This window comes from Streptomyces sp. NPDC058008, from assembly GCF_042886395.1.
Taxonomy (GTDB): Bacteria; Actinomycetota; Actinomycetes; order Streptomycetales; family Streptomycetaceae; genus Streptomyces.
In genome coordinates this window covers 1-56,346 of record NZ_JBHVQX010000020.1, presented here as the reverse complement: position 1 = coordinate 56,346, position 56,346 = coordinate 1, and the positions used below count along the sequence as shown (strand labels likewise).

Below are 56,346 nucleotides of genomic sequence, written 5' to 3'. Positions count from 1 at the left end.
CCACCTGCGGCTTCTCCCGCCCGGATCCGCTCCCGGAGGCGGCTAGCTTGCTGATCGACACACCTGGTCGACAGCCGTCAGCAGCCGTGCCGCCGAAGGAGAACCACCACCATGCCCGTCATCACCACCACCCGCCGCAGGCTCGCCGGAGGCATCGCCGCGTTCGGCGTCGCACCGCTCGCGCTGGCCGGGCTCCTTGCCACTCCGGCCGCCGCCCACGGTTCGCTGAGCGACCCGGTCAGCCGGGTCTCGGCCTGTTTCGCGGAGGGGCCGGAGAACCCCCGGTCGGCCGCGTGCAAGGCGGCGGTGGCCGCGGGCGGCACCCAGGCGCTGTACGACTGGAACGGCGTGAACATCGCCGACGCGGCGGGCAGGCACCGTGAGCTGATCCCGGACGGAAAGCTGTGCAGCGCGGGCAACGACAAGTTCAGGGGGCTCGACCTGCCGCGCGCCGACTGGCCGTCCACGCCCATGGAGGCCGGCAGCCACACCTTCCGGTTCCGGGCGACCGCCCCGCACAAGGGCACGTTCGAGCTGTACCTGACCAGGGCGGGCTATGACCCGTCGCAGCCCCTGAAGTGGTCGGACCTGGAGGAGAAGCCGTTCGCCACGGCCACCGACCCGGTCCTGGAGAACGGGTCGTACCGGTTCGACGGCACCGTGCCGCAGGCGTCGGGGCGGCAGCTGGTCTACACGGTCTGGCAGCGGTCCGACTCCCCGGAGGCCTTCTACGCCTGCTCCGACGTGGTGTTCTCCGGCGGGAACGCCGGGGGCGCCGACGCCGGAGCCGCCCCCGCCCCCGCGCCCGCCGCCTCCGCCCCGTCCGAGGCGGAGATCGACGCGGGCGCCGGCAAGTCGTCCGTCGAGCACGGCGGCCACGGGGACGACGACGCCTCGACCGGCGCAGAGGTCACCGGGGCGGCCCCGGCCGCCGGGACCGACGACGCCGGGGCGAACGCCCCCGAGCCGAACGGCGTGGCCGCCTCACCCGCCGACCGGGCAGCGGCGGACGAGGTCCTCGCCGAGACGGGGGGCAGCGGCAGCACCCCGTACCTCGCGGTGGGCGGGGCCGCCGCGCTGGCCCTCGGCGCGAGCGCCCTGTTCCTCTCGGTCCGCCGCCGGGCGGGCGGCGCGCACCGCGCCTGACCGGGCGGCCGCCGGGCCCCGGTGGCCGGGGCCCGGCGGCGCGTCTCAGCTGAGGGCCGAGGCGCAGGTGGTCGGGGTGGCGTGCGCCGGGTCGAGGGCGTTCGCCACCTCGTGGAAGGCGATCCGGTCGACGGTCCCGATCGCGACGTGCTCGGACACGTCGGCCGGGCACAGGTCCTGGAGCAGGACGTTGCGTACGTCCGGCCCGCTCAGGTATTGCGTGCGGTAGGGGGTCACGACCTCGTCGTACCGGGTCGCGATGACGGTGTAGCGGACCCCGGGCACGGTGTCACCTCCCGCGTTCAGCGCGGTGATGAACGGGGACCCGGCGATCTGGTCGGCGAGGCCCGGGGTGTTCGTCGTGAGGAGGTCCCCCACTCCCGGGAAGTACGGCAGCAGCCGGGTGAGGCCGAGGAGGGTGGTGCCGTGGTTGTCGGGGGCGATGCCGACGAGGGCGTTCACCTTGCCGGCTCCGCCGAGGAACTTCAGGTAGTGGCGGGGCATCATGCCGCCCTGGGAGTGGCCGACGAGGTCGGCCTCCGGGGAGCCGGTGGCGGCGAGCACCTTGTCGACGAACACGTCGAGCTGCCCGGCCGACCTGTCGATCGGGCCGAGTCCGTTGAAGAGCGGTACGCCCGGGAGCTGGCCGTAGTCGAGCGAGAAGACGCAGTAGCCCCGGGCGACGAGGTACGGGGCGAGGACCAGCCAGTTGTCGATCGAGTTCCCGAAGGTCCCGTGGACGAGGACGACCGGGCGGGGGTGGGCCGCCGAGGGCTTGCAGGAGTAGTCGTTCCAGCCCCGTGACACAGCGGCGGCCGGTGCGGGGGCAGCGGTCGCGGTCGCCGTGGGGGCGGCGACGAGCGCGGTGAGGGCGAGGATCAGGGCGGCGAGCGTGCGGCGAGCGCGTGGGGCAGGGGTCCGGGGCAGCATCGGGTGGTCTCCTTGCGGCTCAAGGGAGGTGCGATGTCGGTGCGCCCTGCGGTCCGGACCACAGTGGATGACGTTCTCTGCGCGCTTCGTCTCCGCGTGCCGTGTCTCTGCGTGCTTCGTCTCCGCGCGTCCATTCTCTGCGTGCTCATGCCAAGTTACGCACGGGTAGCGTCACGGGGGAAGTTACGCGTCGGTAAAAAGATTCCGGTGCCCCGGGTCAGGCCGCGAGCCGCCCCGGCTTCACCGCCTGCGGACCGAACCTGGCGCGCAGCCGGTCGGACACCGCCTCGATCCTCCGCGCCCGCTCGTCCACCGGGTCGAAACTGAGCTGACGGGCGGCCCGTTCGGCGTCGTGGAGCCCTTCCGCCCTCAGCCCGATCCCCCGCACCCTCGCCCGCTGGAGGGCGAACGAGTCCTGGATCCGGTACGCGAGCGAGGTGAGCGCCACCGAGTGGGCGGTGGGCTCCTGGAGCGTGCGGCTGCGGGTCAGCGTCGCGTAGCCGGTCCGGTCGGCGTAGCGCACGGACACCGCGAGCGAGCGGCACACCTGTCCGTCGGTACGCAGCCTGGCCCCCAGTTCCTCGGTGAGCGAGAGGAGTGCGCGGCGGTGCCGCTCCGGGTCCAGTTCGTCGCGGGGGAAGGAGCGTTCGGCGGCGATCGACCGGGCGGCGGCGTTCGGTACGACCCGCGTACGGTCGATGCCGTTGGCCCGCTCCCACAGCTCGCGCCCGGTGCGCACCCCGGTGATCCGTTGCAGGGTGGCGAGCGGGGCTGCGGCTATCCGCCCGATGGAGTCGAACCCGTATCCGCACAGGGTGCGCGCGGTCGCCGCCCCCACGCCGTCCAGCGCGGCGGCGGGCCTGGACGCGAGGAAGCCGGCGTGCTCACCCGGCGGCACCACGAAGGTCGTTCCGGCCGTGGCCTGCCGGGCCGCCATCCGGGCCAGCATCGGGTTGGAGGCCGCACCGACCGCGCAGTCCACGCCGTACAGGGCGAGGGCACGCACCCGGATCACGGAGGCCAGGCCCGCCGCGTCCTGCCCGAAGTAGCGCAGGGCGCCGGTGACATCGGCCAGCGCGGAACCGGGCGGTACCGCCTCGACGACCGGGGTGAACGCCCCGAGGAGGGCGAGCAGCCCCTCGTAGTCCGCGCTGTCCGGCGGTCCGCCGCCGATCCGGCGGAACCGCAGGCACAGGACGGCCGGCCGGCCGTTCATCCCGCGCTCCCCTGGCTCCGGTGCCACAGCTTCCTCCCGGTGGGCGTCCCCTCACCGGCCGGCTGGAGGTCGGACCAGGGGTTCATCTCGTAGCCGGTCGACAGCTGGATACGGCGGCCGGACTCCTCCTCCGCCTCCTCCCCGGGCGCGGCGGGCACCTCCGCCAGCCGTGCCGCGACCGCGTCGAGGCCGCCGGTGCGCCGGAGTTCGGCCAGCTCGGCCAGATTCCAGGCCGCGGCGCCGACCACGCTCATGCTGCGCGGGCCGCGCCGCTGGACGACCCCGCGCACCAGCAGCAGCCAGGAGTGGAAGACGGTGTGCGCGCAGGCGGCGTGGCTGTCGTCGAAGAAGGCCAGGTCGACCAGGCCCGTCCCGTCGTCCAGGGTGGTGAAGATGACCCGGCGCCCGGAGCGTACCGGCGGGGTCTGGGTGGCCACCTTGGCGCCCGCGACCAGCACGGTCTCCCCGTGCCTGGCCTCCCGCAGCCGCTTGGCGGAGACCGCGCCCAGCTCCTCCAGGAAGCTGTGATGACGGTCCATCAGGTGGTGCGACACGTCCATGCTGAGGACGCCGAGTTCGGCGCTGAGGCGTTCGGCGTCGTTGAGGTCGGGCAGCCCGACGCCGCCGGTCCGCCGTCCGCCGCCGAGCGGGAGCTGGGCCCCCAGCGCGCCGGAGCCGGAGCCGCGCTGGGCGCGGTGGAGTTCGGACAGGTGCAGCAGCAGGTCCCGGCGGTTGGCGCCGAAGGCGTCCAGCGCGCCGACCTGGGCCAGCCGTTCCGCGGCCGGCTTTCCGGGCCGGGCCCGCTGCCAGAAGTCCAGCAGCGAGGCGTAGGGCTGCCCGGCCTCGATCCGGGCGACCTCGGCCTCACTGATGCCGTGGACGTCCGCGAGTGCCAGCCTCAATCCCCATTTATCACCGTTATCGCCAGACACCAGTTCGATCCGATGTGTGGCGGCCGACCGGTTCACGTCCAGCGGCAGCACCGGCACCCCGCGCCGCCGCGCGTCCGCGAGCAGCAGCCGCTTCGGGTACATCCCGGGGTCGTGCGTGAGCAGCCCCGCGTAGAAGGCCGCCGGGTGGTGCGCCTTGAGCCAGGCCGACTGGTACGTGGGCACGGCGAAGGCGACCGCGTGCGCCTTGCAGAAGCCGTAGCTCCCGAACGCCTCGATGATCTCCCAGGCGCGGGCGATCACCTCGGCGCCGTACTTCCTCCGCGCCGCGCGCTGTGCGAACCAGACCCTGATCCGGGCCTGCGACTCGGGATCGGAGAGTCCGCGCCGCACCCGGTCGGCCTCGCCGCGTCCGCAGCCGGTCATGACGTTCACCATCTCGATGATCTGCTCGTGGAAGACGACCACCCCGTAGGTGTCGCGCAGCGAGTCCTCCAGGTCGGGGTGCGGATAGCGCACGGGCGCGCGGCCGTGCCTGGCCTCGATGAACGGCCGCACCATGTCGGCGGCGACCGGCCCCGGCCGGAACAGCGAGATGTCGACCACCAGGTCGTGGAAGGTCTCGGGCTGGAGCCTGCCGACCAGGTCGCGCTGGCCCGGCGACTCGATCTGGAAGCAGCCGAGCGTCTCGGCGCTCTTGATCAGCCGGTACGTCTCCGGGTCGCCCTGCGGTACGGCGTCCAGGTCGAGCTCCCGTCCCGAGGCCCGCTTCAGCTCGGTCACCGCGTGCGCCATCGCCGACTGCATCCGCACCCCGAGCACGTCGAGCTTGAGCAGCCCGAGGTGCTCCACGTCGTCCTTGTCGAACTGGGACATCGGGAAGGGGGAGCCTCCCCCGTCGCCTGCGGTGTGGGGGACGTCGCCGCTGGTGGGCATGACCGGGGTGCGCCGCAGCAGCGAGTCGTCGGAGAGGAGCACCCCGCACGGGTGCATGGCGATACCGCGCGGCAGCGCGTCCAGCGACTCCACCAGGTCCCAGAGCCGGCCGTACTCCTCCTTCCGCCCGGCCACGGAGCGCAGTTCGGGCAGTTCCTCCATCGCGGCGCGGGCGTCCCTGGCCCGGATGTGCGGGAAGGCCTTGGCGAGCCGGTCGGTCTCGGCCGGGTCCATGGAGAGCGCGGCGCCGACGTCCCGGATGGCGTGGCGCACCCGGTAGGTCTCGGGCATGGAGACGGCGGCGACCCGCTCGGCGCCGAAGCGGTCGATGATCGCGCGGTAGACGTCCAGACGGCGGGCCGACTCGACGTCGATGTCGATGTCGGGCAGCACGAAGCGCCGCTTGGACAGGAAGCGCTCCATGAACAGCCCGTGCTCGACCGGGTCGGCGTGGGCGATCCCCAGCAGGTGGTTGACCAGCGAACCGGCTCCGGATCCGCGCGCGGCGACCCGTATGCCCATCCCCTTCACGTCGTCGACGACCTGGGCGACCGTCAGGAAGTAGGTGGCGAAGCCGTGGTGGGCGATGATGTCCAGCTCGTGGTGCATCCGTTCCCAGTAGTCGCGCCTGCGGTCGTAGCCGTGGCGCACCATTCCCGCGGCGGCGCGGGAGGCCAGCACCCGCTGGGCGGTACGCAACCGGGCTCCGACCAGGCGCGGCTCGGGGAAGTGGACGCTGCCGAGGCCCAGGTCCTGCCCGGGGTCCACGCGGCAGGCGTCGGCGGTGCGCCGGGTCTCCGCGAGCAGCCGCTCACCGGCCCCCTGGCCGAGCCCGGCCGCGACGGCTATCCGTTCGGCGGTCTCCCGCATCGCGCGGGCGTCCTTGAGCCAGCGTTCCCCGCTGTCGAGGGGGGAACGGCGCGGGTCGACGGGGACGAGCCGGCGGGCCGAGTCGAGCACGTCGGCGACGGGGCCCTGTCCGGGGTCGGCGTAGCGGACGGCGTTGGTCAGCACGGCCCGCACCCCCTGCTCGGCGGCGAACCCGACGGTACGGGCGGCCAGCCGCAGCGATCCGGGGCCGGTGCCCTCGCGGCCGTGGTGGACGGCTTCGAGGCGCAGGGCGTCGCCGTGGATCTCCCGCCAGGGGGCGAGCAGCGCGGCGGCCCGGTCGGGACGGCCCGCGGCCAGGGCGGCGCCCACCTCGGAGGCGGGGCCGAGCAGCACCGTGAGCCCTTCGGCGGGCAGCGCGTCCCGGCCGACCAGGGGCTGCCCGGCGCCCGGGGCCCTGGTGCCGGAGTGGGCGGCGGTGACCAGCCGGCACAGCTCGGCCCAGCCGAGGGCGCCGTCCCGGGCGAGGAAGGTGACCCGGGGTGCCGATTCGTCGACGAAGGCACCCCCGCGGACCGGCGTACGCGGCCGGTGCGCGGGCGCCCCGTGGGTCCCGGCCCCCCGCGCACGGGACCCCTGTGTACGCGGATCGCGAGCGGGTTCCCCTTCTCCCGCCTGCCGCGCCACCGCGAGCTCCGCCCCGAGGAGCGGACGTATCCCGGCCTTCTCGCAGGCCCTGGCGAAGCGGACCGCGCCCGCGAGGCTGTCGCGGTCGGTCAGCGCGAGGGCGTCCATCCCCCGCTCGGCGGCACGCTCGGCCAGCTGCTCCGGGTGCGAGGCGCCGTACCGCAGGGAGAACCCGGAAGCGGTGTGCAGATGCGTGAAGCCTGACATCCGCACCTCCTGGACCGATCCGTACCCACCACCCCCTCGCTCTCCACCATAGACCAAGTTTCGAACGTTCGTACGATAAGCGGGTGTGTGGTCACCCCTCCGCCATTCGGCCCGCCCCCGCCTGCACGAACAGCGCCCTGCCCGGACCGTGGGGGCATGACTTTCGCTGATGAGGTGAAGAACGCCGTCACCGTACGGGCCGCGCTGCTGGTCGTCGGCGTACTGGCACTGCAGCTCCTGTTCATCGCCTCCTACGTCGGCGCGCTGCACCGGCCCGACCCGACGGACGTCCCCTTCGGGGTCGTCGCCCCCCGGCAGGTGTCCGGGCAGCTCGTGGGCCAACTGGACGGCCTGCCGGGCGGCCCGCTCGATCCGCGCGCGGTCTCCGACGAGGCCGAGGCCCGCCGGCAGATCCAGAACCGCGAGATCGACGGCGCCCTGGTCGTCTCCCCCACCGGATCGGCCGACACCCTGCTCGTCGCCTCCGGCGGCGGCACCGTGCTGGCCTCCTCGCTGACCAGGATCGTCAAGGAGGCGGAGGCGACCCAGCAGCGCACGGTGCGGACCGTGGACGTGGCCCCCGCCTCCCCCGACGACTTCGACGGCCTCTCGTCGTTCTACCTGGTCGTGGGGTGGTGCGTCGGCGGCTACCTCTGCGCCTCGATCCTCGCGATCAGCGCGGGCACCAAGCCCGCCAACCGGCAGCGCGCGCTGATCCGCACCGCGGTCATGGCGCTGTACTCGATCGCGGGCGGGATCGGCGGCGCGGTCATCATCGGCCCGATCCTCGGCGCCCTCCCGGGCAGCGTGTGGGCCCTGTCCGGACTGGGGGCACTGGTCGTCTTCGCGGTCGGCATGATCACGCTCGCCCTGGAGGCGCTGACCGGCATCGTGGGCATCGGGCTGGCGGTGCTGCTCATCGTGATCGCGGGCAACCCGAGCGCGGGCGGCGCCTTCCCGCTGCCGATGCTGCCGGACTTCTGGCGTGCGATCGGCCCCGCCCTGCCACCGGGCGCGGGCACCTGGACGGCCCGTTCGATCGCGTACTTCAGGGGCAACGCGGTCACCGGCCCGCTGCTGGTGCTCTCCGCCTGGGCGGTCGTCGGTACGGCGCTCACCCTGCTGCTGTCGATGCGGCGCCGGGGCACGGCCGACGGAGCACGGCCGGCCGCTCCCGTGGAAGGGGCGGGCTCCCCCGGGAGCGGTTCGAGCCTCGCCTGAGGCGGGGGCGCGCCTGAGGCGGAGGCAGGGGGCTGGGGGGCAGCCCGGCATCTCCTCGGCGGGAGAGGCGGCCCGGTCGGTGCCGCCCTCGGCCGCCCTCGCCCCGGCACGGAGCCGGGCCGGGCGCGGGGCCCGCACCCGGGTCGCGACGAGTTCGGTGAGCGCGGCGCGCAGGGCCGCCGCGGTGGCGTCCGCCGCGCCGGAGCGACGGGCCCCACCCGGAGCGGCGGTGAGCCCGTCCCCTCGCGCGAGGGGACGGGCTCACCGTACGGAGAACAGCCGGAGGTCAGCCGATCTCGGCGCCGTACGCCGCCAGCGCCTCCGGCACCGGCTGGAAGAACGTCTCGCCGCCGGCGGAGCAGTCACCGCTGCCGCCCGAGGTCAGACCGATCGCGGTGTCGCCCGAGAAGAGCGAGCCTCCGCTGTCGCCGGGCTCGGCGCAGACCGTGGTCTGGATGAGGCCGTTGACGATGTCGCCGCTGCCGTAGTTGACCGTGGCGTCCAGGGCGGTGACCTCACCGTCGTGGACCTGGGTGGTGGAGCCGCTGCGGGTCACCGACATGCCGACGGTCGCGTCGCCCGCCTTGGTGATCGCCTGGGTGGAACCGTCGTAGAGGTCCACCTCGCTGGGGTGCTCCACGTCGGAGGTGTACTTCACCAGGCCGTAGTCGTTGTCCGGGAAGCTGGAGCCCTCGTTGGCGCCGATCTCCGCGCCGCTCTGGGTGTCGGACCAGCTGGTGATCGACTCGGTGCAGTGACCGGCGGTCAGGAAGTACGGCTCGCCGTCCTTCACCACGTTGAAGCCGAGCGAGCAGCGTCCACCGTTGCCCCAGATCGCGTCGCCGCCGACGATCAGCGGCTTGAACTCCCCTGCGGACTTCTTGAGTTCGGCCTTGGAGCCGAGCCCGTCGACCACCTTGCCGAGCTTGTCCCAGGCGGCGCCGTCGACCGTGCGGTCGGCCGTGACGACCACCTTGTTGCTGACCGGGTCGACAGCCCACGAGGTACCGGGGATGGTGGCCTTGTCGGTGAGGGTCTGCCGGGCCGTCGCCAGCTCGGCGAGCGTGTGCTGAACCAGTCTGGCCTTGCCACCGGCCTGCCGGACCTGCTCGGCCGCGGCCTCGTCGACGACGTTGACGACGAGGTTCTTCGACGTGGCGTCGTAGTACGAGCCCGCCGCGTCACCGCCGAGCTTCTTGTCCAGACCGGCGGCGAGACTTCCGGCCGCGTGCGCGTCGAGGGTACGGGCGGTGGACCGGGGTACGTCGTCACTGGCGTTCGCAGTCTGGAACGTCACTCCTGCGGCGACCAGGGCGAGGACGGCCGATCCGGCCAGCGTCACGCGCTTCCTGGGCATGCGTCGATGCTTCAACTTCGACCTCCTGTGGGGCCGTGCACGGACAAGTGGGGTGTCCGGAACACGGAGGATGGGGCGCCCACTATTCCGATGAGGCCGATAGCACACAAGGTCGACTTCCGGACGCGCACACGACGATGACGGTTCGACCGCGAGGCGTTCACAAGCCGGGCGTCCCGCCACGTCGGTTCCGATTGCGAACACCCGGTGCAACGGGCCGTCGGCAACGGGTGAGGACTAGTCCTGTCCTGTAATGACTCCTGGAGTCCGGATGCCGCGGAGGGCGCACCTGAAGCCGAACGCCTCCGAATGCCTCCGGACGTCCCGAACACCACCGGCGCATTACGACAGGGAGTGCCGGTATCGCCTCGGATAGGACATCATCGAACGTGTGGTATACGCCGGGCACTTGGTGTCCGGACCGGGCGGGGTGACCGAGCGGAGGAGCGGCGTGCGGAGTCGGGTGCGCGTGTCGGACGGACGGCATCTGATGGTCGAGCGTCAGGGGGACCCCCGGGGCAGACCGGTGTTCCTCCTGCACGGGATGCCGGGCAGCCGGCTCGGTCCCGCTCCGCGCGGGATGGTCCTCTACCAGCGGAGGATGCAGCTGATCAGCTACGACCGGCCGGGGTACGGCGGCTCCGACCGGCAGCCGGGACGCCGGGTGATGGACGTCGCCGAGGACGTACGGGCCATCGCCGACTCGCTGGGCCTGGAGCGCTTCGCCGTGGTCGGCCGCTCCGGAGGCGCTCCGCACGCGCTGGCCTGCGCCGCCCTGATGCCGGACCGGGTCACCCGGAGCGCGGCGCTGGTCAGCCTGGCCCCCCGGGACGCCGAAGGGCTCGACTGGTTCGACGGGATGGCCGCCTCGAACGTACTCGCCTACTCCAGGGCCGTGGCGGATCCGGACGGGCTGGCCGAGTCCTTCATCAGCCGTTCGGCGGAGATCCGGCAGAACCCCGTCCGCCTCCTGGACGACCTCCGCCGGGAGCTGACCGACTCCGACCGGACCGTGGTCAACGACGCCGGGATCCGCACCATGCTGCTGGCCAACTTCCGCGAGGGGCTGCGCACGTCGGCGTACGGCTGGATCGACGACGCGCTCGCGTTCTGCCGGCCGTGGGGGTTCGACCCCGCGGACATCGGGTGCCCGGTGATGCTGTGGCACGGCGTGAAGGACGTGTTCTCCCCGGTGGGCCACTCCCGCTGGCTGGCCGGACAGATCCCGGGCGCCACCGCCGTACTGGAACCGGCGGCGGCGCACTTCGACGCGCTGTCCGTGCTTCCGGACGTGCTCAACTGGCTGCTGGACGAACCGGAAGTGGCGGTCTGCTGACCGCCGCGAGCGCTCCGGATCCCGTACCTCCGGGGCCCGGAGCGCTCCCGCTCACACCGACATCGGCTCCAGCTCGCGCCGGAACCTCCGCTCGCCCCGGGCTATCCGGGTCAGCGGGTGTTCGTCACCGAGCTGTCGCGCCAGTTCGTCGCCCGTCTCCGCCCGCAGCCGCAGCGCCTCGTCCGCGCGGCCCATCGCGTGGAGGGTGACCGCGATGTTCGAGGTCATGGCCAGGGTCTCCGGATGGTGCGCGCCGAGCACCTCCCTGAGCTGGCCGGCCACCGTGCGCTCCGTCTGCAGGACGATCTCGAGCTCACCCCGGTCGGCCGTGGCGTTGGCGAGGTTCATCACGGAGAACAGCGTGTTCGGGTGCTCCCGTCCGAACACCTCGCGCATGGAGGCGACCACCCGGGTCAGCAGCCTCTCCGCTTCCTGGGGCGCTCCGGCCCCCGAGAGGTAGACACCGAGGTTGTTCTGCGCGGCCAGGGTGTACGGGTGCTGCTCCCCGGGCACCTTCATGTACTGGTCCACCACCTCCTGCGCGGTGTCCCTGGCGTCGGCGGTCTCCCCCGCGGCGAACAGGTCTGCCGCCATGTTCAGGTCACAGGCCAGCGAGTCGGGGTTGGCCGAGGTGTACTTGGCCCGGTATCTGGCCCGGGTGGCCACCGTCAGCCTGCGGGCGTCCTCCAGCTGCCCGGCCCTGCGCAGGGAGACCGCCAGGCTCTTGGCGGCGCTGAGCGTGGTGGGGTAGGTCCGGCCGAGTGTGGCCTTGTAGGAGTCGTACGTGCGGCTGAGCAGTCCCACCGAGTCCTCGTACCGCCCCACCTCGCGCAGGTCACGGGCCAGGGACATGGCGGAGGACAGGCTGTACGGGTGCTCGGGGCCCAGGACCTCGGACCGCAGGTCGTAGACGTCCTGGTCGATCTCCCGAGCACGTGCGTACCTCCCGACGCTCCGCAGGTTCAGCGCCAGGTTGTTGGCCGCGGCCAGCGTGCGGGGGTGCCTGTCGTGGAAGATCTGGCTGAATCCCTCGTGCGCGGCGGTCGCCAGCTCGATGGCCTTGGTGTAGTCACCGAGCAGCCCGAGGTCGATGGCCAGACTGCTGGTGGTCATGTACGTGTGCGGGTGCTCCGGCCCCAGCACGGCACGCTGCCGGCCGAGGGTCACCTCGTCGAGCTCCTTGGCCTCCACGTACCTTCCCCGGGTCCGCAGGATGTTGGAGAGGTGGAAGCAGAGGTAGAGGTATTGAAGGTCCTGGTTGCCCAGCATCTCCCGCCAGGTGTCACGGAGTTCGTCCCCGAGCCGCCCCGCCGTCCGGACGTCTCCCCGCTTCCACAGGTAGCGCACCCGGTCTATCAGCAGCCTGCGGGTCTCCGGCTCCCGGCAGTTGCGCGCGTCCGAGGGCCCGAGGTGCGGCCAGATCGTGGCGAAGCGCGGCCACGTCTCCGGATTGTCGATCGGCTCGTCGTCGTCGGGCCGGGCACCTGCCAGGATGCGGTGGACGACATGCCGGGCCTCGCGCTGCTCCTCCTCGCTGAGCTGCGCCCTGATCACCGCCTGCACGAGGCGGTGCACCTGGATGGAGTTCGACACCTGGTCGACCTTGGCCAGGGCGAAGCGGCCGATCTCCCGGATGACCCGGCCCAGGACCAGCTTCTCCTGGAGCGAGGCGTCGTACGGCTTCAGCGCCTCGATCATCTCCTTGCTGTAGAGGAGGTTGGCGGAGATGGGCTCGGGAGCGAAGAACGCGCAGAGCTGGAGCAGCCGCACCGCGGCGGGCGACCGCTCCTTGAGGCGTTCGATGGAGATGTTCCAGGTGGCCGCCACGGGTTCCGGGTAGCCGGCCGGCTGGTTCAGGGCGAGGACCTGGGGCGCCTGGCGGGCCAGCTGTTCCAGATAGGTGTCGATGGGGGTGGCGGTCTCCGCGATCCAGGCCGCCGCCTGCTCGACCGCGAGCGGCAGGTCCCCGACAGCGGTGGCCACCTGGGCGGCGTCCTCGTCGCTCAGCCCCGGCGCCCTGCGCTGGAGGTGCTCGACCGACTCCTCCCGGAGGAAGACGTCGACGGGCAGCGCGTCACCGTGCTGCGACCAGGTCTGGTTCCTGGACGTGACGAGGATGTGGCCCGAGCCGCCCTGCGGGAAGTAGCGGCTGAGGCGTTCGGGATCGTCGGCGTTGTCGAACACCAGCAGCCAGCGTTCCGAGGGAACGCCCCGCCGCAGCAGGTCCACGGCCTCCTGCGAAGCGGCGGCCATGTCGTCGCCGCCCTGCGCCCCGAGCCGTACGGCGAGTTCGGCGAGGCTGGCGACCACGTCGTCGATCTGCTCGGACGAGATCCACCACACCAGGTCGTAGTCGGCCATGAACCGGTGCACGTACTCCAGGGCCACCTGGGTCTTGCCGACACCACCGAGGCCGTACAGGGTCTGCGGCTGCGGCAGCACGACGGCCATGCCGCCGCCGAGCTGGTCACGCATCCGCTCCAGGACCAGGGAACGACCGGTGAATCCCGGGTTGCGGGGCGGCGCGTTCCAGATCCGGGGCACGGTGCCGGGGAAGCGGGGACCGGGCGAGGTCCCGTCGCCGAGCTGCACCGGCCGGTCCAGGGCACGCATCAGGGCCGTGGTGGCGTGCACCTCGTCCAGCCGGAACAGGTCGACCGGGTTCCGGTCGATGTACGGCGCGGAGAGCCGGACGTCACTGACCCTGAGCGGCAGCAGCTGGCGCCGCCCGCCGCCGGGATCCTCGGCGACCGCCCTGTTCCAGAGGTCCACGGCACGCTGGGACTTGAGATAGGCGCTGGAGAGCAGGACGACCGTGCGGGCCGCTGTCTCGGTCGGCTGAGCGGCGCCCTCGGGGCCGGGGTCGGCCGAGACGTCCCGCGGGACCACCCGGAACCCCGCCCGGGTCAGGACCGATTCGACCCAGTCGGCCCACATGCGGTTCTCCGCCACGTAGCTGAGGAAGAGATCGGCGGGCAGCGCGGGCCTGCGCCGGGTGAAGGCGTCGCGGATGCGCAGCCTGACCTCCTCGCCCACCGGGGGCATCGAGGTGACCTCCTGCTGGGTGACGACCGCGGCCAGGCGTTCGAAGGCGGACAGCAGCGAGTTGCTGAGCCCCGACTCGTCGCCGAAGGTGGCGAGGGTCTCCTCGTACGCGTAGTAGGGGCGGTAGGGGATCTCCACCGCACCCCAGTAGGCGGTGAGTTCGTCCCCGGAGAGGTCGCGGGGCAGCCGGTCGAACTTCAGCCGGGCGAGCGCCCGTCCGGCGTCGGCCTTCTCCTTCTCACCCTCGTCGATGCGCATCGGGACGGGGAAGATGGAGATGGGCCGGCCGGTGTAGCGCTCGGCGATCTGGCGGGCGACGGAGGCCGCTCCGTCGATGGACTGGTCGCTGAGGGTGAAGCAGTCGACGAGCACGTCCGGGAGGTGGACGGTGCAGATGTCGGCGATGTCGCTGAGACCCGTACGGCTGTCGATGAGGACGTAGTCGTAGTTGGTCTTCATGTCGTCCCGCAGGGCGTCGAAGAAGTGCCCGCCGCCGAGCCGGTCGTAGAAGTTGTCCCAGTCGAAGGTGGAGACGGTGGCGGAGTACTCGCGGTTCTGCCGGCCGGCGGAGACGAAGTCCAAAGTTCCGCCGCGCGGGAACTCCCAGCCGAGCGACTCGGGGGTGAGGGAGACCGCGTGCGGCTGGATGCGGGCGTAGTCGCGGTGCCAGTCGTCCGCCCGCTGGGCGGGGTTGGTCGCGGCCCAGGCGTATTCGGTGATCAGGTCGATCACACCGGTGGTCGCGCCCAGCGTGGAGGGGTCGAGGAAGGGGTGGAAGAACCGGTGGAGCCCCGGGGCTTCGAGGTCCCAGTCAACGGCCAGCACGCGTTTGCCGTTGGCGGCCAGGATCCAGGCGGTGTTGGCGAGGGCCATGGTGCGCCCCGTGCCGCCCTTGTACGAGTAGAAAGTGACGATGCGCCCGTCACGACCGGCTGTCATACGTCCTCCGCATCCGTCGCAGGGTCGTGCATGTCGGGTATGAACTGGGTGCTGCCCATGGGTCCCATCAGCCGCGTCCGTTCGCTGTGCCGGCCGCCGGCCGGCGGATAGGCCGTGGCGTGCCTCAGGTACTGCTGGGCGGCCACCTCCACCACCTGGGGAAGGATCTGTCCGAACGCCTCCATACTGGGTACCCCCTTGGCCGCGACACGGCAGAAGGCCCGCCCCTGCCGCATCTTGACCGGCATGGTCCGCTCGAGTCTCTCGGTCAGTTCGGCCTCGGCCGCCCGGCTCTGGTGGTCGTCCCTGCACCAGGGGACGACCATGGTCACCCAGGGCTTGTTCTCCCGGTCGAAGGCGGCGAGCCGCCGTCGCAGGTCCTCGTCCCGCAGGGCCCACCGGTCGACCAGGAGGATCTCGGGTGTGCTGGGCGACTGCTTGCCCTCCCGCTGCCCGGGCTCCTCGTCGAACGCCGTGATGACGGCCTGGTAGTTGAGGGAGCGCACGAGTTCCTCGGCGACGTAGGCCAGAGGTCTCGCGGCGGCCGGATGGTAGGGGTTCCACTCCTGCGGGATGTCGCCGTAGTACTCCGGGTCGCGGCCTTCCGGCAGGTCGTGGCGGGTGGGTGCGGCGATGGTGATCCGCATGGGCCGTGGGGCACCCGCCCCGCTCCCCGGCGCACCGAACGCGCTCGGCACGAGGCGGAAGTCGAGCGGTCTGCCCGAGGCCATGCGCACGGTGTCGGCGACGTGGACGATGCGTTTGGCCAGGTGGTAGACCGCCTGTTCGTAGTCCTGCGCGAACAGTGTCAGTTTGATCAGCCCGTAGAGCCCGTCGCTCACGTAGCGGTCCCCGAAGTCCCGGTGGTTGAACTGCAACCGCTCCGCGGGCCCCGGGAGCTGGCTGGGGTGCACCGGTACCCAGAGCGCCGGAACGATCGCCTCGGCCGGCTGGTTCGACCGGGCCCGGTGGTGGATCGCCCGCTGCTCGAAGGCGTACCACTCCTTGCCGCACATCTCACTGGCGAAGTAGCGCGGCGAGAACAGCGGTACGAAGACCCGGCAGTTGGCCAGGACGTTGCCCAGCCGCTCGGACCAGCCCTCGCCGGAACGTATCTCACGGTCCATGAAACCGGCCGGAGATCCCGCGGGAAGATTGGTCATGGCCATCACATGACCGCATAGATCTTGGAAAAGCCTTTCGACCCACATGTCTGGGTCCGATCCACCGCCGTACCCCGGTGTATGCGCGTAGCTCAGAAAAAAGTACGGCCGATGGTCCGCTCGCTGTTGCGTCATGCGTGCACACGACCCCCGTCCTGTGTGAGCACCCGCATCCAGGACCGTGAAGAGGGTGCGAGCGAATTCATCATTCCGGAGCGGACTGTGCTCCACCCCCATGGCGTTCGGTCATTCAACGCCGCTTTTCAGTCATCCATACCCAGGATTCATCGAACAGGTTCTTGATCCATGGCATTCACGGCGGCGTTCATCCCACTTGCCCCATGTACACCTCTCATCTCGTCACGGAGCGACTTCAGCAGCCGCTTTCCGCCGACCGTCGGTTCGGCCGCACCGTCCATCATGTCGAGTGCCTCGGGCACACCGTCCATGAATCCGGGAACGAGAAGGGAAAGGCCCACACGTTCGTACGTGTCGGCCAGCAGTTCGGAAAAGGGGACCTTGTCGTTCCGTTCCCAGGGCGGCCGATACTCCCAGGCCCCGTCCAGCGCGTAAAGATCCGTGACGTCCAGCAGGGCCCTGAGCCTGGCCCGGCGCAGACCGCGCAGCAGTCCCAGGGCGAGCGCACCGGTGTCCCCCGCCATCGGGAGTCCGACGGTCCCGTAGCCGTGCGGCCGCCTCGCGTTCCGGCCGGCGAGGAGCGGGGTCAGCGTGGTCAGGCTCTCCGCGGCGTCCGCCGCCTGCCCGGGAGCGGCCCTCTCCAGCAGCTCCCACGCCCGGCCGACAGCACCGGCCCAGGCCTCCGCGGCGGCCCGGCCCAGACGGGGCGCCGCCGGAGCCTCGAAGCAGTCCCTGTACGGGTCCAGGTCGTCGAGGGCGAACGCGGGCGCGCCTCCAGGGGCGAAGTGCCGCACCGCCAGCCAGCCGGGGGCGTCGGCCCCCCTGGGGACGATCCGCTCGGTGCCGCCCTCCGGCCGGACCGCGATCCCGTCCCCGGCGGCCCGCACCCGGACCCGGCCCGCCCCGCCGGGCCCGGCGAGCCGTAGTTCACCGATCGTGGGGAGGAAGAGCCTGCCGTCCCGGTAGTCCGCCGTAGCCTCGGCGCCGAGGCCGGACCGCACCGCCGCCGCCGCCACGTACGACGGCAGCCGCAGAGCCTGGCCGACGGCCTCGGGCCGTTCGGCGTGCAGCCCCTCCAGGGCGTCCAGCAGCCACGTACGCGTGTACGGGTGCGCCAGGACCCGGTCCAGCCCGGCCGCCCCCTCCTCGGAGGCCTCCAGTGCGCCCGCGAGCTCCCAGGCCTCGTCCCACCGGGCGCCCCCGCGGCCGCCCAGGGCCTCGTGGAGACGGGCCAGGAGCGTACGGGTCAGGTCGTGCTGCTCTGCGGCGAGTTCGCCCAGGCCGGTCAGGGCCGGGGACACCGCGGTTGCCGACGTGCGCGCCTCGATGCCCCGTACGAGCGCCTCGAGGTCCGCGCAGTAGACGGACGGATTGCCGAAGCCGTTCGCCGCGCGGTAGCGATGCGTGTAGAGCCCGCCGCCGCAGGACCGCACGACGGGGCACCGGCGGCACGTTCCGCTGACGCCCGCCAGACCGAGCTGCCGCACCCGGACCCCTGGGTGGGCGGCGACGTCGTCCAGCGAGTGCCGGAACACGTCGAATCCGGTGGCCGCCGCACCCTCGTAGGCACTCTTGAGCGAGTCGACCTGTTCCAGCTGGCCGTCCGTCTCGACGACGACCAGGTCCGTGGGGGCGAGTCCGAGCGACTCGGTGAGGCTGGGGCCGCCGCCCAGGGTGGAGAACACCGAGGAGAACAGGCGGACCGGCACCGTGCCGCCCCCCTCCTGCCAGCGGTCGAACACCGCGAGGAGCCACTCGGCGTAGGCCGTGGGGGATCCCCCGGGGCGGGGCGGCGGCTCCTCCCAGGTGGCGTGCGGGAGGAGGAAGTCGATGAGCGGGGGGTCGAGCGCGACCAGGGCGTCCAGCACGGCGTGCGGGTCGTTCGCGATGTCGACGGTGCACAGGAGCCCGAGATTGAGGTGGCGGTAGCGGTCCTGCCGGAGCAGCTCGACCGCTTTCAGCACGAGGGGGTGACTGCTGCGCCCGTCGGCGAACCGCCGGTGCCGGTCGTTGGCCGCCCGGTCGCCGTCGAGGGAGATTCCCACCCGGACGCCGAACTCGTCGAAGAGGTCGAGGTAACGGGGGCTGAGCTGAAGGCCGTTGGTGTGGATCCGCAGGTCGAGGCCGGCCACACCCGAAAGGGCGGATCCGAACTCCTCGCAGACGCGCCGCAGACGGGCGGGGCCCGCCAGCAGAGGCTCCCCTCCGTGCAGGATCACTGACACGGAGGGCAGTGCGTGTGCCTTCGCGTGCTCGGCGAGACGCTGGGCCGTCCTGGCGATGACGCGGTCGGAAACCGTCTTGGGCCGGGTTCTCCAGCTCTGGTCCGCGTGTTCATAGACATAGCAATGATCGCAGGCGAGGTCACACCTGCTGTGAACCTTCAGAACGATTTCGCGGAACGGGACCGCGGGGCCTGTCATTCCACCACTCTAGTGCAGCCGCACCATGAATCCGGCCCCTCGACTGCAGTAGCCGACCGGCCGAACGGGTGGAATATTCGACTGTTTTACGGCGCCGGTGGTCCTGTTTCCCCTACAGCGAGGAGTTGAATGTGGAGATCTCTGTCGGGCGGCCTCCCGCGGTCGCGAGCACCCGGCTCATCTTCCTGGCTGCGGCACTGCCGGATGCTTCGATCTTCGCAAGCGGCACACGACGCTTCGCGACAGCGAAGCTCGGGGTGGATTCGTAGGTCTTCACGGCCGTCCTTGATGGGCTCGTTCCGGACACGGAAACAGCACCGGCACCTGCACCATTGCAGTGTCCGGCGGCACGACTTTACTCTCATGGCCCCGGTGTGCAACTCGACTCGTACTGGCGCAACCCGAGCGATTTGCGGGACTGCTCCACATGGACGGTAACCCATTCATTCAAGGACCGGGCCGACCACTACATCGAATACAGGGGTGAACATGACGGCGATTCCAGGACCACTGCAGAGCATGGTCTTCAGGAGCGCTGATCTGCCCGCACTCTTCCACCACACCGACGCCGTCGCCGTCGCACGCCAGCGCGAGGCGGTCAACACCACCCGCGGCCAGCTGGCCCTGCTCGTCCTCGGCACCCTGCCCGCGGCCCTGCCCTGGCACGCCGAGATCGGGGCGGGCATCCAACTCCTCGATGGTATAGCGGTGTTGGCCTATCTCGGTGTCCTGATCGCGACCTGTCTGGCCTCCCGGCGCAAAGCAAAGTCGCATTGGCAACTCAACCGTTCGGCGGCGGAGTTCATCAAGTCCAACTGCTGGCGCTACGCCGTCCACGGCTCCCCCTTCGACACCTCCGTCGTCCATCCCGAGGCGGTGTTCGCCAGCCGGCTGGAGGAAGGGCTCCAGGAGCTCCGGAAGGTGGGCTGGGACGATCCGAGGGAGGAGCTGGGCGACTCGGGCGGCGGTCTCATCACCCCGTCCATGCGGGAGTTGCGCGACAAGGCGTTCACCGTACGCAAGGAGACGTACGTCCGGGACCGGCTGATCGAGCAGCGGCGCTGGTACCGCAGGCGCATGCTGGTGTCGCGGCGCGGTGCGCTCGTCTGGTCGGGCGCCATCGCCGCGCTGACGCTTCCGGCCCTGGTGCTCGCCGTGCTGCGGACCTTCGGCAGTGCCGGGTCGGTCGCGCTGACGGGGACGTTCTCCGCCGCGGCCGCGGCCTGTCTCGCCTGGAACGAGACGCGCCGTCACCACCCCCTGGTGACGGCGCACTCCCTGGTCGAGGAGGACCTGGAGAACATGCAGGCCGCGATGGAGACCACCCTCACCGAGCGGCAGTGGGCGGCCGCCGTCTTCGAGACCGAGCGCATCGTCTCCCCCGAGCACACGGACTGGCTGGTCAGGCACCGGGTGTGAGCGCGGGGGCTCAGGCGCGTCGCACGCCGTCGCGCCAGATGACGGTGACCGGCCGGCCGAGGCTGCGGGCGTACGTCACGATGTCGCCGGTACCGCCGAGGCCCCGTGCGGGCAGGCCGTCCCAGACCGCGAGCAGCCGGTCGCAGTGGTCGGCGATGTACGCTCCCGCCGCGTAGTAGGCCTCGTCGGTGGAGTGGGGGAAGTCCATCCGGACCTCGCGTGCGGCCCGGGCCTTGAGGGTGCGGTAGCGCGCGAGTTCCGCCTCGTCGAAGCCGGCCTCGTAGTCGCCGCTGGGGATGACCACGGTGAGCTCCGCTCCGTGGGCCAGCGCCAGGTCGGCGAAGAGCTGGTCGGCCCCGACCGCGAGGCTGGAGAGCGCCTCCAGGGAGTCGTCGTGCCCGCACAGCGCCGCCCGCAGCTCCTCACGGACGTGGGCGTGGACCTCGTGGGGGATGGAGCGGTGACCGGTCACTCCGATGCGTTTCACGGATCTGGGACCCCCTGGTGTCTGCGGGGATTCCGGAGGGCGTCCCTCCGGACCGGCACAGCGTCCGCCCCCGTGGTACCTCTGCGACCGACCGTCCTGACATCCTCTCAAAAGCCGCGGCCCGGAGGGGAGCCCCCGCCGGGGACCGGCGGGGGCTCACGGGAGTGCGGCGGTGCCCGGACGGGTCAGAACACGCTGACGCCGTACGCGCTCAGCGCTTCGGTGACGGGCTGGAAGAAGGTCGTCCCGCCGGAGGTGCAGTTGCCGCTGCCGCCCGAGGTGAGACCGATCGCGAGGGTGCCGGAGTAGAGGGAGCCGCCGGAGTCGCCGGGTTCGGCGCACACGTCGGTGCGGATCAGGCCGTGGACGATGTCGCCGCCGCCGTAGTTGACCGTGGCGTCGAGGCCGGTCACGGTGCCGCTGTGGATGCCGGTGGTGGACCCCCGCCGGGTGACGGACATCCCGACGGTGGCGTCGGCGGCCGCGGTGATGTCCTGGCTGCCGACCGTGCCCGCCTTGGTGACGGAGGTGTTGGTGTAGCGGACGATGCCGTAGTCGTCGGTGGGGAAGCTGGATCCCGTGGTGGTGCCGAGGACCGTGGTGTGGGCCGAGTCGGACCACCAGGTGCCGGCGCCGTCGGTGCAGTGACCGGCGGTCAGGAAGTAGTACGTGTCGCCGCTGCGGACGTTGAAGCCGAGGGAGCAGCGCCACCCGGAGGCGTAGACGGCGTCACCGCCCGAGATGAGTTTGCCGAGCGTCCCGGGGGTGCGTTCGATCCGCAGGGCGCCCGCGTCGGTTCCGGCGGCCTTCCTGATCCTGTTGATGTCCGTCTGCGAGACGGTGCTGTCGGCGGTGACGAGGAGCCGTCCGGTCGCCGGGTCGACGTTCCAGGCGGTACCGGCGACATCGGCCCGGAGTACGGCCGATCCCGCGGCGCTGAGCCGGCTGGTGCTGTAGGTACCGGGCTGGTCGGCGTCGGCCGCGGGTACGGCGAGGGCGGCGATGGCTGCGAGTCCTGCGGAGACGGCCGTGATCCGGCCGATCCGGCCCAGTCTCGCCGTGCTGCCGTTGCGGGGGTGGTCGGTGCGTTTGATCCTCACTTCTCGTCCCTCCCGAGGGGATCGGGGGCCCGCCAGTGGGGTGGTCGGACCCGTGAGGCGCGGTCAGGGGCACGGATCGCCTTCCGACAGGCGTTCGGATTCCGGAGACGCCGTGCTCCTGACGGACGCTGCTCGGGAGTATTGGGGCGCGTCAGCATGCCACGCAAGATGGTGTTTTCAGCCGTTTCGGCCCGCACGGACTTCCGCCCCGGCAGCCCTGGGGCTGCCGGGGCGGAAGTGCCGGACCTCGCGTCCCGGAGGGGGCGGGAGAACCGTCGGTACGGCTCCGGCACGGCGCTGCCCCGCCGGTCACCCGCCGCCGCCTCCGCGGCCCGCCGTCCGGCCGGTCACCGGTCGGTGCGGCGGGGACCCGCCCGCCCGAGTCCCCGCCGCCGGTACGGTTCCGCTCCCCCGCCGGGTCCCGCCCGCAGGCGCGGGCCCCGCGCCGGGGTGGCACCCGCCGGCGAGGACGGTCCCCCGCCGCCCGGTCACCCGTCGATGCGGTTCCGCTCCCCCGCCGGGACGGCCACCGTCAGGGTGTTGCCCGGCGGCGGGAAGGGGCAGATGAAGTGGTCGGCGAAGGCGCACGGCGGCAGCAGGGTGCGGTTGAAGTCGACCCGCACCCGTCCGTCCCCGTCGGGCGCCGGGGGCCGCAGGAAGCGGAAGCGGTAGCTTCCGTTCCCGCTGGTGGCGTCGGCGAAGACGGCCCAGAGCGAACCGTCGGGCTCGACCGCCACCTGGAGGGTGTGCTCGCCGCCGTCCACGGTGAAGGAGATCTCACCCGAGAGCCCCAGCCCCCGCTCGCGCCCGTCGGCGTTCTCCACGCGGACGGTCCGGTCGGAACCGTAGGGGCGGAAGGTGCCGTCCAGCGACCACTTCGGGGCGTACGGGGTGGCGTCGATGGTCCGGAACCCCTGGCGGGCCGGGGACCGCGGGTCGAAGTCCCGTACCGCCCAGAGGCCTTCACGGCTCAGCACCACCAGTCTGCGCTCGCCCCGCGCCACCCTGGACGCGTCGACGGGTCCCCGGTCGGCGCCCAGCCGGACCTCTCCGGCCAGGGGCTTCCCGTCGACGGTCAGCCCGTCCTCGGAGGTGGCGGTGAGCACCACCTCGTCGCCCTCGTCGCGCCACAGCCCGGGTACGGCCGGAATTCGTCCCTCCGGATGGTCGGCGAGCCAGTGGGTGCCGGTGAGGGAGAGCGGTCCGTGCGGCGCGGCCACGGCGACGATGCGCCCCTCGTGCCAGCGCTGCCAGGCGTGGAAGTCCTCGCTGTCCTGCTGTGCGTCCGTGCTCATGCGGTCAACCCTTCCACACCGGCTCGGCCAGGCCGAGGTGCGACCTCAGCGTGGAGCCGGTGTATTCGGAGCGGAAGGATCCGCGTTCCTGGAGGAGCGGGACGACCCGGTCGACGAAGTCGTCGAGTCCGCCCGGGGTGAGATGCGGTACGAGGATGAAGCCGTCGGCCGCGTCGGCGGCGACGAACTTCTCCAGTTCGGCGGCGACCGTCTCCGGGGAGCCGATGAACGACTGCCGCGCCGTGGACTCGATGACGGTCCGGCGGATGGACAGCCCCTTCGATTCGGAGAGCTCCCGCCAGCGCGCCGCCACGGCCGGCGGGTCGGCGACCCGGACCCTGCCCTGGACCAGGCTCGACCCGGGGTCGGGGTCGATGCCGGGGAGCGGCCCGTCGGGGTCGTACGAGGAGAGGTCCCGGCCCCAGACCTGTTCGAGGGCGAGGATCGCGTTCTGCGGGGAGACCTGCTGCTCCCGTATCGCGGCGGCGTGGTGCTGGGCCTCCTCGTCGGTGTCGCCCAGGACGACGGTGACGCCGGGCATGATCTTCAGGTCTCCGGGCTGCCGGCCGTACGCCGCGAGGCGCGCCTTGACGTCGGCGTAGAAGGTCCGCCCGGCCTCCAGGGTGCCGTGCCGGGTGAAGATGACGTCGGCCGCCGACGCGGCGAACTCCCGGCCCTCGTCGGAGTCCCCGGCCTGGATGACGACGGGGTGCCCCTGGGGTGAGCGGGGAACGGTGAACTCCCCGGAGATCTCGAAGTGCTGCCCGGAGTGCGCGACGGGCCGGGAGGTGCCGTCCGGTGTCCAGGAGTCCCACAGCTCACGTGCGGTGGCCACGAACTCCGCCGCCCGGGTGTACCGGTCGGCCCGGTCGAGGTATCCGCCGCGGCGGAAGTTCTCACCGGTGAAGGCGTCCGAGGACGTGACCACGTTCCAGGCGGCGCGCCCCACGCTGAGGTGGTCGAGGGTGGCGAGGCGCCGGGCGAGTTCGTACGGCTCGTTGAAGGTGGCGTTGACCGTGGCGGCGAGGCCGAGGCGTTCGGTGACGGCGGCCAGGGCGTTGAGGACGGTGAGCGACTCGGGGCGGCCCACCACGTCGAGGTCGTGGATGCGGCCGTTGTGCTCGCGCAGCCGCAGCCCCTCCGCGAGGAAGAAGAAGTCGAACTTCCCTCGCTCCGCGGTCCTGGCCAGGTGTTCGAAGGAGGTGAAGTCGATCTGGCTCCGGGAGCGGGGGTCGGTCCACACGGTGGTGCTGTTGACGCCCGGGAAGTGGGCGGCGAGGTGCATCTGCTTCATGACGTCCCCCCGGAGGTCCTGGCGAGCGCGTAGCGGTTGGCGGGCCTGCCGAGGCCGAGGTGCTCGCGGAGGGTGCCGCCCGGGTAGAAGGTGCGGAACAGGCTGCGGTGCTGGAGCAGGGCGACGGTTCCGTTGACGATCCTCTCCAGGTCGCGCGCCGGTGTGATGGGGGTGAGGTGGAAGCCGTCCACGGCTCCGCCCCGGTGCCACTGGGTGATGAGCTCGGCGAGGTCCACGGGCCCGCCGCGGAAGTAGGTGCCCCGGCCCGCGAGCTGCGGGCCGCTCACGAGGCCGGGTTCGGGCGCGGTCTCGGCGTCCCCGAGGTCCACGGTGAGGGCGGCCAGGACCCGCAGGCTGTCGGGGTCCCGCCCGTGGGCCGCGGCGGTGCGGCGCACCTCGTCGCGGAGCGAGGCGGCCTGTCCGGGTGAGGTGGCGCGTACGTGGACGACGTCGGCGTGGCGCGCGGCGGCCTCGCGGGCGGGGCCGCCGGTGCCGTCGATGACGGTGACGGGCCGGCCCTGCGGGGGCCGGGGGACGATGGCGGGGCCGCGCACGGAGAAGGTACTGCCCTCGAAGTCGATGTAGTGCAGCTTGTCGCGGTCGATGAAGCGGCCGGTGGCGACGTCGCGGATCTCCGCGTCGTCCTCCCAGCTGTCCCACAGCCGCGCCCCGGCGTCGGCGGCTTCCCCCGCCTCCTGCCAGAGCGCGGCGGCGGGTGCGGCGGGTCGCCGGCCGAACAGCCGGGCCTCGGCCTCGGTCGTCGACACGTCGGCCTGCCAGCCGGCCCGGCCCCCGCTGACCCAGTCCAGGGTGGCGACGGCGGACGAGACGTGGAAGGGCTCGGTGTGGGTGGTGGTGACGGTCGGCACGAGTCCGACCCGGGTGGTGGCCGGGGCGACCCGGGCCAGCACGGCGAGCGCGTCGGGACCGGGGCGCGCGAAGGAGTCGCCCAGGGTGACGTAGTCGAGGGTGCCCTCCTCGGCGAGGCGGGCCAGCGCGACGTGGGAGGCGGCGTCGTAGCGGGGCGGTCCCCCGATCTCGGCGGCGAGGTGGAGTGGCCTGGTGGCGGACATGCGGGACCTCTCGGGTCAGTTCTCGGTCTTGGGCAGGCCGGGCGGGTTGATCTCCGACTTCTGGACGGCCTCGTTGGACAGGCCCCAGCGCTTCAGCACCTCGGCGTACGAGCCGTCCTGGATGATGTGGTCGATCGCGGCGGCGTACGCCCCGACCAGGCCGCTGCCCTTCCTGGTGGTGGCGGCGATCTTGCCCTGGACGCCGTCGCCGGCGCCGGAGAGCGTGCCGATGATCTCGGACTGCCCGGCCGACGCGACGTGGTAGTTGGCCGAGGGGCTCGGGCCGAGGTAGGCGTCGATGCGGCCCGACTGGAGGGCCAGGTAGTAGTCGGTGTCCTTCTGGAAGTACTTGATGTCCACCGGCTTCCGCCCGGCCTTGACGTTCTCCTCGCTCCAGTCGACCAGGATCTTCTCCTGGTTGGTCCCGGAGGCGACGGAGACCGTCTTCCCGGCCACGTCGGCCGGGCCCTTCACCTTCCAGCCGGACCCCTTCCTGGCCTCGAAGGCGATGTTGTCCAGCCGGTACGTCGCGAAGTCGTACTTCTCCTTGCGCTCCTCGGTCACGGTGACGTTGGAGAGGACCCCGTCGAACTTGGAGCTGTCGAGGCCGACGAAGAGGTTCTCCCAGGAGACCTGCTGGAACTCCGGTTCCAGACCGAGGGTGTCCGCGATGAGGGTCGCCAGGTCTGTCTCGCTGCCGATCCGCGTCCTGTCGTCGGTGGCGTAGAAGCCGAGCGGTGGCGAGGCGTCGGCGCTCGCGCCGAGCCTGAGCGTGCCGCGTGCGCGTACGGCCGCGGGCACCTGCGCGGCGATGGCGTCCACCTTCTCGCCCCTGACGCGCTTCTGGTCGGGGCCGATGTTGATCCCGGTGTCCTTCCCGCCCTTGGGCCGGATGACGTCCTCGGTGGCGTCGCTGGTGCCGCAGGCCGTGAGCAGCCCGGCGGCGGTGAGGGTGGCGAGGACGGCGGTGAGGGTGCGGCGGACGGGCATGTGAACGCTCCTTGACTGCGGGGACATGGCTCAGAGGACCTTGGAGAGGAAGGCGCGGGTGCGTTCCTGGACGGGACGGTCGAGCACGTCGGCGGGCGGGCCCTGCTCGACGATCCGTCCCTCGTCCATGAAGACGACGGTGTCGGCGACCTCGCGCGCGAAGCCGATCTCGTGGGTGACGACGATCATCGTGGTGCCGCCGTGGGCCAGGTCCTTGATGACGTCGAGGACCTCGCCGACCAGTTCGGGGTCGAGCGCGGAGGTCGGCTCGTCGAAGAGCAGCAGCTTGGGTTCCAGGGCGAGGGCGCGGGCGATGGCGACGCGCTGCTGCTGGCCGCCGGAGAGCTGCTTGGGGTAGGACCCGGACCTGTCGGCGAGCCCGACGCGGGCCAGGAGCTTCTCCGCCGCGGCGACGGCGTCCTTGCGGGGGCGGCCCAGGGCGGCGACCGGGGCCTCGATGACGTTCTCCAGGACGGTGAGGTGCGGGAAGAGGTTGAAGTTCTGGAAGACGAAACCGATCCGGGTGCGCTGGCGCAGGACCTCGCGTTCGCGCAGCTCGTACAGCTTGTTGCCGGACCTGCGGTAGCCCACCAGGGTGCCGTCGACGCTGATCCAGCCCCGGTCGACCTTCTCCAGGTGGTTGATGGTGCGCAGCAGGGTGGACTTGCCCGACCCGGACGGGCCGAGGACGACGGTCACCTCTCCCGCGCGGACGGACAGGTCGATGCCGCGGAGCACTTCGAGCGGACCGAAGCTCTTGTGCACGGACCGGATCTCGACCATGGCGTCGGATCCCGTGGCTTCTTCTGCGGGTGCGCTCATCGCACGGCCCCCTTGGCGTAGTGACGTTCGACGTAGTGCTGGAGGACGGAGAGCACGGTGGTCAGGAGGATGTACCAGACCGTGGCGACCATGAGCAGGGGCACCACCCGGCCGTTGCGGCCGTAGACGACCTGGACCTGGTAGAAGAGTTCGCCGATCGCCATCACGGAGACGATCGAGGTGCCCTTGAAGAGGGAGATGATCTCGTTGGCGGCGTTGGGCAGGATGGAGCGCATCGCCTGCGGCAGCACGATGCGGCGCAGTTGCCGCAGCCGCGGGATCCCGAGGGCGGCGGCGGCCTCCAGCTGGCCGCTGTCCACGGCCAGTACACCGCCGCGGACGATCTCGGCCGCGTACGCCGCCTGGTGCAGGGCGAGTCCGAGGACGGCGGCGCTCATCGCGCCGACGAGGTTCATCGTGTCGAAGGAGAAGAATCCGGGCCCGAACGGGATGCCGAACTGGAGCTCCTTGTAGAGGTAGGCGAGGTTGAACCAGAACAGCAGCTGGACGATGAGCGGGATCGAGCGGAACGCCCAGATGTACGCGTAGGAGACCGCCCTCAGGAACGGGCTCGCGGAGAGCCGCATGAAGGCCAGCACGATGCCGAGCGCGAAGCCGGTCACGGTGCCGTAGAAGGTCAGCTGGAGGGTGACCCAGACGGCGTGGAGGATGGTCTCGGTGGTGACGAAGCGGGCGAAGACGTCCCATTCCCAGCCGGGGTTGGTGATCAGGCCGTTCAGGAACTGGGCGAGCAGCACGGCCGTGGCCGCGACGGCGACCCAGCGCCAGGGGTGGCGTACGGGGACGACTTCCAGGGCCGCGTACTCGTCCGCCGAGGGGTCCCCGGCGGCGGCCTCGGCCGGTGGGTGGACGGGTGGATCGCTGGTCAGCGACATGGTGGAGTTCTTTCTGCGACGGGAGGAGCGGGCGGGGGCCGTGCTCACGTGGTGGGGCGGTCCCGACAGGAGGGGTCGCGCAGGAACGCGAGTGCCGCCCGGGCGGTGCCGTCGTTCTGCCGGAAGGCCGGGCCGCCGGTGCGCGGCCGGGTGAAGGCGCCGCTGGAGCGCGCGGTGGTGTAGGGCCCGAGGGCGAAGCGGCGCGGATGGGCGCGGCCGTCGCGGCCCAGGATCCGGCCGTCGGCCGGGTCGACGGAGAGCAGCCCGGTGTCGGTTGCGGCCGCGCCGTCCGCGTACAGGCCGCTCAGCAGCGCGCTGCGGGTGCTGCGCAGCGAGGGGTCGGGCAGCCGGGCCTCGACCAGGGCGCGGGCTTCGGTGTACGCGCCGGGCACGGTGGCGCTGCGGGCGCGGAAGACGCCCCGCTCCTCGTCGGTCTCGACGGTCATGCCGGCGCCGAGGAAGCGGACGACGCCGGCCCGCGAGAGGGCGAGGAGCTGGTGCAGCCGGGGGCCGGGCGGGCCGGAGGCGAGGTAGCTGAAGAAGCCGTGCCACCGCTCCCCGATGTCGCCGAGCCCGGTCACCTGCCCGTAGACGGACAGGAGTCCGAGGAACACGGCGAGGTCGGGGCTGTGCCGGGGGTCGTGCCGGCGTTCCAGGTCGGCGGTGACGTGGGCGCGCAGCGCCTCCTGAAGCGCGTCGTACGAGGCGTGGCGGACCCCGTCGAGCGGCCGGTCGAGGGCGTCGAGGTCGAGCCGGTCGGCCGGGTCGGGGACGGCCGAGGCGACGAGGGCGGCGAGCTCGGGGCTGCCGGGCGCGGCGACGGCGTACTTCTCCTCGAAGTCGCCCCGGGCCATGGCGGTGCGCTCGGGGTGGGCGGTGAAGAGGCGGTGGTAGTGGGCGTGGCCCAGCTCCCGGGTGATCAGCGGCCACAGGTCGCGGTGGAAGTCGGGGGTGCCGGGGCGGGCGAGGATCTCCGCCGCCCGGTCGGGTCCGAAGTGGTGCGGCAGGGGCGGCCGTTCGCCGTCCCAGGGGTAGCCGATCTTGGAGCGGTAGGGGACGCCGCGCCGCGATCCGACGTACAGGACGGGCTCCCTGCCGGAGGGGATGTAGGTCCCTTCCTCGTGGCGTCCGCCGCGCCCCTCGGTGAGCAGCACCATCAGGTCGATGAAGGCGAGGCCGAAGCCGCGCACGAGGACGGGTTCGCCCGCCCGCAGGGCACCGAGGTCGGTGTCCGCGGTGAAGTCGGGTGGCAGGTGGACCAGTCGGTGGCGTGCGGCGAAGGCGGTCAGCTCCTGTTGTCCGGCGTCCGGCCGGGCGTCGAGGTGGCCGACGGTGAGGACGACGAGTTCGGCGGTGAGCGGTTCGTCCCGTCCCTGGATCCAGACCTGCTGCCGGCCGCCGCGTGGTCCGGAGAGGCGCACCGCGCGGCCGGTGTGCTCGTGGACGGTGATGCCGGGCGGGAGGGCGGCGAGGGCCCGTTCGTACACCCAGCGCAGATAGGCGCTCTGGAGCCGCCGGCTGGGGAAGTCCTGGCCGCCGAGGCGGTGTATCTCGTCCAGGATCCCGGGGTCGGCACCGACGGCGGTGCGCCCCTCGCGGACGTCGGCGGCCCAGGTGTGCAGGGCGGGGCCCGGGCTGACCGGCCCGTCGAGCGGGACGGTGTCGTCGGTGAACATGGTGACGTCCTCGGCCATGGAGTTCATCCAGAGCAGCGGGGACTGGTCCTGCCGCCAGATCCGGCCGCCGCCGGGCGGGTACGGGTCGACGAGGTGGATGTCCAGGGGCCGGTCGCCGTACAGCTCGGTGGCGTTGGCGGCTATGCGTTCGATGACCCCGGTGCCGCGCGGTCCTCCGCCGACGATGACGAGCGCCGGTACGCCGGTCACCGTGCGTCCGCCGTGCCGCGCGCGTAGTGGCGTTCGACGTAGTACTGGCCGATCGACAGCAGCGAGGTGACGGCCACGTACCAGAGGGTGGCGACCAGCAGCAGCGGGATGACCTCGTAGGTGCGGTGGTAGACGAGCTGCACGGAGTACAGCAGGTCCTGCACGGCGATGATGCTGACGATCGAGGTGCCCTTCAGCGTGCCGATCAGCATGTTCCCGGCGGGCGGGACGATGGAGCGCATGGCCTGGGGCAGCACGATGCGCCGGAGCCGGCGCCACGGTCCCAGGCCGAGGGACTGGGCCGCCTCCACCTGTCCGCGTTCGACGGAGAGGATGCCGCCGCGGACCACTTCGGCGGCGTACGCGGCCTCGTGGAGCGTGAGTCCGATGACGGCGACGGTGACCGGGCCGAGGAGGTCGACGGTGCTGACGCCCAGGATCCGCGGGTAGAGGGCTCCGATGTTGAACCAGAAGAGCAGCTGGACCAGGATCGGTGTGGACCGGAACAGCCAGATGTAGCCCCAGCTCACCCCCTGGAGCACGCGGTTGCCGGAGAGCCTGAACACCGCGAGCAGGGTGCCCAGGGCGAAGCCGAGGACCATGACGAGCCCGGTGAGCCACAGGGTGAGTCCGAGGCCCCGCAGCACGGAGTCGGTGGTGAGGTACGTGCCCACGACGTCCCACTGGAAGGCGTCGTTGCGGACGACGGAGACCAGGGCGCCCGCGAGGAGGATCAGGACGGCGGCGGCGGCCGCCCACCGGCCGGTCCTGCGCACGGGGACGATGCGCGGGACGGCGTCACCGGGGCGTTCGCCGGGCGGGGCGGGACGTGACAGGGCATGGGTTTCTGTCTGCGCGGACATGCGAGGGCTCCGTGGATGCAGAGATCGAACACGGGGCGTGCCTTCAGCGCGTGACACAACAGGGACCGGGCCCCTCAGCGCCGGTCCGCCTCCGAGAAAAGCGCCACCCCGGTGCTGTTGTCAAGCCTGTCCGGACTGTGAGCGGTACGTCTCACCTCTGTTGACGCGGAACCGGATGCCTGTTCCACTTGGGCCATGTATTCGCAGCTGTGGCTGGTCACCCGCTCCCACATCGACTTCGGTCGTGTGTGGTCCTGTTCCTGTTGAGCTGACCCCCCTGCGTCATCGGTTCCTCCCGCCCGCGCCCCCTGTCGGCCGCCCGGGCGGACTCCCCCGCGTTCCTTCGCGTACACAACACGGCTCCGCCCTCCCCTCGTTCAGCTGATCTCCCGCCCCGACGCTCCGTGCTGCCCCGGCAGCGGAGCGCGGTCGACGAACCCGGAGAAACCCCGCCATGCCCAGAACCAGGCAGACCGCCGCCTTCGCGCTGCTCACCGTGGCCGCCCTCTCGCTCACCGCCTGCGGATCGGGTGACCCCGCCGCCTCGCCGGCCGCCGCCGCGGGCAGGGGGAAGACACCGACGGCCGATGTGGTGTCGTCGGTGCGGCGGAACGACGCGGCGGCGAAGCTGCTGCCCGAGAAGGTGCGCTCCGCGGGGACCCTCTCGCTGGCGTCCAGCGTCGGAGCTCCGCCCGGGGCGTTCTACGAGGAGGACGGCAAGACGCTCGCGGGCGCCGACATCGACTTCGCGGACGCGGTGGCCCGGGCGCTCGGGCTGGAGCTGAAGCGGGAGGTCGCCTCCTTCGAGGCGATCCTGCCGGCCCTCGGCAGCGGCAAGTACGACGTGGGCACCGGCAACTTCGGGGTGACCGACGAGCGGCGGAAGACCATCGACTTCGTCACGTACATCAACGACGGGCAGGGGTTCGCCGTCCGTGACGACAGCGATCTGAAGGAGATCACCGACCTCACCCAGCTCTGCGGCCTGACCGTCGGCACGGGCGCCGGGACCACCTTCGAGGCGACGCTGGAGGAGAACAGGCACCGGTGCGCCGACGCGGGCGAGAAGCCGTACGAGGTCAGGACGTACGCCGACCAGGCCGCGGTCTGGATCTCGCTCCAGCAGGGCCGCAGCGACGTCCTGATGTCCACCATCAACGGTCTGCGCTACGCCGTGACCCAGCAGGAGGGACTGCGCTTCCTCAACGAGTTCAAGCGGCTCGACGTCGGCTTCGCCTTCCGGAAGGGCACCCCGCTGGCACCGGCGTTCCAGGCCGCGGTCAACGGCCTCAAGGACGACGGGACCTACGACCGCATCCTGGAGAAGTGGGGCACCTCGGAGTCGGCGATCGACACGTCGCGGATCTCGCCGCCCGAGATCGGATGAGACCGCCGGGTGCGGCCGGCTGACCGGACGTCAGCAGTCGCACCCGCAGTCACAGCCCTCGCAGCAGCCGCAGCAGTTGCCGCAGCAGTCGCACCCCTCGCAGCAGCCCTCGCACCAGTCGCCGCAGTTGCCCTTGTGGCAGAGCCCTTCGCGTTCCTGGCCGCTCCACGGGTCGTGGAAGGTACCCGCGCAGCACATCTGGCAGGTGCAGGCGAGACCGGCCCAGACCAGGCAGCCCGTCACGAGGCCCCGCCGGTTGCGGGGAGGCTCCGGGGGCAGGGGCGGTCCCGGCGGTCCGGTCGGCGCGAAGGGGTTGCCGGGCGGCGGGCCGAAGGCCCCCGAGGGCGCCCCGTCCGGCCGGTGCGCGCACGCCGTGGAGCCGAAGGCCCGGTCCACGGAGCGCCGCAGCTCGTGGACCAGGAGCACGTGCGCCAGCGCGGCGTCGGTGAACTCCGCGTCCCGCAGCGCGAGGCGCACCCCGTGCAGCGCGTCGTCGCACAGCCGGCGGGCCTCCGCGAGCGGTGTGCCGGTCGCGGTGAGCGGGTTCCAGGCACCCGACACGGCGTCAGCTTCCCTGTCCTCCACGGCGTCCAGCAGATGGGCGAGCCGCCCGAAGAGCCGCCCGGCCTCGGCGAGCGGCGCCGCGTTCCGCGGCCTGCCGGCGAGGACGGCGGTGTGCGCGAAGGCCGCCGCCGTGGCCGTCTCGGTGGGTTCGGTGACCGTCAGCAGCGGGGTGCCCGGCCCGGCGAGCGACTCGATCCCGGTCTGCCGGTCGACGGCGTCGACGAGGACGGCCGTGTCGAAGCCGAGCTCGGCACCGGTGCGCGCACCGGCCCTGTCCCAGCCCGCCGCGACCCGTCGCGCGGCGGCGGCCACCGGGCGCCGCTTCAACAGCCCGTCACGGTCGGCCACATGGTCGCGCACCTTCGCCGACGCCAGTACGAGCGACACGGCCGCGGCCAGCCTCGCCCCCTCGCCACGGGCGACCGGGGCCGTCCGCATCGAGCGCAGCGGACAGGGGCCCGCGGTGCGCCGCCGCCGTGCGGAACGCTCGCTCTGAGCCTCCGTCAGCACCGAGACGATGAGGCCGTCGTAGTTCGTGACGACCCGTGCGAACTGGCCGTGGTCGGCCCGCAGGGCGAGACAGAGACCGCACAGATGAGCCATCCACTCCGTCCGGAGTCCTTCGGACAGCCGATGGGTACAGGGCCTCACGATTCCGAACACGACGTTCCCCCGGGAGCTGTTCGTCCGCCGAGCCGTCGCTCGTACGTCTGGGCGTCGTGCATCGTATCGGCCGTTCAGTTCACCCGTACGCCCTCCATGTCACCCGTACGGACGGGAGCATCATATTTTCGTTCCGCAAGGCCCCTGATGCGGTAGGTACCCTGACGAATCGCCACATGTTCTGCACCAGTAGCGTCACGAATCGCCTGTGCGGCGGCTATCCCCTTGGCGCTGTATCCGCATCATGGACGACCATAGGGATAGGAAAGAGATGCGGAACACCAACGAACCGCGGTGAGAGGAGGCGTCCATGGGATCGGTGCGCAAGGCGAGTGCCTGGCTGGGCCTCGTGGAGGACAACGACGAGCGGTACTACGACGACGAGTACTCCGAGGATGCTGAGACCGGCACGAATCAGCCATGGGTGACCGACCCGCGGGTGCGCGTCGCCTCCGAGAAGGCCGAGGACAAGGGCCGCCGGATCGCCACCGTCACCCCGGACAGCTTCCGGGACGCGCGGGCCATCGGGGAGCTCTTCCGGGACGGTGTTCCGGTGATCGTCAACCTCACCGCGATGGATCCGGGTGACGCCAAGCGGGTGGTGGACTTCGCCGCCGGGCTGATCTTCGGACTGCACGGTTCGATCGACCGCGTGGCGACCCGGGTCTTCCTGCTGTCCCCGGCCCACACCCGGGTGGTCAACGGCGAAGCCGGCGGCCGGCCGGCCGACGGCTTCTTCAACCAGAGCTGAGCAGGGCGCTCGCCGGGGAGTCCTACCGGAAAGCGTCCAGGCCGGTGAGCGCCTTGCCCAGCACGAGCTGGTGCATCTCCACGGTTCCCTCGTAGGTGAGCACCGACTCCAGATTCGTCGCGTGACGCATCACCGGGTACTCCAGCGAGATCCCGTTGGCCCCGAGGACCGTCCGCGCGGTGCGGCAGATCCCGATGGCCTCCCGCACGTTGTTGAGCTTCCCGAAGCTGATCTGCTCCGGGCGGATCCGGCCGGCGTCCATCCGGCGCCCCAGGTGATGGGCGAGCAGGATGCCCTTGTGGAGCTCCAGGGCCATGTCCGCGAGCTTGGCCTGGGTGAGCTGGAACCCGCCGATCGGCCTCCCGAACTGCTCGCGGGACTTCGCGTAGTCCAGCGCGGCCTCGAAACTGGCGCGCGCCGCGCCCATGGCCCCCCAGACGATGCCGTAGCGCGCGTGGCTGAGGCAGCTGAGCGGTCCGCGCAGCCCGGTCGCCCCGGGCAGGACCGCGTCGGCGGGCAGCCGCACGCCGTCCATGACCAGCTCGCTGGTGACCGAGGCGCGCAGGGACCACTTGTGCCGGATCTCCGGCGCGGAGAAGCCGGGGCTGTCCGTCGGGACGACGAAGCCGCGGATGCCCCGCCCGCCGTCCGCCTCGCCGGTCTGCGCCCATACGACCGCGACTCCGGCGACCGAGCCGTTGGTGATCCACATCTTGCGGCCGGTGAGGATCCAGTCCTCGCCGTCCCGTCGCGCGTACGTGCGCATCCCGGCCGGGTCCGAGCCGTGATCGGGCTCGGTGAGCCCGAAGCAGCCGATGGTCCCGCCGGCCGCCATCCCGGGCAGCCACCGCTCCTTCTGCTCCTCGGATCCGAAGCGGTGGATGGCGTACATGGCGAGGGAGCCCTGGACCGAGACGAGGGAGCGGATCCCGGAGTCGGCGGCCTCCAGTTCGAGGCAGGCCAGACCGTACTGGACGGCGCTCGCCCCGGCGCAGCCGTATCCCTCCAGCGACATGCCGAGCGCGCCGAGCGACCCCAGCTCACGGGCCAGCTCGCGGATTCCGGGGAGCTCCCCGTTCTCGTACCACTCGGCGATGTGCGGCAGGACCCGGTCGGCGGCCCAGGTGCGCACGGTGTCGCGGATCGCGAGGTCCTCGGGGCCGAGCAGATCGTCGATGCCGAGAGGGTCGGCCGGGTCGAAGGGCTGCCCCTTCGAGGGGCCTGACGGCTTCGCGGACTCGGTGGTGGGCATGGTGCCTCCGGCGGCTCGCACGGTTCGGAAACGCGCCACCCCGCTAAAACTAGCAGTGGTAGTTACGACGCCGTACCGACGTTACGGCTCAGTGTGCCGCGCGTCCAGAGCCCGTGGCCTCGGCGGGTTCGCGCCGCGCGGGAAGGGGCAGCCGGGGCCCCCGGGCCTCCGGCGCGGGCAACGGACGGGGCCCCTGGCGGGACGCGGCGTCGGGCGCCGGGGCCTGCTCCGGCACGGTGGCCGCCGGCTCCCGGCGGACGCTCTTCGCGTCGGGGCAGTCCATGACGCGCGGCAGCCGCAGCGCGGCCAGCGCTCCGAGCAGCAGCAGGCCCGCGCTGACCAGCAGGGTGACATGCAGGCCGTCGACGAAGGCGTGCCGGGCCGTGTCCCGCAGGAGGTCGCCCACGGGACCGCCGAGGCGGCCCGCCACCTGGTAGGCCTCGCCGAGCGAATGCGACGCGGCGGATCCGGCGGCGGCGGGGACGCCCTCCTCGTGGACGCGCGAGAGTCCGGGGGCGTAAGCCGCGTTCATGACACTGCCGAGCAGTGCGATCCCCAGGCCCGCGCCCAGCTGGTAGGAGGTCTCACCGATCGCGGCGGCGCCGCCCGCCCGCTCCGCGGGGGCCTCGCTCAGCATCGACTCGTACGCCCCGAACAGCGTGGACTGGAGACCGAAGCCCAGCAGCACGAAGCCGGCGGTGAGCAGCACGGGCCGGTCGTGCTGGCCCATCAGGGTGAGGAGCAGCACCGACGCGGCCGTGAGCACGAAGCCCCAGCCGACCATCCGGCGCGGACCGATCCGGCTGAGCGTGTACGAGCCCGTGGCGCCGGCGGCCATCGCGGCGAAGGTCAGCGGCAGCAGCCGCAGGCCGGTCTCCAGCGGGCTCAGGTCCAGGACCAGCTGGAGGTACTGCACCGCGATCAGCTCCAGGCCGACCAGGGCCAGCATGGCGAGCACGATGCAGCCGACCGCCGTGGTGAAGGCGGGCCGGGAGAACATCGCGATGTCGATCAGCGGGTGCGCCCGCCGCTTCTGCCTGCGGACGAAGAGGACGACGAGCGCGGCTCCGGCGAGCAGCGGGGCGAGGGTGGCGAGGTCGAGCAGTCCCTCGCCGCCGCCGATCCGCTTGATCCCGAGGACGACGCCGAGCACTCCGGCGGCCGCCATCAGCGCGCCGAGCACGTCCCAGGGACCGTCGCCACCGCCCCGGGACTCCGGCAGCAGCCAGCGGCCGAGCGGGAGGATCAGCGCCATGAGCGGGATGTTGATCAGGAAGACCGAGCCCCACCAGTAGTGCTCGACCAGGAAACCGCCGATGACCGGCCCGGTCGCGGCGCCGACGGCGGCCACCGCGGTCCACACGCCGATGGCCATGGCGCGCTCGCGGCGGTCGGGGAAGACCTGGCGGAGTATCGACAGCGTGGCGGGCATGATCATGGCGCCGCCGACGCCGAGCAGGGCGCGCGCCGCGATCAGCACGCCCGGCGAGCCGGCCGTCGCGGCCAGGGCGGAGGCGACGCCGAAGAGCGCGTAACCGATCAGGAGGACACGCCGTCGGCCGACCCGGTCACCCAGCGTGCCGAAGAGGATCAGCAGCGAGGCGCAGACCAGAGGGTAGGCGTCGACGATCCACAGCAGGCCGACCGCGCTGGGCCGCAGGTCCTCGGTGACGGCGGGGACGGCGACGTGCAGCACGGTCGCGTCGAGCGCGACGAGCAGGAGGCTGAGGCAGAGGACGACCAGGACGACCCAGCGGTTGGCACCGTCGGCCGCCGCGCGCAGCCTGCTCACGGCCGTGGACGTCCCCGTCATGTACGTACCTCCCACACTGAGTCCCTCGCGCTCGGCAGACCTGCTGGGGATCCGGCTCACGGCGTCCCCGGGCCCGGCATCGACGGGCGAGTGAGCCGTCAGCGTACGCGAGTTCCCGGTGGTCACGCGTGGTGCAGCTCATACGTTCGCCGGCCACCGAGTGTGGCGTGCGCCACGTCGGCACCTGCGGGCGGGGCGGTGCCCGGGCCGCCGGACCGGGGCCCCTCCGGCGCGGCGGCCCGCCGGCCGGCGGCTCCCCCGAATGGCCCCGCGCGCGCCCGGCGATGATCACGCCGGGCCATTTCATCGACCCTCAAACATTTCTGCGAATAGCGGCCGGAACGAATAGCCGGGGCATGGAAACCATTCCCCGGCGCACCGGGAATGGATACCTGTCTGAGACAAAGTCCACATCACATCGTCATCACAAAGACGCGGGATCGACCGGATCACACACTCACTCGCTGTAACGTCCATTGGGTGCGTACCGACATCTTTGCCCGTCTGGACCGGGAGCCGGAACCGCCGAAGATAGAGAGCCCGCGGATGAGCCGTCACCGCATCGCTCTCTTCGGCGGGACTTTGGCGTTCTATCTCGCCATCGTCCTCGCCGTGCTGGTCTCGTCCCGGCTGGTGGCCCTCGACTGGAAGGTCATGCTGTTCCGGCCCTACCAGCAGTGGCCGCAACTCCACGCCTTCCTCGACTACTACGTCGTCCTCGGCCAGCGCGGCCCCACCGCCGTGATGGTGGCGTCCTGGCTCGGCTGGCGCTCCTGGCGCCAGCACACGCTGCGCCCGCTGCTCACGCTGGGCACGTCCCTGCTGCTGCTCAACCTGTCGGTGGGCGCGGTGAAGCTCGGCCTGGGACGGCTGGGACCGCACTACGCCACCCAGATCGGCTCTGCGGAGCTCTTCGCCGGCGGCGATATATTTCCCTCCGGGCACACCGCCAACGCCGTGGTGACCTGGGGAATCCTCGCCTATCTGGCCACCACCCCGCGCGCCAGGCGCTATCTGTCGGCGCTCTCCGCGTTCGTCTCGCTGGGCGTGGGGCTCACCACCGTCTACATCGGCACCCACTGGCTCAGCGACGTCCTGCTGGGCTGGGCGGCCGGCCTGCTGATCCTGCTCGCCCTGCCCTGGTTCGAGCCGCTGATCACCCGGACCGAGGCATGGATCCTCTCCGTGCGCGAACAGTGGCGGGCCCGCCGCCGCGGGCTGCGGGGCGCCGTCCCGGCCACCCCGCCCACGCCCGAGCCGGTCCTGCTGGCCCGTGCCCCGGGTGGCGGCGTGACGTCCGTGAGCGCCCCGGAGCCCGCCGGCGGTCCCGCGCCCGGGACGGCGGGTCATCAGGGCCCTGCCGCCCGCGCCCGGGCGCACCAGCCGCATCCCGTGCGTTCGGAGCGTTCTCCGCTGACTCCGGCGGGCACCCGGCGTCCGCCGCACGCGGACCGCTCCCCGCGCACCAGCGGGGGCCCGTCCCGGCCGGTGGCGGGCGGCCCGGTCGCCCCCTGACCCCGCGAGGACCGCGGCGGATCCGCTCCCGCGCACGGCGATGGCCCCGACTCCGGTCGGGGCCATCGGTCGTCGGGGGCCGGGTTCAGCCGACCCAGCAGCGGGTCACGGTCGAGTCGGCCACCTCGAAGTTGATGCGGCCGCCACGGAACTCCATGGTGATGACGGTGCCCGGCGGGAGCGCGCGGACCGTGCTCCAGCCACGCTCTCTGGCCTGCCGTTCGGCGGTCGCGGCGTCGAGGCCGACGTAGGCCCCGGGGTTGTCGTCCGGCTGGGGGGAAGGGCTCGGTACAGGTGCCATACCTCTCACCGTAGGCCGCCCCGCGCCCTGGCGGAAGCGGTGGTGGTCACCGCCCGGATGCATGTCCGTGTCCCCCGGCGGTCACGCTTGTGTCACAGGATCCCCACGCCCCTTTACGCCGGGCCGCTTCACCCGAACGAGCAGCCCGCAAGCACGGGATCCGAATTGGCCGGCCCTCACGGAAAGCGACCGGTGGCCGTCGGCCGGGAATTCAGGGAGCCGGGCGGACACGCGTGGTCCGCCTTTTCCGGGAACGCCGGAAAAGGCGAATACACGGGCGCGCCACCTGGAATTCACTCGCCCTTATGCGCGCCTTACTTTCGCCGCGCGGGCGGCCCGGGACGTCCGGCGGAAGGACGTCCCGGGCCGCGGCATCATCCGGAATGGAGCGGTCCGGGATACGGTCCCGGCCGGCGGGCCCGGGGCGCCGGGGCTCAGGCCCGCCCCCCGCGGATCACCCCCGCCGCCTTGTAACGCAGCGCGTACGCCCCGTCCAGGACGGTGCCACGGGAGCGGTGGAACGCACTCCGCAGCACGCCCTGCGACCTGCGTCCTCCGCCCCGCGCGGCGAGGTCGGCGAAGAGCCTCTCGTGCCGCTCGGCGATGGGCGCCGGGTCGAACCGGGCCGCCGAGGCCCGCGCCGCGCGGCCCATCCGGCGCCGCAGGGCGTCGTCGTCCACCAGGCCGAGCAGCGCCTTCGCGAAGGCACCGGAGTCCCCCGGCGGAACCAGCCGCCCGTCCACACCGTCCTCGATGATCTCGGCGGGCCCGTGCGGGCAGTCGGTGGACACGACCGGCACCCCGCAGCGCATCGCCTCCACGATGGTCATGCCGAACGACTCCCGCTCGGAGGTGACGGCGGCGATGGAGCTCCTGGGCCACTCCGCCTCCATGGGGTCGACGGACCCCATGAGGAACACCCGCTCCCGGAGTCCGAGCTCGTCGACGAGCCCGCGCAGGGCCTCCAGCTCGTTGCCCGACGCGTCGCCGGCCCCGTAGATCCGCAGCCGCCACTCCGGGCGCACCGCCGCGACCTCGGCGAAGGCCCGCACCAGCAGGTCGTAGCGCTTGACCCGGTGCAGCCGGCCCGCCGCCACGATCCACCGGGCCTCGCAGTCGGCCGGCGGGCCGGCGGGCTCGGGCACGCTGTTCGGGATGGCCTCGATCCGCACGCCCGGCAGGCGCAGCCTGGTGCGGTAGTCCCGGGCGTCGGCCTCGGTGACGGTGGTGACCGCGTCCAGCAGTCCGTACCGGTGGCTTATCTCCCGGCGGAGCCGGTAGCCGTGGCTCTCCAGCGTGAGGTGCTCCTGTCCGACGCGCACCGGCCCCCGCCGTGCCTGCCGGCTGATGTGGACGTTGAGGCCGGGGCGCGTACCGACGACGACATCGGCCTCCAGCGCGCCCAGATGGGCCGCGATCCGGCTGTCGGTGAGCCTGCTGTACTGCTTGTGCCGGGTGTCGCCGCGCGGGAACACCGAAGCGGGCCGCGCGTGTTCGGCCGCGTCCCCCTCGTACCCCGGACCGGACCTGCGCAGGTCCACGAGGTGACTCAGCCTCACCCCCTCGGGTGCGCCGAGCTTCGGGTCGTCGCGGTGCCGGAAGACGGAGACGACCTCGACGTCGTGCTGTTCCGCCAAGGTGCTGGCGAGCGTGAAGGTGGTACGGATCGTTCCCCCGATGCCGTACGCGTTGTGCAGCAGAAATGAAATGTGCATTACGTAGTCGTTTCCCCTGTTCGACTGGTCTGCAACGGACCCTACGTGGACCCGGGGCGAGCCACAGCATTCACACAGGAGTCGAACAAACTCGTGACAATTCGAACGAGAGGCCGTGTACCAGCGGCGATCGATCGGAATACTCAACTCCGGATCGGGTGCGTGATCTTCCTGCTCAGCGGCCCCGCGGTCCGGTCGCTCAATCTCGCGGTCAGCGCGTGACCCCGGCCCCCGGTCGTCCGTTGTCTTCATGAGCCGGGAACCACCCGGCCCACGCACCGAGTTCGAGGAGCCACCCGTGCCGCGCATGCTCGACGTCAGCGAGGACGTACGCGCCGAGATCGGCGATGCCGAAGCCGACCGGCTGCTCGTCGGCGACAGTGCCCCAGGCAGTTACGACTGCACGTCCTGCCGCACCCCCGGCGACTCCGACCAGGAACGCACCAGCACGGTGCTGTTCGTGGGCGAGGAGACCGCCGTGCTCGCCTTCGCCCACGCGACCTGCATCCCCTCGCAGGTCGTCCAGGTCGCGGAGGACCAGCTCCAGGGCGCCGTGCGGTCCATCACCGGCAGCGAGCCACAGAATCCGGAGGGCCTCATGCCCGAACAGGCCGTCCTCGGCATCACCAGCGGTCTCGTCCTGATCGAGGACGACCTCCGCCCCGCGCTGGTCGTCGAACCGACCGGGCCGATCGCCCGTCCCGGTACCGACGGCAGCGGCGGTGACCAGTTCCTCCAGCTCCTGCTGGAGCAGGGCTTCCTGCCGACGCCCCACCTGAACCGGCTGCCCGGCGTCCTGCCCGGCTGGTCCGTCCTGCTGGCCATGGGCCGGCTGCACGCCGTGCTCCAGCCGGGCGCGGGCGGCGGCGGCAACCCGGTCGCCTGGTGGCAGGCGCACCAGCCGCTCCAGGTGACCGAGGGCTGGCGGACGGCCGCCAACAAGGCGCAGAGCGTGCTGGTGTTCGCCGCACCGGCCGGTTCCATCGGCCAGCAGCCGCGTGAGGACCTGCTCCGTGACGCCCTGGACAAGGCGGCGGTCAACGGTCTGCTGGTCGCGGCGACCATGCCGCTCGCCGGGACCTGAGCGTGCCGGTGCCGCCGCCCTCCGCCCGCCGGACGCCGATTTATCCGCCCCGCCCGCATCCGACGGGCGGTGAGGTCGTTGGCACCTACGTGCACTCATACGACCCTTCTCGCCATCAGCAGGCCCCGATTCCGGCCATGCGCCCGTCGCAGGACCCGTCGGGCGGCAAGTCCCCCACCCCGATCTACGACGCGCTGTACTCCGAGTACAGGCGATCGTTCCGGGCGCTCCCCGGGGACCGCACCGGTGAGGAGAACCTCGGCTTCAGAACGTTCGGCATCGGGATGTTCGGCAGCCGTGCACCGCTGAACGGCCGTGGGGCGGCGAACGCCCAGGGAAGCCATGGCACGGGCGGCCCCAACCCGGGTTCCTGGCAGCGGGTCGGCCGGCACGCGGGGCGCGGGCGGCCCGCGGCGCTGCCCCCGGGCTCCTCGGACGGCTGAAGGACACGCCGAAGCCCCTGACCCCACCCGTTCGCACGGGGGGCCAGGGGCTTCGGCGTGCCTTCGGCTACTTCTTGCGGCCGCGCTTCTCGCGGACCCGCACCGAGATGTGCAGCGGGGTGCCCTCGAAGCCGAACTCCTCACGCAGGCGGCGTTCGACGAAGCGGCGGTAGCCGTGCTCCAGGAAGCCGGACGAGAAGAGGACGAACCGCGGGGGCTTGGTGCCCGCCTGGGTTCCGAAGAGGATGCGGGGCTGCTTGCCGCCGCGCACCGGGTGCGGGTGGGAGGCGACGATCTCACCGAGGAAGGCGTTCAGCCGGCCGGTGGGAACGCGGGTCTCCCAGCCCTCGATCGCGGTCTCGATCGCCGGGACCAGCTTCTCCATGTGCCGGCCTGTGACGGCCGAGACGTTGACGCGGGGGGCCCAGGAGACCTGCGCGAGCTCGGTGTCGATCTCGCGCTCGAGGTAGTAGCGGCGCTCCTCGTCGAGGGTGTCCCACTTGTTGAAGGCGATCACGACGGCACGGCCGGCCTCGACGGCCATGGTGACGATCCGCTGGTCCTGGACGCTGATGGACTCGCTGGAGTCGATCAGGATGACGGCGACCTCGGCCTTCTCCACGGCGGCCGCGGTGCGCAGCGAGGCGTAGTAGTCCGCGCCCTCCTGGAGGTGGACCTTGCGGCGGATGCCGGCCGTGTCGATGAACTTCCAGGTGATGCCGCCGAGGTTGATCAGCTCGTCGACCGGGTCGCGGGTCGTGCCGGCCAGGGCGTTGACGACGACGCGGTCCTCGCCGGCGACCTTGTTCAGCAGGGAGGACTTGCCGACGTTCGGGCGGCCGATGAGCGCGATGCGGCGCGGGCCGCCGAGCGCGGCGCCGAAGGTCTGCTCGGGGGCCTCGGGCAGGGCCTCCAGGACGGCGTCCAGCATGTCGCCGGTGCCGCGGCCGTGCAGGGAGGAGACCGGGTGCGGCTCGCCGAGGCCCAGCGACCACAGGGCGGTGGCGTCGGCCTCGCCGCTCTGTCCGTCGACCTTGTTCGCGCAGAGGACGACGGGCTTGCCGGCCCGGCGCAGCAGCTTGACGACGGCCTCGTCGGTGTCGGTGGCGCCGACGGTGGCGTCGACCACGAACACGACCGCGTCGGCCGTCTCGATGGCGTACTCGGCCTGGGCGGCGACGGAGGCGTCGAGGCCCAGCACGTCCTGCTCCCAGCCGCCGGTGTCGACGACCTTGAAGCGGCGGCCCGCCCACTCGGCCTCGTAGCTGACCCGGTCACGGGTGACGCCGGGCTTGTCCTGGACGACGGCCTCGCGGCGGCCGATGATCCGGTTCACCAGGGTCGACTTGCCGACGTTCGGGCGGCCCACGACGGCGAGCACGGGGAGCGGTCCGTGACCGGCCTCACCGATCGCGCCCTCGACCTCCTCGGGGTCGAACCCCTCCTGCGCGGCGAGCTCCATGAACTCCGCGTACTCGGCATCGCCAAGTGCTCCGTGCTCGTGGTCCGAGCCGCCGGAGTGAATCTGGTCGTTCATGAAGTCCGTTCCTCTTTGCATCATCATCGATGGGCCACGATCGCGCGGCCCACTACTCAAGTGTCACAGGCGTCCGGTGAGACGCCTGGCGTTCTCCAGGTGAGCGGTCAGCTCGCCCTGGATGCGCAGCGTCGCCTCGTCCAGTGCCTTCCTGGTACGCCGCCCGCTGCCGTCGCCGGCCTGGAAGGCGCCGCCGAAGACGACGTCGACCCGGCTGCGCAGCGGAGGCAGTGCCCCTGTCAACCGCCCGCGGCGCTCCGTGCTTCCCAGGACCGCGACGGGGACGATCGGCGCCCCGCCGCGCACCGCGAAGTACGCGAGTCCCGCGCGCAGGGAGGCGAAGTCCCCCTCGCCCCTGGTGCCCTCGGGGAAGATCCCGAGGACGCCGCCGCCGTCCAGCACGCCCAGTGCCTGGGTGACGGCGTTGCGGTCGACGGTCGTACGGTCCACCTTCAGCTGCCCGATCCCGCGCAGGAACGGGTCGAGGGGACCGACGAACGCCTCCTTCTTGATCAGGAAGTGGACGGGCCGGGGCGCGGTGCCCATGAGCATCGGTCCGTCGAGGTTGTGCGCGTGGTTCACGGCGAGTATGACGGGTCCCGTGGTGGGCACGCGCCACGCACCGAGCACACGGGGCCTGAACAGCCCGTACATGAGCCCGATGCCGATCCCGCGTCCGACGGCCGCTCCGCGCAGCGTCGGCGCGGCGGTGGCTCCGGTCACTTCGCGGCCTGCTTCTCCCCGACGAGGGTGACGACGCACTCGATGACCTGCGCGAGGCTCAGGTCGGTGGTGTCCACCTCGACGGCGTCGGCGGCCTTCGCCAGCGGCGAGGTCTTACGGCCCGAGTCGGCGGCGTCCCGCCTGATCAGGGCCTCCCTGGTGGCGCTGAGGTCGGAGCCCTTGACCTCACCGCTGCGGCGGGCGGCGCGCGCCTCGGGGGACGCGGTCAGGAAGATCTTGATGTCGGCGTCGGGCAGCACGGTCGTGCCGATGTCGCGGCCCTCGACGACGATGCCCCGCTCGGCTCCGGCGGCGATGACGCGCTGCAGCTCGGTGATCAGGGTGCGCACCTCGGGCACCGCGCTGACGGCGCTGACCGCGGAGGTGACCTCCTGGGTGCGGATGGGGCCGGAGGCGTCCTCGCCGTCGACAGTGATCGTCGGGGCGGACGGGTCGGTGCCGGAGACGATGACGGGCTTGGCGGCGGCCGTGGCGATCTCGGCCGGGTTCCGCACGTCGATGCCGTTGTTCAGCATCCACCAGGTGATCGCCCGGTACTGGGCGCCGGTGTCCAGGTAGCTCAGGCCGAGCTGGGCCGCGACGGCCCTGGAGGTGCTCGACTTGCCTGTGCCGGAGGGGCCGTCGATGGCGACGGTCACTGCGGCCGGGGCGGTCCGGGCGGCGGCGCTTACGGTTTCCACGGTGGTGGACACCTTCCTGGTACACGGGGACGGGCGGAGCGGGGCCAGGGGACGGCCTCCCCCAAGGTTACCGAGTGCGCGAAGCGGCTTTGTACCCCTGTCTCCGGGCCCGTCCCCGGGCCCGGCTACGGGCGGATCGACCAGCCGCGCTCGCCGAGGGCGGCGCTCAGCGCGGACGCGGCGCTCGGCTCGACCATGAGCTGGACCAGTCCGGCCTGCTGGCCGGTGGCGTGCTCGATGCGTACGTCCTCGATGTTGACGCCCGCACGCCCCGCGTCGGCGAAGATGTTCGCCAGCTCGCCCGGCCGGTCGCTGATGAGCACGGCGACGATCTCGTACGCGGCGGGGGCCGCCCCGTGCTTGCCGGGGACCCTGACCCGGCCCGCGTTGCCGCGGCGCAGGACGTCCTCGATGCCGACGGTGCCCGTGCGGCGTTCGTCCTCGTCGGCGGACTGGAGGCCGCGCAGCGCCCGGACCGTCTCGTCCAGGTCGGCGGCGACGCCCGCCAGGACGTCGGCGACCGGGCCGGGGTTGGCGGAGAGGATCTCCACCCACATCCGGGGGTCGGAGGCCGCGATGCGGGTGACGTCCCTGATGCCCTGGCCGCACAGGCGTACGGCGGTCTCGTCGGCCTCCTCCAGCCGGGCGGCGACCATCGAGGAGATCAGCTGCGGGGTGTGGGAGACGAGGGCGACGGCACGGTCGTGGGCGTCGGCGTCCATGACGACGGGGACGGCGCGGCAGAGCGCGACCAGTTCCAGGGCGAGGTTGAGGACCTCGGTGTCGGTGTCACGGGTCGGGGTGAGGACCCAGGGTCGGCCCTCGAAGAGGTCCGCGGTCGCCGCCAGGGGCCCGGAGCGCTCCTTGCCGGCCATCGGGTGCGTACCGATGTACGGCGTGAGGTCCACGCCGAGCGCCTCCAGCTCGCGGCGCGGGCCGCCCTTGACGCTCGCGACGTCGAGGTAGGCGCGGGCGGCGCCGTCGCGCATGGCCGTGGCGAGCACCGCGGCGGTGTGGGCGGGCGGTACGGCGATGACGGCCAGGTCGACGGGGCCCTCGGGGGCCTCGTCGGTGCCGGCGCCGAGCGCGGCGGCGGTGCGGGCCGAGGACGGGTCGCGGTCGGCGAGGTGCACCTGGATGCCGCGCCCGGCGAGCGCGAGGGCGGCGGAGGTCCCGACCAGGCCGGTCCCGATGACGAGGGCTGTTCTCACTGGGCGATGTCCTTGCGGAGGGCGCCGGTGGCGCCGAGGTAGACGTGGTTGATCTCCGCCTTGGAGAGGTACGTCTCGACGTGGGCCAGTATGCGGACCACCCGGGGCATGGCCCCGGCGATGTCCAGCTCCTGGGCGCAGATCAGCGGTACGTCGACGATGCCCAGGCCCCGGGCGGCGGCCGCGGGGAAGTCGCTGTGCAGGTCGGGGGTGGCGGTGAACCAGATGCTGATCAGGTCGTCGGCGACGAGCTGGTTGCGCTCCAGGACCGCGGTGAGGAGCTCGCTCACCCGCTCGCCCATGTGACCGGCTTCGTCCTGCTCAAGCTGGACGGCTCCACGGACTGCTCGTACCGCCACGTCGTACCCCTCGTCGCCTCGTGCTGCGTGCCCTTTCAGCCTAGAGGTGCGGGGCCGGTGCCGGTCACGGTGCCCTGTCCGTGAGACGCGGCGGCGTGCACGGCGAGCAGGCTGCGCCAGATCCGGCCGGCGAGCTGCTCGGGGGTGGCGTCGGTCAGGCCGTGGACCCAGTCGGAGAGCATCCCGGTGAACAGTCCGGCGACGGCGCTCGCCGTGAGGTCGTGGCCGCCCGCGGCGGGCCTGCGGCGGCGCAGTTCGTCGAGGCTGTACCGGCGGAGCTCCCGGTGCAGCAGCTCCCCGAGAGGGCCGCCGCCGCCGGGGCCGAGCAGGCTCCGGTGGACGGCGGCGCGGCCCTGGATCTCCTGGAGCAGGGTCAGCAGTTCCGGTGGCGGCGCGTCCGGGCCCGGCGGTGTCCGGCCCCAGGCGTGCAGGGCCTCGACCGCCTCCCGTACGACACCGGCGCAGGCGTCCACGGCCAGCGCGCGCAGGTCGTCGTAGTGCAGGTAGAAGGTGGCGCGGCCGACGCCCGCGCGGCGCGCCACGTCCGCCACCCCGACGCGGTCCAGCGGCCGGTCCGCGCAGGCGTCGAGCAGCGCCTCGCGCAGGCGTGCCCGGGTGCGCGCGGTACGCGGGTCGCCGCTGCCGTCGGTCACCGCCGGTGCCATGCGGCTCAGCCCGCCGACAGGACGAGGGCGAGGCCGGCGGCGGCGGGCGCCGCCTGGACGTAGAGGATCCTGCGGCTGACGGTGGCCGCTCCGTACACCCCGGCGACGATCACGCAGCTCAGGAAGAAGATCTGCGCCTGGTGGGCGACGGGATCGCCCGCGATCAGGCTCCAGACCAGTCCGGCGGCCAGGAATCCGTTGTAGAGCCCCTGGTTGGCGGCGAGGGTGGCGCTCTGCGCGGAGAACTCCTCGGTGGTGCCGAAGGCCTTCCGTCCGCGCGGGGTGTCCCAGAGGAACATCTCCAGGACGAGGATGTAGGCGTGGATCAGCGCGACGAGCGCGACCAGTGCCTGGGCGGCGGTCTGCATGGTGTGCGGCCTCCTGCGGATCGACTTCCTGTACGTCTGTCCAGGAAGTTTTCTGGACAACCGTACAGGAAGTCCTTCCGTGGCCACTCGCCCGGGCGTACCCGCCGCCCGGTTGCTTCGTCCGCGCGGCCCGTGGCGCGACGATGCCTCCCATCGGCCGGCCACACGAGGAGAGCCATGGACGCGGGGCGAAGGACGGTGCTCACGGCGGGCGCCGCGGCACTGGTGACCGGCTGCGGATCGTCCGGCGGTGGCGGTGGGGGCGGCGAGAGCTCCGCGCCGGCCTCCGGGGGCGGTGAACTGGCCCGGACGTCCGACATCCCGGTCGGCGGCGGCACGGTGTTCAAGGACCGCAAGGTCGTGGTGACGCAGCCGAAGGCCGACGAGTTCAAGGCCTTCTCCGCGGTGTGCACCCACGCGGGCTGCATCGTCGCGACGGTGGCGGACGGCACCATCGACTGCGCGTGCCACGGGAGCCGGTTCAGCATCGAGGACGGCGCGGTGGAGAGGGGACCGGCGACGAAACCGCTGCCCGCCGAGCCGATCACCGTCGAGGGCGGCGCCGTCCGCCTCGGATAGGCCGCGTACGCTCGCGCGCATGATCACTCCTGACGGGGCGCGGCTCGTGCGGGATCACACCGTCTACTCCTGTGTGATGGGCTCCCGCGCCTTCGGGCTGGCCACGGAGGGCAGCGACACGGACCGGCGCGGGGTGTTCCTGGCGCCCACCCCGCTGTTCTGGGGCTTCGCGAAACCGCCGGCCCATGTGGAGGGGCCGGCGGACGAGCAGTTCTCCTGGGAGCTGGAGCGCTTCTGCGAGCTGGCGCTGCGGGCCGACCCCAACGCGCTGGAGTGCCTGCACTCCCCGCTCGTGGAGCGCGCCGACAGCACCGGCGAGGAGCTGATCGGCCTGCGCGGGGCGTTCCTGTCCCGCCGGGCCCACGGCACGTTCGTCCACTACGCGACGGGCCGGCGCAGGAAGCTGGAGGCGGACGTCCGGCGGGACGGCGCCCCGCGCTGGAAGCACGCCATGCACCTGCTGCGGCTGCTGGCGTCGGTCCGGGACCTGCTGCGGACGGGCGAACTGCGGATCGATGTCGGCGACGCGCGCGAGGACCTCCTGGCGGTGAAGCGGGGCGAGGTCCCGTGGGCCGAGGTGGAACGCCGGATGACACGTCTGGCCGAGGAGACCGACGAGGCCCTCACCCGCTCGCCACTGCCCCCGGAGCCTGACCGGGAACGCGTGGAGGCGTTCCTGGTCCGGGCCCGGCGGACGTCGGCCGCGAACCACTCCTAGGGGGTGACGGGCTCCCCGGCGGGCACCGGGGCCCGGCCCGTGACCGGTGGCACGGCTCCTCGCGGAGGTGCCGTGCCGACGTGCACGGATCACCCGTCCCAGAGCGCGGCCAGCGACAGCAGGTCGCTGCGGTACTCGATGTTCTCCGCCCACTCCTTGGGCCAGGCGCCCGCCCCCAGGTGTGCGCCCGCCAGCGCCCCGGTGAGGCAGGCCAGCGAGTCCGAGTCGCCCCGTGTGCAGGCCGCTCTGCGCAGGGCGGTGACGGGTTCCTCGGGGAAGAGCAGGAAGCAGTGCAGGGCCGTCGCGAGCGCCTCCTCCGCGATCCAGCCGTCACCGGTGGCCTCGCAGGGGTCGAGCTCGGGGGACGGGGACCGCAGGGCGTCCTGGACCCGGGCGAGAGCGGTGAGGCACTCGTCCCAGCCGCGCCGGATGTACGCCCCGGGCGTGGGGTCGCCCGCGTAGCGCCAGAGGTCACCGAGCCAGCGCTCCGGGTAGCGGTCCCGGTTCTCGTAGGCGTAACTGCGCAACTGCCCCACCAGGCCCATCGGTTCCGCGCCCTGCGCCAGCAGGTGCACCGCGCGGGCCGTCAGGTCGGACGCCGTCGGCGCGGTGGGGTGACCGTGGGTCAGCGCGGCCTGGAGCTGGGCGGCGCCGGAACGCTGTTCCTCGCTGAGGCCGGGCACGAGGCCGACGGGCGCGACCCGCATGTTCGCGCCGCAGCCCTTGGAGCCGGTACGGCTGGCCTCCTGCCAGGGCCGTTCGCCCTCGAGCAGGCGGCAGGCCGACATGCAGGTGCGGCCGGGCGCGCGGTTGTTGTCCGGTGAGTGGTACCAGCCGACGAACTCCTCGCGGACGGGGTGCGCCAGCCGGGGCGGGGTGAGCAGTCCCCGGTCCATGGCGGTGCGTATGCCGCGTCCCAGCGCGAGGGTCATCCGGGTGTCGTCGCTGACGCGCGCCGGATCCGGCATCCGCATCTGCCGCCAGGGCCCGCGCCCGGCGAGGATCGACGGCACGTTGTCGAACTCGGTGGGGAAGCCCAGCGCGTCGCCGAGCGCCAGCCCGGTCAGCGCGCCCGTGGCCGCCTGTTTGGTGAGCATCCTTGTCGGGATCATGATGTCCGTCCTTCGGGGCGTCCTTCCGGGCGCAGGAGTGGTGGATGAAGGGCGGTGGCGGCACCCGCCCGGTAGAGCGCGGCCGGTTTCCCCCGTCCGCCGGTGCGGCGCGGCGGTCCGTCCACGGCCTGGACGAATCCGGGCGTGGCGAGGACCTTGCGCCGGAAGTTGGGCCGGTCCAGCCCGACGCCCCAGACCGTCTCGTAGACCTGCTGGAGCTCACCGAGGGTGAACTCGGCGGGGCAGAAGGCGGTGGCCAGGCAGGAGTACTCCAGCCTGGCCCCGATCCGGTCGCGCGCGTCGGACAGGATGCGGTCGTGGTCGAAGGCGAGCGGCCCGGTGCCGCCCGCGTCCCACCACCGCGCGTGGGCCGCGTCCCCGCCGCCCCGGGGTTCCGGGAGGTCCGGCACGAGCGCGGCGTACGCGACGGAGACGACCCGCATCCTGGGGTCGCGGTCCGGGTCGCTGTAGGTGCGCAGCTGTTCGAGGTGGAAGCCGCACACGGACCGCTGGGTGAGTCCGGTCTCCTCGGCGAGCTCGCGGCGGGCCGCCTCCTCCGCGGACTCCCGGGGCAGGACGAAGCCGCCGGGCAGCGCCCAGCGCCCCTGGTAGGGGGCCTGGCCGCGTTCCACGAGCAGGACGTGGAGCCGGGCCTCGCGGACCGTGAAGACGGCGAGGTCGACGGTGACGGCGAAGGGGAGGAAGGCGTGGGGGTCGTACCCCTCGGGGGCGGTGCTCATCGCTTCTCCGGCGGGGGTGCGGTGCGGTGCCGGCCGGCGGCCGGCCGTTCGTCGACGGCGGCCGGGGCGCCGAGGGGGTCGTCGCGGGAGCCGGTGATCTGGACGAACCGGCGCCCCGTGCGGGTGGGTTCGGCACGGGAGCGGTACCGCGAGGTCCGGCCGGGTGTCCCCACCGCCCTCGCCGCGAGCGGCCGGGTCCCCGCGATGCGGGTGGTGCTCCGCACCGGCGGGACGGGCGCACCTGGTCCACCCCCGTGGGTCCAGGTCCACCGGCCGTACGCGGCGAGGGCGATGCGGACGGTCTGCGGGCCGGCGCCGGCGTGCGCACCGGGCCGGGTGAACAGCGGGGCGGTGCCGGGGGGCCGGCGGGCCGCGGGCCGGACGCGCGGCGCACCGCCGCCGGATCCCGGCACCCCGGTCCGGTCGACCGGGGTGACCGGGGCCGCCGCCCGGGGCCGTCGCAGGGGGGCGAGCACGTCCGTGAGCGTCACACACCCTCCCCTTTAATGGTCACTCTGACTATAAAGAAGAACCGGCGCGCGCAAAAGGCCCGCGGCCGGTTCCCGTTCGAAGAACTGAACGAGGAACCGGCCGCGGGCCGTTCGGGACCGGAGGAGGGCTAGAGGCCGACCTCGCGCATCAGCATGCCCACCTCGGTGTTGGTCAGGCGGCGCAGCCAGCCGGACTTCTGGTCGCCCAGCGGGATCGGCCCGAACGACGTCCGCACGAGGCGCTCGACCGGGAAGCCCGCCTCGGAGAGCATCCGCCGGACGATGTGCTTGCGGCCCTCGTGGAGGGTGACCTCGACCAGGTAGTTCTTGCCGGTGTTCTCGACGACCCGGAAGTGGTCGGCGCGGGCGTACCCGTCCTCCAGCTGGATGCCGTCCTTGAGCCGCTTGCCGAGGTCGCGCGGGAGCGGTCCCTGGATGGCGGCCAGGTAGGTCTTCTTCACGCCGTACTTGGGGTGCGTCAGACGGTGGGCCAGCTCGCCGTGGTTGGTGAGCAGGATGATGCCCTCGGTCTCGGTGTCCAGACGCCCCACGTGGAACAGCCGCGTCTCACGGTTGGTGACGTAGTCGCCGAGGTTCTGGCGGCCGTCCGGGTCCCCCATGGTGGAGACGACGCCGGCGGGCTTGTTCAGCGCGAAGAAGAGGTACGACTGGGTCGCGACGGTCAGTCCGTCGACCTTGATCTCGTCCTTCTGCGGGTCGACCCGCATGCCCTGCTCCAGGACGATCTCGCCGTTGACCTCGACCCTGGCCTGCTCGATCAGCTCCTCGCACGCCCGGCGCGAACCCATGCCGGCGCGGGCGAGGATCTTCTGCAGGCGCTCGCCCTCCTGCTCGGCGCCCGGGTGCGTCCTGGGCGTCCGGATCTCGGGCTTGTCGGCGTAACGGTCGCGGTTGCGCTGCTCGATCTTGGCGTCGAGCTCGCGGGGGCGGGCGGGCGCGCCCTGGCGCCGTCCGCCCTTGCTCACGTTCTGCGCGGGCTTCGGTCCGCCCTTGGCGCCGCCGCGGGCCGCCGCGCCACGGCCCTTGCGGGGGCCGCCGTCGCCGCCGGGCCGGTCGGAGCCCACGTCGTAGCGGCGCTCCTCGGGGCGGGGACGGCGGGGACGCTGCTCCTGCTGGTCGTCGCGCCCGGAGCCGGAGACCCGGGGGTTCGGGTTGCTGTTCCGGCCGCTGCCGCTGTTGTTCCTGCCGCCCGCGCCGCCGCTCCTGCCGCCGCCGCTGCCGCTTCCGCTGTTCCTGCCACTGCTTCGCATCAAAAATCCGTCTTGTCGTCTGCGTGAGTATCCGGGGTGTCCGGTGCGTCCGGATCGAACGACGGCACACCCTCTAGCGTCTCAGCCTCGATCGCGTCCGCCTCCGGGAGGAAGGGCGCGAGCTCCGGGAGCTCGTCCAGGCCTCGCAGGCCCATGCGCTCCAGAAAGTAGTTCGTCGTCCTGTACAGGATCGCACCTGTTTCGGGTTCCGCGCCCGCCTCCTCGACGAGACCCCTCTGCAACAGCGTCCGCATGACGCCGTCGCAGTTCACTCCGCGTACCGCCGAGACCCTCGACCGGCTGACCGGCTGGCGGTAGGCGACCACCGCCAGGGTCTCCAGCGCGGCCTGGGTGAGCCGGGCGTGCTGGCCGTCCAGGACGAAGCCCTCGACGGCCGGCGCGTACTCCGGGCGGGTGTAGAAGCGCCAGCCGCCGGCGACGAGCCTCAGGTCGAATCCGCGGCGCTGGACGGTGTACTCGTCGGCCAGCTCCCGCAGGGCGTCCGCCACGGCCCTGCGGGGCCGCTGGAGGACCTTGGCGAGGTGTTCCTCGGTGGCGGGCTCGTCGACGACCATCAGGACCGCCTCCAGGGCGGGCCTGAGGTCGAGCCCGGCGAGCGCCGTGTCCTGCCCGTCGTCGTCCGTGCTCATGCCTGTACGCCCTCCTCGGGCTCGCGCGTCTCCTGGTCGAACTCGTCCGTGACCACCGGCACGGTCCCCTCTCCCCCGGCCCAGCGGACCAGGAGGTCGCCGAGCGCCTCCTCCTGGTCGAGGGCGACCGCCTTCTCCCGGTACAGCTCCAGGAGCGCCAGGAAGCGGGCGACGACCGTCAGGGTGTCCTGGACGTCCTCGGTGAGCGCCCGGAAGCTGATCTCGCCCTCCGCCCGCAGCCGCGCCACCACGATCCCGGCCTGTTCGCGCACGCTGACCAGCGGGGCGTGGATGTGGTCGACGTACACCTGCGGCGCGGGCCTCGGCTGCATGGCCTTCACCGCGAGCCGGGCGAACCCCTCGGGGCCGATGCTGATCACGACCTCGGGCAGGAGCTCGGCGTGGTGGGGCTCCAGCCCGACGGTACGGGGGTACCGGCGGGACTCCGCGTCCAGCCGGTCGCTGAAGATCTCCGCGATCCGCTTGTACGCGCGGTACTGGAGCAGCCGCGCGAAGAGCAGGTCCCTGGCCTCCAGCAGGGCGAGGTCCGCCTCGTCCTCCACCTCCGCGGTGGGCAGGAGCCGGGCGGCCTTGAGGTCGAGGAGGGTCGCGGCGACGACGAGGAACTCGGTGGTCTGGTCGAGGTCCCAGTCGGGACCCATGGCCCGGATGTACGCCATGAACTCGTCGGTGACCTTCGACAGGGCGACCTCGGTCACATCGAGCTTGTGCCGGGAGATCAGCTGGAGGAGCAGGTCGAAGGGGCCTTCGAAGTTGACGAGCCGCACGGTGAACCGCCGGTCGTCGCCGGTCTCCCCGGCTTGCGGCACGGGCTCGGGCCCCGCCGGGCCGGGAGCCTCACCCGAAGGGCTCCGGACCGGCCCTGGGGCCTCCAGCAGGGCCGTCGGGGCTTCCGCGGCCGCCGGGGGTCCCTGCGGCGCGGAGGCGGCGGCAGGGGTCGCGGGCGGGGCGGTGGGAGCCGCCGGCCGTATGCCCGGCCCGCGGCCGAGGGCACGGCGGGTGGGGCGGGGCGCGTCGTCGGCAGTCGGCATGTGCTGGGGTCCAGGGGTGCGGCGGGAGGCGGGCGGTGGGCCCCGGGGGCGGGACCGCCCGTACGGCGGCCCTCCCCCGGCAGGCTACCGGCGCGGCACCGGTCAGCGGCCCCGCAGGCGCCGTACGAGGATGCTCGCGTCGCCGCGTGACTCCAGGTCGGCCAGCACCACGGCGACGGCCTCCCGGACGATGCGTCCGCGGTCCACGGCGAGTCCGTGCTCACCGCGCAGTACGAGGCGCGCGTGCTCGAGGTCCATCAGTTCCTCGGCCGACACGTAGACGGTGATCTTCTCGTCGTGGCGTTCCCGGCCGCTGGGCCGGCGGTTCGCTCCACGCCCTGCTCCGCTTCCGCGTCCGCGCTGCGGCTGGACGGTGGTGACCGCCTCCTGGGGCGGCGCGGTACGCGCCCGGGGCGGGGCCGCGGCCGCCCTGTCGTCCCCGTCCGCCCGGCTGCGCGAGCCTCCGCCGTCGGCGTCCGCCGCGGAGTGCTCCTCGCGGGCGGCACCGGCGGGTGTGTCACCGCCGGGGGGTGCGCCGTCCTGGCCGCCGCCGTCCGCCGCCGGTTCGCCGCCCGCGGCCGGTGCGGGGACCCGCCCCTCGCCGTTCGCCTTGCGCCGCCGCTCGGCGGAGGACGAGGCCTGGAGGCCCATGCCCCCGGTGGTACGGAACAGTTCGTCGGCCCCCGGCAGACTCACTCGGCGTGACACCGGGCGAGCACCTCCCTGGCGAGCTGGCGATAGGCGGCGGCACCGACCGAGTTGGACGCGTAGGTGGTGATGGGTTCACCGGCGACCGTGGTCTCCGGGAAACGCACCGTGCGCCCGATGACGGTGTGGTAGACGTGGTCGTCGAAGGCCTCGACGACGCGTGCGAGCACCTCGCGGCTGTGCACCGTGCGGGAGTCGTACATGGTGGCGAGGATGCCGTCCAGCTCCAGCTCGGGGTTGAGCCTCTCCTGGACCTTCTCGATGGTCTCGGTGAGCAGGGCCACACCGCGCAGCGCGAAGAACTCGCACTCCAGCGGGACTATCACCTTGTGTGCCGCCGTCAGGGCGTTCACGGTGAGCAGGCCGAGCGAGGGCTGACAGTCGATCACGATGTAGTCGTAGTCGGCCATCAGCGGCTTGAGGGCGCGCTGGAGCGTCGACTCCCGGGCCACCTCGCTCACCAGCTGCACCTCGGCAGCCGAGAGGTCGATGTTGCTGGGCAGCAGGTCCATGTTGGGCACGGCCGTCTTCAGCAGGACCTCGTCGGCCGCCATGCCCCGCTCCATGAGCAGGTTGTAGACGGTGAGGTCGAGCTCCATCGGGTTGACCCCGAGGCCCACCGAGAGGGCTCCCTGCGGGTCGAAGTCGACGAGCAGGACGCGCCGTCCGTACTCGGCGAGCGCGGCGCCCAGGTTGATGGTCGACGTGGTCTTGCCGACGCCGCCCTTCTGGTTGCACATCGCGATGATCTTCGCGGGGCCGTGGTCGGTCAGCGGACCGGGAATCGGGAAGTACGGCAGCGGGCGGCCGGTGGGGCCGATGCGCTCGCGGCGCTGGCGGGCCGCGTCGGGAGCGAGGGTGGCCGCGTACTCCGGATCGGGCTCGTATTCGGCATCGGGGTCGTAGAAGTGCCCCTCGGGCACCTCGGCGAAGTCGGCGAAGTGGGAGGTCTCTCGGCCACTTTCGTTGCCGGCCATGGCGTTCACGTGTAGGCCGTCCATCATCTGGGGGGCTGTCGTCATGTGCTGGTGGGTGGCGAAGGTGCGGACTGCGACGGAGCCGACAGCTTCGAGCCCGATCGGGCTCAGACCCCGTGCAGGCATCCCTGGTTGACCACCCCCGGGAGTAATTGTCGACTCATTCACAAGTCGTCTTACCTCCTTGGATGTGACCAGGAAACTTATCGATAGGTCAGCGTGGCACCATGCCGACGATTGGCGACTCTATGGCGTGTCACCGGTTCGCAGCAACACAATCCGCCGGACCCGGCCCGATGTGTCGGCAATCGAACACCCCTCTGTCAAGAGCGCGGAGCGTCCGGGGAACACCTTTCGCGGGGGTGCAAAAAGGGTAGAGGGTTACGTCTCCGGCGAGTTGGGCCGGCCC

49 protein-coding genes are annotated in these 56,346 nt (G+C 72.4%); 11 read left to right on the top strand and 38 right to left on the bottom strand.

Annotated features, from left to right (window positions below; genetic code table 11):
• Positions 1-111: 111 nt before the first annotated feature.
• Positions 112-1,146: a lytic polysaccharide monooxygenase gene (locus tag ACFVS9_RS21200; protein WP_389934428.1), complete on the top strand. Its 1,035-nt coding sequence runs from the start codon at positions 112-114 to the stop codon at positions 1,144-1,146.
• Positions 1,147-1,191: 45 nt separating this feature from the next.
• On the opposite strand, the gene ACFVS9_RS21195 is transcribed toward ACFVS9_RS21200, so the two are convergent.
• The 3 genes from ACFVS9_RS21195 to ACFVS9_RS21185 form a co-directional block, all read right to left on the bottom strand.
• On the bottom strand, positions 1,192-2,076 hold the full coding sequence (locus ACFVS9_RS21195) for an esterase/lipase family protein (protein ID WP_389934425.1): 885 nt from the start codon (positions 2,074-2,076) through the stop codon (positions 1,192-1,194).
• 217 nt (positions 2,077-2,293) lie between these two features.
• Positions 2,294-3,292 carry a hypothetical protein gene (locus tag ACFVS9_RS21190; protein WP_389934422.1) on the bottom strand — a complete coding sequence of 333 codons (999 nt, stop codon included), beginning with the start codon at positions 3,290-3,292 and terminating at the stop codon, positions 2,294-2,296.
• Entirely contained in the window at positions 3,289-6,840 is a 3,552-nt protein-coding gene (locus ACFVS9_RS21185; RefSeq protein WP_383118155.1) for a DNA polymerase III subunit alpha, read from the bottom strand. The genes ACFVS9_RS21190 and ACFVS9_RS21185 overlap by 4 nt, the downstream gene beginning before the upstream one ends.
• Before the next feature lie 156 nt (positions 6,841-6,996).
• Between ACFVS9_RS21185 and ACFVS9_RS21180 the strand changes: the two genes are divergently transcribed.
• Positions 6,997-8,061, top strand: a complete 1,065-nt coding sequence (locus ACFVS9_RS21180; protein ID WP_389934419.1) for a DUF3533 domain-containing protein — start codon at positions 6,997-6,999, stop codon at positions 8,059-8,061.
• Positions 8,062-8,347: 286 nt separating this feature from the next.
• Here the strand turns inward: ACFVS9_RS21180 and ACFVS9_RS21175 are convergent, their stop codons facing one another.
• Positions 8,348-9,433 carry a S1 family peptidase gene (locus tag ACFVS9_RS21175; protein ID WP_389934416.1) on the bottom strand — a complete coding sequence of 362 codons (1,086 nt, stop codon included), beginning with the start codon at positions 9,431-9,433 and terminating at the stop codon, positions 8,348-8,350.
• A 436-nt stretch (positions 9,434-9,869) separates the two neighbouring features.
• Between ACFVS9_RS21175 and ACFVS9_RS21170 the strand changes: the two genes are divergently transcribed.
• Complete coding sequence (locus tag ACFVS9_RS21170) at positions 9,870-10,754, top strand: alpha/beta fold hydrolase (protein WP_389934413.1); 885 nt, start codon at positions 9,870-9,872, stop codon at positions 10,752-10,754.
• Positions 10,755-10,805: 51 nt separating this feature from the next.
• Here ACFVS9_RS21170 and fxsT read toward each other — a convergent pair whose 3' ends face one another.
• The 4 genes from fxsT to fxsA all read right to left on the bottom strand — a co-directional run bounded on the left by fxsT (position 10,806) and on the right by fxsA (position 18,739).
• Entirely contained in the window at positions 10,806-14,738 is a 3,933-nt protein-coding gene (gene fxsT, locus ACFVS9_RS21165) for an FxSxx-COOH system tetratricopeptide repeat protein (protein ID WP_389934411.1), read from the bottom strand.
• Entirely contained in the window at positions 14,735-16,036 is a 1,302-nt protein-coding gene (gene fsxC / locus ACFVS9_RS21160) for an FxsC protein (protein ID WP_389934408.1), read from the bottom strand. The genes fxsT and fsxC overlap by 4 nt, the downstream gene beginning before the upstream one ends.
• Before the next feature lie 149 nt (positions 16,037-16,185).
• Positions 16,186-18,462: a radical SAM/SPASM protein FxsBH, inactivated beta-hydroxylase extension form gene (gene fxsBH / locus ACFVS9_RS21155; protein ID WP_389934405.1), complete on the bottom strand. Its 2,277-nt coding sequence runs from the start codon at positions 18,460-18,462 to the stop codon at positions 16,186-16,188.
• 112 nt (positions 18,463-18,574) lie between these two features.
• A complete protein-coding gene (gene fxsA, locus ACFVS9_RS21150; RefSeq protein ID WP_389934403.1) occupies positions 18,575-18,739 on the bottom strand; it encodes an FxSxx-COOH cyclophane-containing RiPP peptide in 165 nt (54 codons plus the stop codon).
• 242 nt (positions 18,740-18,981) lie between these two features.
• On the opposite strand from fxsA, the gene ACFVS9_RS21145 reads away from it, so the two are divergent.
• Entirely contained in the window at positions 18,982-19,881 is a 900-nt protein-coding gene (locus ACFVS9_RS21145; protein ID WP_389934400.1) for a DUF4231 domain-containing protein, read from the top strand.
• A gap of 10 nt (positions 19,882-19,891) precedes the next feature.
• Here the strand turns inward: ACFVS9_RS21145 and ACFVS9_RS21140 are convergent, their stop codons facing one another.
• The 10 genes from ACFVS9_RS21140 to ACFVS9_RS21095 all read right to left on the bottom strand — a co-directional run bounded on the left by ACFVS9_RS21140 (position 19,892) and on the right by ACFVS9_RS21095 (position 30,587).
• Positions 19,892-20,368 carry a hypothetical protein gene (locus ACFVS9_RS21140; RefSeq protein WP_383118165.1) on the bottom strand — a complete coding sequence of 159 codons (477 nt, stop codon included), beginning with the start codon at positions 20,366-20,368 and terminating at the stop codon, positions 19,892-19,894.
• Between the two features lie 185 nt (positions 20,369-20,553).
• On the bottom strand, positions 20,554-21,468 hold the full coding sequence (locus ACFVS9_RS21135) for a S1 family peptidase (protein ID WP_389934397.1): 915 nt from the start codon (positions 21,466-21,468) through the stop codon (positions 20,554-20,556).
• A gap of 488 nt (positions 21,469-21,956) precedes the next feature.
• Positions 21,957-22,763, bottom strand: coding sequence for a DUF1684 domain-containing protein (locus tag ACFVS9_RS21130; protein WP_389934394.1), 807 nt, complete (start codon positions 22,761-22,763; stop codon positions 21,957-21,959).
• Positions 22,764-22,767: 4 nt separating this feature from the next.
• Positions 22,768-24,057, bottom strand: coding sequence for an NtaA/DmoA family FMN-dependent monooxygenase (locus tag ACFVS9_RS21125; protein ID WP_389934391.1), 1,290 nt, complete (start codon positions 24,055-24,057; stop codon positions 22,768-22,770).
• Positions 24,054-25,130: an LLM class flavin-dependent oxidoreductase gene (locus ACFVS9_RS21120; protein ID WP_389934389.1), complete on the bottom strand. Its 1,077-nt coding sequence runs from the start codon at positions 25,128-25,130 to the stop codon at positions 24,054-24,056. The genes ACFVS9_RS21125 and ACFVS9_RS21120 overlap by 4 nt, the downstream gene beginning before the upstream one ends.
• Positions 25,131-25,145: 15 nt before the next feature.
• Complete coding sequence (locus tag ACFVS9_RS21115; protein WP_389934386.1) at positions 25,146-26,120, bottom strand: ABC transporter substrate-binding protein; 975 nt, start codon at positions 26,118-26,120, stop codon at positions 25,146-25,148.
• A gap of 30 nt (positions 26,121-26,150) precedes the next feature.
• Entirely contained in the window at positions 26,151-26,903 is a 753-nt protein-coding gene (locus tag ACFVS9_RS21110) for an amino acid ABC transporter ATP-binding protein (protein ID WP_389934580.1), read from the bottom strand.
• A 35-nt stretch (positions 26,904-26,938) separates the two neighbouring features.
• Positions 26,939-27,838, bottom strand: coding sequence for an amino acid ABC transporter permease (locus tag ACFVS9_RS21105; protein ID WP_383117298.1), 900 nt, complete (start codon positions 27,836-27,838; stop codon positions 26,939-26,941).
• Between the two features lie 44 nt (positions 27,839-27,882).
• Positions 27,883-29,724, bottom strand: coding sequence for an FAD/NAD(P)-binding protein (locus tag ACFVS9_RS21100; protein WP_389934383.1), 1,842 nt, complete (start codon positions 29,722-29,724; stop codon positions 27,883-27,885).
• Positions 29,721-30,587, bottom strand: a complete 867-nt coding sequence (locus ACFVS9_RS21095; protein ID WP_389934380.1) for an amino acid ABC transporter permease — start codon at positions 30,585-30,587, stop codon at positions 29,721-29,723. Before ACFVS9_RS21095 ends, ACFVS9_RS21100 begins: the two co-directional genes overlap by 4 nt.
• A 454-nt stretch (positions 30,588-31,041) precedes the next feature.
• Between ACFVS9_RS21095 and ACFVS9_RS21090 the strand changes: the two genes are divergently transcribed.
• Positions 31,042-31,974 (top strand): ABC transporter substrate-binding protein, encoded by a 933-nt coding sequence (locus tag ACFVS9_RS21090; protein WP_383117295.1) that lies wholly within the window; start codon positions 31,042-31,044, stop codon positions 31,972-31,974.
• 30 nt (positions 31,975-32,004) lie between these two features.
• On the opposite strand, the gene ACFVS9_RS21085 is transcribed toward ACFVS9_RS21090, so the two are convergent.
• Positions 32,005-33,201 carry a DUF5685 family protein gene (locus ACFVS9_RS21085; RefSeq protein ID WP_383117294.1) on the bottom strand — a complete coding sequence of 399 codons (1,197 nt, stop codon included), beginning with the start codon at positions 33,199-33,201 and terminating at the stop codon, positions 32,005-32,007.
• Between the two features lie 310 nt (positions 33,202-33,511).
• On the opposite strand from ACFVS9_RS21085, the gene ACFVS9_RS21080 reads away from it, so the two are divergent.
• Positions 33,512-33,952 carry a cell division protein SepF gene (locus ACFVS9_RS21080; protein ID WP_383117293.1) on the top strand — a complete coding sequence of 147 codons (441 nt, stop codon included), beginning with the start codon at positions 33,512-33,514 and terminating at the stop codon, positions 33,950-33,952.
• Positions 33,953-33,974: 22 nt separating this feature from the next.
• Here ACFVS9_RS21080 and ACFVS9_RS21075 read toward each other — a convergent pair whose 3' ends face one another.
• Entirely contained in the window at positions 33,975-35,204 is a 1,230-nt protein-coding gene (locus ACFVS9_RS21075; RefSeq protein ID WP_383117292.1) for an acyl-CoA dehydrogenase family protein, read from the bottom strand.
• Between the two features lie 88 nt (positions 35,205-35,292).
• Positions 35,293-37,017, bottom strand: a complete 1,725-nt coding sequence (locus ACFVS9_RS21070) for an MFS transporter (protein ID WP_383117291.1) — start codon at positions 37,015-37,017, stop codon at positions 35,293-35,295.
• 480 nt (positions 37,018-37,497) lie between these two features.
• Here ACFVS9_RS21070 and ACFVS9_RS21065 point away from each other — a divergent pair, with 480 nt between their 5' ends.
• Positions 37,498-38,532, top strand: coding sequence for a phosphatase PAP2 family protein (locus ACFVS9_RS21065; RefSeq protein ID WP_383117290.1), 1,035 nt, complete (start codon positions 37,498-37,500; stop codon positions 38,530-38,532).
• An 85-nt stretch (positions 38,533-38,617) separates the two neighbouring features.
• Here the strand turns inward: ACFVS9_RS21065 and ACFVS9_RS21060 are convergent, their stop codons facing one another.
• Positions 38,618-38,833 carry an I78 family peptidase inhibitor gene (locus ACFVS9_RS21060; RefSeq protein WP_383117289.1) on the bottom strand — a complete coding sequence of 72 codons (216 nt, stop codon included), beginning with the start codon at positions 38,831-38,833 and terminating at the stop codon, positions 38,618-38,620.
• Between the two features lie 434 nt (positions 38,834-39,267).
• Complete coding sequence (locus tag ACFVS9_RS21055; protein ID WP_383117288.1) at positions 39,268-40,548, bottom strand: glycosyltransferase family 4 protein; 1,281 nt, start codon at positions 40,546-40,548, stop codon at positions 39,268-39,270.
• A gap of 298 nt (positions 40,549-40,846) precedes the next feature.
• Here ACFVS9_RS21055 and ACFVS9_RS21050 point away from each other — a divergent pair, with 298 nt between their 5' ends.
• The gene (locus ACFVS9_RS21050; protein WP_383117287.1) at positions 40,847-41,632 is read left to right on the top strand and encodes a hypothetical protein; all 786 of its coding nucleotides are present in this window, start codon (positions 40,847-40,849) and stop codon (positions 41,630-41,632) included.
• Positions 41,633-41,769: 137 nt separating this feature from the next.
• On the top strand, positions 41,770-42,075 hold the full coding sequence (locus ACFVS9_RS21045) for a hypothetical protein (RefSeq protein ID WP_383117286.1): 306 nt from the start codon (positions 41,770-41,772) through the stop codon (positions 42,073-42,075).
• 67 nt (positions 42,076-42,142) lie between these two features.
• Here the strand turns inward: ACFVS9_RS21045 and der are convergent, their stop codons facing one another.
• From der to ACFVS9_RS21010, 7 genes are all read right to left on the bottom strand, one after another.
• Positions 42,143-43,612 (bottom strand): ribosome biogenesis GTPase Der, encoded by a 1,470-nt coding sequence (der, locus tag ACFVS9_RS21040; protein WP_383117285.1) that lies wholly within the window; start codon positions 43,610-43,612, stop codon positions 42,143-42,145.
• A gap of 63 nt (positions 43,613-43,675) precedes the next feature.
• Complete coding sequence (locus tag ACFVS9_RS21035; RefSeq protein ID WP_383117284.1) at positions 43,676-44,335, bottom strand: lysophospholipid acyltransferase family protein; 660 nt, start codon at positions 44,333-44,335, stop codon at positions 43,676-43,678.
• Positions 44,332-45,048 (bottom strand): (d)CMP kinase, encoded by a 717-nt coding sequence (cmk, locus tag ACFVS9_RS21030; protein WP_383117283.1) that lies wholly within the window; start codon positions 45,046-45,048, stop codon positions 44,332-44,334. The genes ACFVS9_RS21035 and cmk overlap by 4 nt, the downstream gene beginning before the upstream one ends.
• Positions 45,049-45,161: 113 nt before the next feature.
• Positions 45,162-46,247, bottom strand: coding sequence for a prephenate dehydrogenase (locus ACFVS9_RS21025; RefSeq protein ID WP_383117282.1), 1,086 nt, complete (start codon positions 46,245-46,247; stop codon positions 45,162-45,164).
• Complete coding sequence (gene aroH / locus ACFVS9_RS21020) at positions 46,244-46,606, bottom strand: chorismate mutase (RefSeq protein ID WP_383117281.1); 363 nt, start codon at positions 46,604-46,606, stop codon at positions 46,244-46,246. Before aroH ends, ACFVS9_RS21025 begins: the two co-directional genes overlap by 4 nt.
• 35 nt (positions 46,607-46,641) lie before the next feature.
• Positions 46,642-47,271, bottom strand: coding sequence for a TetR/AcrR family transcriptional regulator (locus ACFVS9_RS21015; RefSeq protein WP_383117280.1), 630 nt, complete (start codon positions 47,269-47,271; stop codon positions 46,642-46,644).
• A 5-nt stretch (positions 47,272-47,276) separates the two neighbouring features.
• On the bottom strand, positions 47,277-47,639 hold the full coding sequence (locus ACFVS9_RS21010; protein WP_383117279.1) for a DUF1304 domain-containing protein: 363 nt from the start codon (positions 47,637-47,639) through the stop codon (positions 47,277-47,279).
• A gap of 177 nt (positions 47,640-47,816) precedes the next feature.
• Between ACFVS9_RS21010 and ACFVS9_RS21005 the strand changes: the two genes are divergently transcribed.
• Complete coding sequence (locus tag ACFVS9_RS21005) at positions 47,817-48,218, top strand: Rieske (2Fe-2S) protein (RefSeq protein WP_383117278.1); 402 nt, start codon at positions 47,817-47,819, stop codon at positions 48,216-48,218.
• Positions 48,219-48,237: 19 nt separating this feature from the next.
• The gene (locus tag ACFVS9_RS21000; RefSeq protein WP_389934369.1) at positions 48,238-48,936 is read left to right on the top strand and encodes a DNA polymerase beta superfamily protein; all 699 of its coding nucleotides are present in this window, start codon (positions 48,238-48,240) and stop codon (positions 48,934-48,936) included.
• Positions 48,937-49,025: 89 nt separating this feature from the next.
• On the opposite strand, the gene ACFVS9_RS20995 is transcribed toward ACFVS9_RS21000, so the two are convergent.
• From ACFVS9_RS20995 to ACFVS9_RS20960, 8 genes are all read right to left on the bottom strand, one after another.
• A complete protein-coding gene (locus ACFVS9_RS20995) occupies positions 49,026-50,048 on the bottom strand; it encodes an ADP-ribosylglycohydrolase family protein (protein ID WP_389934366.1) in 1,023 nt (340 codons plus the stop codon).
• Positions 50,045-50,788 carry an NUDIX domain-containing protein gene (locus ACFVS9_RS20990; RefSeq protein WP_383117275.1) on the bottom strand — a complete coding sequence of 248 codons (744 nt, stop codon included), beginning with the start codon at positions 50,786-50,788 and terminating at the stop codon, positions 50,045-50,047. The genes ACFVS9_RS20995 and ACFVS9_RS20990 overlap by 4 nt, the downstream gene beginning before the upstream one ends.
• On the bottom strand, positions 50,785-51,279 hold the full coding sequence (locus tag ACFVS9_RS20985) for a hypothetical protein (protein WP_389934363.1): 495 nt from the start codon (positions 51,277-51,279) through the stop codon (positions 50,785-50,787). The genes ACFVS9_RS20990 and ACFVS9_RS20985 overlap by 4 nt, the downstream gene beginning before the upstream one ends.
• A gap of 128 nt (positions 51,280-51,407) precedes the next feature.
• A complete protein-coding gene (locus ACFVS9_RS20980; RefSeq protein ID WP_383117273.1) occupies positions 51,408-52,550 on the bottom strand; it encodes a pseudouridine synthase in 1,143 nt (380 codons plus the stop codon).
• A complete protein-coding gene (scpB, locus tag ACFVS9_RS20975) occupies positions 52,550-53,200 on the bottom strand; it encodes an SMC-Scp complex subunit ScpB (RefSeq protein ID WP_383117272.1) in 651 nt (216 codons plus the stop codon). The genes ACFVS9_RS20980 and scpB overlap by 1 nt, the downstream gene beginning before the upstream one ends.
• Positions 53,197-54,252, bottom strand: a complete 1,056-nt coding sequence (locus tag ACFVS9_RS20970; protein ID WP_389934359.1) for a segregation and condensation protein A — start codon at positions 54,250-54,252, stop codon at positions 53,197-53,199. Before ACFVS9_RS20970 ends, scpB begins: the two co-directional genes overlap by 4 nt.
• Positions 54,253-54,354: 102 nt before the next feature.
• On the bottom strand, positions 54,355-54,960 hold the full coding sequence (locus ACFVS9_RS20965) for a hypothetical protein (protein WP_383117270.1): 606 nt from the start codon (positions 54,958-54,960) through the stop codon (positions 54,355-54,357).
• Positions 54,945-56,063, bottom strand: a complete 1,119-nt coding sequence (locus ACFVS9_RS20960) for a ParA family protein (RefSeq protein WP_033305452.1) — start codon at positions 56,061-56,063, stop codon at positions 54,945-54,947. The genes ACFVS9_RS20965 and ACFVS9_RS20960 overlap by 16 nt, the downstream gene beginning before the upstream one ends.
• Positions 56,064-56,346 lie beyond the last annotated feature (283 nt).

Excerpts from the sequence above, each read along its gene's own strand:
- scpB (WP_383117272.1), bottom strand. The coding sequence starts at position 53,200 with ATGAGCACGGACGACGACGGGCAGGACACGGCGCTCGCCGGGCTCGAC.
- ACFVS9_RS21095 (WP_389934380.1), bottom strand. The coding sequence starts at position 30,587 with ATGTCCGCGCAGACAGAAACCCATGCCCTGTCACGTCCCGCCCCGCCC.
- ACFVS9_RS21130 (WP_389934394.1), bottom strand. The coding sequence starts at position 22,763 with ATGAGCACGGACGCACAGCAGGACAGCGAGGACTTCCACGCCTGGCAG.
- ACFVS9_RS21010 (WP_383117279.1), bottom strand. The coding sequence starts at position 47,639 with ATGCAGACCGCCGCCCAGGCACTGGTCGCGCTCGTCGCGCTGATCCAC.
- ACFVS9_RS20980 (WP_383117273.1), bottom strand. The coding sequence starts at position 52,550 with ATGCGAAGCAGTGGCAGGAACAGCGGAAGCGGCAGCGGCGGCGGCAGG.
- fsxC (WP_389934408.1), bottom strand. The coding sequence starts at position 16,036 with ATGACGCAACAGCGAGCGGACCATCGGCCGTACTTTTTTCTGAGCTAC.
- fxsT (WP_389934411.1), bottom strand. The coding sequence starts at position 14,738 with ATGACAGCCGGTCGTGACGGGCGCATCGTCACTTTCTACTCGTACAAG.
- ACFVS9_RS21190 (WP_389934422.1), bottom strand. The coding sequence starts at position 3,292 with ATGAACGGCCGGCCGGCCGTCCTGTGCCTGCGGTTCCGCCGGATCGGC.
- ACFVS9_RS21115 (WP_389934386.1), bottom strand. The coding sequence starts at position 26,120 with ATGCCCGTCCGCCGCACCCTCACCGCCGTCCTCGCCACCCTCACCGCC.
- ACFVS9_RS21015 (WP_383117280.1), bottom strand. The coding sequence starts at position 47,271 with ATGGCACCGGCGGTGACCGACGGCAGCGGCGACCCGCGTACCGCGCGC.
- ACFVS9_RS21000 (WP_389934369.1), top strand. The coding sequence starts at position 48,238 with ATGATCACTCCTGACGGGGCGCGGCTCGTGCGGGATCACACCGTCTAC.
- ACFVS9_RS21120 (WP_389934389.1), bottom strand. The coding sequence starts at position 25,130 with ATGTCCGCCACCAGGCCACTCCACCTCGCCGCCGAGATCGGGGGACCG.
- ACFVS9_RS21145 (WP_389934400.1), top strand. The coding sequence starts at position 18,982 with ATGGTCTTCAGGAGCGCTGATCTGCCCGCACTCTTCCACCACACCGAC.
- ACFVS9_RS20995 (WP_389934366.1), bottom strand. The coding sequence starts at position 50,048 with ATGATCCCGACAAGGATGCTCACCAAACAGGCGGCCACGGGCGCGCTG.
- ACFVS9_RS21195 (WP_389934425.1), bottom strand. The coding sequence starts at position 2,076 with ATGCTGCCCCGGACCCCTGCCCCACGCGCTCGCCGCACGCTCGCCGCC.
- ACFVS9_RS21045 (WP_383117286.1), top strand. The coding sequence starts at position 41,770 with ATGCGCCCGTCGCAGGACCCGTCGGGCGGCAAGTCCCCCACCCCGATC.
- ACFVS9_RS21105 (WP_383117298.1), bottom strand. The coding sequence starts at position 27,838 with ATGTCGCTGACCAGCGATCCACCCGTCCACCCACCGGCCGAGGCCGCC.
- ACFVS9_RS21185 (WP_383118155.1), bottom strand. The coding sequence starts at position 6,840 with ATGTCAGGCTTCACGCATCTGCACACCGCTTCCGGGTTCTCCCTGCGG.
- ACFVS9_RS20970 (WP_389934359.1), bottom strand. The coding sequence starts at position 54,252 with ATGCCGACTGCCGACGACGCGCCCCGCCCCACCCGCCGTGCCCTCGGC.
- ACFVS9_RS21125 (WP_389934391.1), bottom strand. The coding sequence starts at position 24,057 with ATGAAGCAGATGCACCTCGCCGCCCACTTCCCGGGCGTCAACAGCACC.
- ACFVS9_RS21080 (WP_383117293.1), top strand. The coding sequence starts at position 33,512 with ATGGGATCGGTGCGCAAGGCGAGTGCCTGGCTGGGCCTCGTGGAGGAC.
- ACFVS9_RS21055 (WP_383117288.1), bottom strand. The coding sequence starts at position 40,548 with ATGCACATTTCATTTCTGCTGCACAACGCGTACGGCATCGGGGGAACG.
- fxsBH (WP_389934405.1), bottom strand. The coding sequence starts at position 18,462 with ATGACAGGCCCCGCGGTCCCGTTCCGCGAAATCGTTCTGAAGGTTCAC.
- ACFVS9_RS21110 (WP_389934580.1), bottom strand. The coding sequence starts at position 26,903 with ATGGTCGAGATCCGGTCCGTGCACAAGAGCTTCGGTCCGCTCGAAGTG.
- ACFVS9_RS20990 (WP_383117275.1), bottom strand. The coding sequence starts at position 50,788 with ATGAGCACCGCCCCCGAGGGGTACGACCCCCACGCCTTCCTCCCCTTC.
- der (WP_383117285.1), bottom strand. The coding sequence starts at position 43,612 with ATGAACGACCAGATTCACTCCGGCGGCTCGGACCACGAGCACGGAGCA.
- ACFVS9_RS21090 (WP_383117295.1), top strand. The coding sequence starts at position 31,042 with ATGCCCAGAACCAGGCAGACCGCCGCCTTCGCGCTGCTCACCGTGGCC.
- ACFVS9_RS21075 (WP_383117292.1), bottom strand. The coding sequence starts at position 35,204 with ATGCCCACCACCGAGTCCGCGAAGCCGTCAGGCCCCTCGAAGGGGCAG.
- ACFVS9_RS21070 (WP_383117291.1), bottom strand. The coding sequence starts at position 37,017 with ATGACGGGGACGTCCACGGCCGTGAGCAGGCTGCGCGCGGCGGCCGAC.
- ACFVS9_RS21200 (WP_389934428.1), top strand. The coding sequence starts at position 112 with ATGCCCGTCATCACCACCACCCGCCGCAGGCTCGCCGGAGGCATCGCC.
- ACFVS9_RS21180 (WP_389934419.1), top strand. The coding sequence starts at position 6,997 with ATGACTTTCGCTGATGAGGTGAAGAACGCCGTCACCGTACGGGCCGCG.
- ACFVS9_RS21005 (WP_383117278.1), top strand. The coding sequence starts at position 47,817 with ATGGACGCGGGGCGAAGGACGGTGCTCACGGCGGGCGCCGCGGCACTG.
- ACFVS9_RS21060 (WP_383117289.1), bottom strand. The coding sequence starts at position 38,833 with ATGGCACCTGTACCGAGCCCTTCCCCCCAGCCGGACGACAACCCCGGG.
- ACFVS9_RS20960 (WP_033305452.1), bottom strand. The coding sequence starts at position 56,063 with ATGCCTGCACGGGGTCTGAGCCCGATCGGGCTCGAAGCTGTCGGCTCC.